Raw genomic sequence first — 57671 nt, 5'->3', positions numbered from 1 at the left:
CGCTGGTGCTGGCCACCATGCACGGATCCTGGGCCTACGGGTTCCTCACCTCCCCGGCGCGCCTGGCCAAGGCCGTCGGCAAAGCCGCCAAGAAGTAGCCGCACATGCGCATCCTGATGCTGGTCATCTCCAACGTCGCCACCGACACCCGGGTGATGCGCGAGGCGGCGGCGCTGGCCGACGCCGGGCACGCCGTCCACGTCATCGGCAAGGACGTCTCCACCGGCTACGAGCCGCCCTCGGGCGTCACCGTGGCCAGCGTCGGCGCCGGGTCGGCCTTCCGCAAGGAGGGCGCGGAGTCGCTCGGCGCGCGCCGCAAGCTTCCGCCGCACCTGCGGGCCGCCCGCTGGCTGCTGCTGCCGCAGCACCGCAACTCGGCCTTCGCCGCGTGGCGCTCCAAGGCCGGGCAGCTGGCCGCCGAGGCCGAGTTCGACGTCGTGCACGCCCACGACTTCAACACTCTGGCGCTCGGTGCGGAGCTGGCGCGGCAGCACCGGGTGCCGCTGGTCTACGACACCCACGAGCTGTGGCAGGGCCGGCCGCGGGTGGGCCGGCCCACGCCGGTGCAGAAACGCCGCGAGGCGCGGCAGGAGCAGGCCTGGGGGGCGCGCGCCGCGACGGTGATCACGGTCGGCGAGGGCGTCGCCGACGCGCTGCGCGAGGCCTACGGCTGGCGCCACGTGGAGGTCGTGCGCAACACCTTCCCGCTGCCCGAGGGCGGCCCGGTCGAGCCGCCGGCGGCGGCCTCCGGGGCGGTCTACGCCGGCCGCATCGCGCCGTTCCGCGAGCTGGAGGCCATCGCCGGGGCCTCGGAGCTGGTCCGGCCGCTGCGGATCGTGATCGCGGGCCCGGCCGACGACACCTATCTGGGGTCGTTCGACGGCAAGGCGGCCGAGGTCGTCGGCCCGCGTCCGGTGGACGAGGTCGACGCGCTGCTGCGGGAGCTGGGGATCTCGCTGGTGACGCACTCGGACAAGTGGCTGAACCACCGGCTGGCGATGCCGAACAAGCTGTTCCACGCGGTCCGCGCCGGCGTGCCGGTGGTCGGGACCGATGTGCAGGAGCTGCGGCGGGTCGTCGAGCAGTACAAGCTGGGCGCGCTGTACCGGCCGGGCGACGCCGCGTCGCTGGCCGAGGCGCTGCGCGAGGTGGCGCAGAACTACGCGACCTACGCGGCGAATGTCAGGTCCGCGGCCCCGGCGCTGAGCTGGGAGGCCGACGCGGGGGTGCTGAGGGGGATCTATGAACGGCTCGTCCCACGAGCTGATTGACTACGGCCGCTTCGCCGAGCGGTTGGCCGCCCAGCGGGCGGAGCCGGACCCGGCGAAGCGGTGGGACCTGTACCGCGCGTTCCAGCAGGAGTGGGGATACGTCCCGACCGGGGGACGGCGCTGGTCCGGCGGGGAGCAGTCCGAGGCCGAGGCCGAGGAGCTCGACCCGGAGGAGCTGGCGGCGCTCGTCCCGCCGGAGCGCGTGCCGGCGGCGCTGACCGAGTGGTGGCGGCTGCCGTTCAACTCCTTCGCCGACTCCTGGCAGATGTACTGGACCAATCCGGTGTGGCCGCCGACCTGGCGTCCGGACCCCAGCGGCTACGGCGTGTCCGACGGCCTGGAGCCGGACAGCCCGTTGGCGGCGGATCCGGACGACCTGCGGCTGTGCTGTTTCATGGCCGAGTACGAGTACTGCAACGAGTGGGCGTATCTGAGCACTGAGGGGCACCTGCCGGACCCCCGGGTCTTCGTGTCCACCGACGACGGCTGGACGCTCCAGGCCGACTCGATGTCCGAGTTCTTCCTGGTGCTGGCCGTGACCGGGCTGCCGGACACGCTCGCGTGGCATGCCCGCTGCGACGAACGCAAGCTCGGCGACGGCGGTTTCGACGCGATGGCGGCGCGCATCGCCGGCACGCTGCCCGAGCTCGGCTTCCACCCGTGGCGCGAGCTGACGATGACCAAGGTCTTCCACGGCGGCCCGGACGTGCTGGCGAGCGTCGATCCCACCGGGGACGACTTCCGCCTGTGCGCCTACGGCCGCACCGAGGAAGCCCTGCGCCGGCTGCTCGGGGAGCTCGGCGGCGAGTGGGAAGTCCGCAGGCCCCGTCCGCCGAGGACACCGGAGGAGAGCAAAGGATGATCGACTACGGCCGGTTCGCCGAACGGCTGGCGGCGCAGCGCGCGAATCCGGACCCGGCCCGGCGCTGGGACCTGTACCGCGAGTTCCACGCCGAATGGGGCTTCAGGCCGGTGCGGGAGCCGGAGGCGCTGTCCGGCTACATCGCGGACCTGGTCGGCGAGGCCGGCACCGACGATCCGGAGGAGGACCCCGGCATCCCGGAGGCGCTGGCCGAGTGGTGGGTGCTGCCGGAGAACTCGTGGCTGTACGCCGAGCTGGACGAGTCCTCGGCGCACTGGCCGCCGCGGTGGTGGAGCCCCGACGGCGGCGACGTGCGGCTGCTGGCGCCGGACAGCCCGCTGGCCGTCCCCGGCTCCGACGATCTGCGCACCGTCGCCTTCATGGCCGAGGCGCAGTACACCCAGGAGTGGGGCTACCTCAGCGCGCAGTCCACGGTCGCCGATCCCCAGGTGCTGGTCACCGAGGGCGAGGAGTGGGAGCCGGTGGCGCCGACGCTCAGCGAGTTCGCGCTGCTGCTGGCGGCGGTGCGGGTGCCGGCGGGCTTCGGCTGGCAGGCGTACCCCGGGGGCGGCGAGGACGAGATCGTCGCGCGGGTCCAGCTGCACTGGCCGCCGCTGGGGCTGCCGACGTGGCGCGAGTGCGGCGCCCAGCTGACCCTGTACGGCGGCCCGGACGCCGTCATCGTCGTCGACGAGGGCTGGGGCGACTACCCGTTCCGGCTGTGCACCCGCACCCGGGAGGCGGCGGAGCTGATGATCGACAGGCTCGGCGGCTCGGACTGGTCGCTGTTCGAGCCGGAGCAGTAGGGTCGGGCCGTGGCTCATCTCCGTGTTCTGTACGCCCCGCGAGACATCGCCGGACAGCCGTCCGAGTGGGCGAAGGCCCTGCGCGCGCAGGGCGTGGACGCCCAGGTCTGGTCGTTCGGGGAGTCCGCGTTCGGGCTGCGCCCGGACCGCGAGTGGATGCAGGACCGGCTGCTGGCCGACCCGATGTACCGCTGGCAGGTGCTGGACGAGGCGGTGCGCGGCTTCGACGTGATCCACCTCCAGTACGGCCGCGGCCTGCTGGACGCCAAGGAGCCGGTGCTGCCCGAGCTGTGGGACCTGCCGCTGCTGCGCTCCCTGGGCAAGCGCGTCTACATGCACTGGCACGGCTCCGACGTCCGCCTGCCCTCGGTCCACGCCGAGCGCGAGCCGGACTCCTACCTGGCCGGCGCGACCGTCGACGAGGACGCGATCCGGGCCCGGGTCTCGGTGGCCCGCCGCTTCTGCGACGCGATGTTCGTCTCCACCGCCGGCCTGCCGGACTACGTCCCGGACGCCGAACTGGTGCCGCTGGCCCTGGACGTCGCGGCCTGGCGCACCACCCGCGGCGCGGAGCCGGCCGTCCCGGTGGTCGTCCACCTGCCTTCACGCCGCTCCACGAAGGGCTCGGACCAGGTCGACGCCGCTCTACGTCCGCTCCACGACGAGGGCGTCATCGTCTACCGTCCGCTGTCCGGCCTGACCCGTGACCAGGTGAAGGCCGAGTTCGCCAAGGCCGACCTGGTGGTCGACTCCCTGACCATCGGCGACCACGGCGTGGTCAGCTGCGAGGCGATGGCCAGCGGCGCGATCGCGGTGGCGCACGTTCACGAGCGCGTCCGCGCCCGCTCGGCGATGCCCGAGGCGGCCGTGCCCGAACTGCCGATCGTCGAGGCCACCGCCGCCACCCTCGCCGACGTGGTCCGCGGCCTGGCCGCCGACCCGGCCGAGCGCGCCCGCCTGCGGACCGCGGGCCTGACCTGGGTGACGCAGCGCCATGACAGCGGCGTGGTGGCGACCCAGCTGCTGGCGGCGTACACCCGCCCGCGCGGCCGCGTGGTCAGTGCCTACCCGGAGTGGCCGGAGTCGACAGGCCAGAAGCGGGTGCGGGAACTGGAGTCCGAGATCGAGCGGCTGCGGGCCCAGCTGGGGCCGAACGGCGAGCCGGTGCCCGGACTGACGCGCCGCGACCGGCTGGAGGCGAAGCCGGGGCTGCATCTGGCGGTGCGGCGGGCGGACCGGGCTTATCGGAGCCTGCGGAAGAAGCTGAGGTAGGGGAAGCGGGGGCGGGCGGGGTCAGGTGCCGAAGGCTTTGACAGCGGCGGCGTCCAGATCGACGGGTACTTTGACGCCGGCGACGTCGAGTACCACCTGGCCCAGGTGAGCGACTTCGTCACCGCGGACAGGCACTTCGACGAGCAGGAGACGATGCCCGCTCCGCTCGATTCGCCACGACGGGATACCGGCGCCGCGATACAGGCTCGGCTTCACACGGCGGTCGTTGACCTGCGATCCGGGCGACATGATCTCGACGGCCAGGATGACGTTCTGTGCTTCGGTGACTTTGTCCGGGGCGTACGTGGCACGCCTGATGACGAAGATGTCCGGCCGTGGCACATTCTCCTCGTCCACGATCACGTCAAGATCCGTGAACACGACGAAGTCCTCCCCGAGGACATCCTCCAAGCGCCGCGCGAGGTGATTCGCGACGATTCCATGCCAGGGCCTTGATGACGGACTCACGGTGAGCGCTCCTCCGATGAGTTCCACTTTGAGCTTCTCGTCCACGCCGAGGGCGAAGAAGTCCTTCGTGGTCAGTGGCTCGGAGGCGTCCATGATGGAGTTCAAGTCGAAACCTCCTTCGATTTCCTCGCCATCATCCGACACGCTCATCGGGCATCAGTCCCTTTCTTTTCCTCTATCTCACCCATTCGGCCCTGGCGATCCGCTCGAATGGGTAACTTCCACTTTCCCTGATCGTTCCGACACAACCCGCGCGCCGTCCCCGAGCCGACCCGCGTCACCGTGGTGCAATGGAACGATGACTCACAGCGACCATAGCCCTCGCGTCGTGATGCTCGTCGGCAACTTCGTCGATGGGGACTCCCGGGTGCAGAAGGAAGCGCGGTACGCCGCGGCGGCCGGGTGGGACACGTACCTGGTGGGGCGGTCGCCCAGTGGGCGGCGCGAGGAGTACACGCTCGGGGCGGCGACCGTGGTGCGGGCCGCCGAGACGATGACCGCCACGCGGTACCGGGCCTCGCATCCGCATCGGCGGGGGGTGCGGGGGATGATCGCCTACCGCTCGTTGGAGCTCACGCGCACGCGGCATCAGCGGCAGCGGCTGCGGCAGCGGGATCTGATGACCGATCGGCTGCTCCTGGCGCGGCGGCTGGCGGGCGGACCGCGGCCCGCGGAGGCGGTGGCGGCGCGCGCGGCGATGGTCGTGCGGGTGCTGGGTGTGCGGCTGCGCGGGCATTGGGTCGCGGCGCGGAAGCGGGCCTTCGACCGGAACTACGCGGCCGCCGCGCAGGGGCCGAGCAACGCGTGGGAGCGGGCCATGGTGCGGCGCGGCGGCGACACGGCGGCGTGGACCGTGCAGCCGCGGCTGGCCGACTTCGAGGACTCCTTCGGGCGGGTCGCCGACGCGCTGGAGCCGGACGTGATCCACGCCAACGACGCCGAGATGCTCGGCGTCGCGGTGCGCGCGGCGGTCCGGGCCCGCCGGGCGGGGCGGCGGGTCGCGGTGGTCTACGACTCGCACGAGTACACCGCCGGCGACCTGCGGCCGGAGGACGTCACCTGGGCGCCGGTGATAACGGCTCAGGAGGCGAAGTACATCCCGATGGCCGACGGCGTGCTGACCGCCGTCGACAACTTCGCCGACAAGCTGGTCGAGCACCACGGCCTCGCGGTGCGGCCCACGGTGGTGCGCAACATGCCCGAGGCGTCGACCTTCACCGTGCCCGGCGGCCGGGGACCGGGAGTGCGCGGGCGGCTGGGCCTCGGGCCGGAGGCGACCGTGCTGGTGTATCCGGGCTCGGTGACGCCGATCCGCGGCCTGGACACGGCGGTCCGCGCGCTGCCGCAGCTGCCCGACGCGCACCTGGTGCTGCTGGTGGGCTCCCGGTCCGGCCACGTCGCCGAACTCGCCGCGCTCGCCGAGCAGCTGCGGGTCGCCCCGCAGTTCCACGTCCTGGACTACGTGCCGGTCGAGGACCTCACCGACTTCATCGCCTCCGCCGACATCGGGGTCGACACCCTGCGCCGCGTCCCGACGCAGGAGCTGACGATCACCACCAAGTACTGGTCCTACATCGGCGCCCGGCTCCCGGTCGTGGTCAGCGACGTCAAGGCCGCCGGGGAGCTGACCCGGCTGCTCGGCAACGGCGAGGTGTTCGAGGTCGACGACGCCGACGGCTTCGCGCGGGCGGTCCGGGCGGTCGCCGCCGACCGGGCGCGCTACGCGGCGGTGTACACCGACGAGATGCTCGCCCGGCACAGCTGGGAGGGGCAGGTCCCGGAGCTGCTCGCGCTCTACGAGCGGGTGAGCGGTCTGCGGCCGGTCCCGCGCGGCGGCGCCGGGACGGTCAAAAATCCGGTCAAAAATCCGGTCGGAGATCCGGTCGGGGATCCGGCCGGGGACCCGGTCACGGGCCCGGCCGCCTCAGCCGCCCCACCGCCCCGCGCGGCATCACCCGAATCGGCTAACGTTGCGGCACCGGATGCCGCCGTCCCCGGGACGTCGTGATCGAACCGGACGCCCCGGACGACGCGGCGCGAGTGACCGACCAGAAAGCCGCCGCGCATGCCTGAGCAGGACCAGCCAGCCCCGTCGGCCGAGCCGGCAGAGTCGGTTTCGCCGGCCACGTCGGCAGGGGCCGCTTTGCCGGCCGAGTCGGCCGAGTCGGCCTCGCCGGAGGAGCCCGAAGCAGCCCCCGCCGCCCGGAACCGCGCCGTGGTCGTCTCCGCCGCGCCGGCCGGCGCCGACCGCGCCGCGCGTGCCGAGGCCGACCGGCTGCTCGCCCAGGGCTACAGCGTCCTGCTGCTCACCCCGGCGTTCGGCAAGCGCAAGCCCGAGGCCTCGCACGGCGGCGTGCACGTCGTCGAGACTCGGGTCGGCACCGCCTTCGACACCGCCCCCGGCGCGCTCGGCAAGCTCGGCCGCAAGGCGGTCCTGAGCACCCGCAACGTCCGCGGCAAGGCGCTCCGCGACCCGGCCGCCACCTGGTCCGCGGCCGACGTCGCCGCCGAGTTCGGCCCCTACCTCGACGCCTTCGCCCCGGACGTGGTCGTGGCCGCCGACAAGACCGCGGGCAAAGCGGCGGCCAAGCTCGGCCGCACCGCTGTCGCCCCCGGCGCGGCGCGGCCCGCCGCCAAGGCCGTGGAGCCGGCACCGTCGCTGCTCATCGGCTCCAACAACAACGCGGGCATGGGCTACGCCTGGGCCCGCGCGGTCGACACCCACGCCGGCATCAGGGCCCGCAACATCCAGAAAAAGAGCTACGCCTTCGGCTACGGCTCGGACATCAAGGCCGAGGACAAGGACTGGGTGGACCCGCTGTGGGGCCTGGGCCGGGTCGCCGACACCCTGGACACCGTCACCCACGTGCTGTCCGAGAGCGGTCTGGCGGTCTTCGGGCGGCTCAACGGCGGGCAGCTCGCCGACGACCTGCCGGAGCTGCGCCGCGCCGGGATCCGCGCCGGGCTGCTGTTCCACGGCTCCGACATCCGCTCGCCGGACCGGCACGTCGAGCTCTACAAGTTCTCGCCGTTCCGGGCCCCGGCGACCGACGAGGACCGGCAGCTCACCGAGGTCCTGCGCGGCAAGACCGCCGAGATGGCCAAGTGGGTCGCCGACTTCGACGGCCCGGTGTTCGTCTCCACCCCGGACCTGGTCGACGACGTCCCGCAGGCCACCTGGCTGCCGGTGGTGGTCGACCTGGCCCAGTGGACCGAGGGCGCCCGCCCGCCGCTGGAGCGCGAGGTGCCGGTGGTGGTGCACGCGCCGTCGCGGCCGTTCATGAAGGGCTCGGACCTGATCGAGCCCACCCTGCGCGACCTGGAGGCCAGGGGCCTGATCGAGTACCGGCGGCTGGAGCACATCCCGCAGGCCGAGCTGGTCGGCGTGGTGCAGGACGCGGACATCGTGCTGGACCACTTCGTGATCGGCAACTACGGCGTGATGACCTGCCAGGCCATGGCGGCCGGCCGGGTCAGCATCGCCAACATCGACCGGCGGGTCCGGGACCGGGTGCCGGCGCGGATCCCCACCCTGCAGGCCGACCCCGACACGCTGGCCGAGGTGATCGAGGGCGTGCTCGCCGACCGGGACGCGGCGCGCGCGGTGGCCGCCACCGGCCGGGCGTTCGTCCAGGAGTTCCACGACGGGCGCAAGTCGGCCCAGGCCCTGGAGCCGTGGCTGCGCGGCTGACGGAGCCGGGATGTTTGTCATATGAGCCGTTGCTAAACTCCGAGCAGCCCCCAGCCTGCCCTCCGGAGGAGAACAGTGACCACGTCCGACCAGCGCCGTCCGCGAGTAGTCATGCTGGTCGGCAATTTCATCGACGGCGACTCCCGGGTGCAGAAGGAAGCACGCTCGGCGGCCGAGGCCGGATGGGACACCTACCTGGTGGGACGCTCCCGCAGCGGCAAGCGCGAGGAGTCCGAGCTCGGCGAGGTCACCGTGCTGCGCCCGGCCGAGAGCATGGCCGCCACCAAGTACCGGACCTACCACCCGCGCCGCACCGGCGTCGGCGGCCTGATCGCGTACTCCACGATCGAGCTCGGCAAGGTCAAGCACCAGCGCCAGCGCATACGCCAGTCCAACCTGGCGGTGGAGCGCGAGCTGCTGGCCCGCAAGGCCGCCGACGGCATGAACCCGGCCTCGAAGCTGGTCGACGAGGCCGTGCTGGCCGCCCGCGCGCTCGGCGTGAAGGCGGCCGGCTACTGGATCGCCGCCCGCAAGCAGGCCCTGGACCACAACTACGCCGCCGTGCAGGATTCCCCGAGCACCTCCTCCGAGCAGCGGAAGGTGCGCCGCGGCGGCGAGGGCGCGGTGTGGGACGCCCAGCCCCGGCTGGTCGACTTCGAGGACTCCTTCGGCCGCGCCGCCGACGAGCTGGAGCCGGACCTGATCCACGCCAACGACGCCGAGATGCTCGGCGTCGCGGTGCGCGCGGCGGCCCGCGCCAAGGCCAAGGGCCGCACGGTGAAGGTCATCTACGACGCCCACGAGTTCTTCGCCGGCGACACCCGCGACAACCCCACCTGGGCCCCGGCGATGGCCGCTCAGGAGGCGAAGTACCTGCCGCTGGCCGACGCGGTGATGAGCCCGATCGAGGGCTACGCCGCCTCGATGGTGGAGTTCCACGGCATCGAGAAGTTCCCCGGGCGCAAGCCGCCGGTCCTGGTGAAGAACATGCCGGCGCTCGCCGACCTGGCCTCGGCCGGCGACGACGTGCCCGGCGTGCGCGGCGCCCTGGGCCTGGCCGCCGACGTCCCGCTGCTGGTGCACCCGGGCAGCGTCACCAACGTGCGCGGGCTCCAGACGGTCGTCGAGGCGCTGCCGGAGCTGCCCGGCGTGCACGCCGCGCTGCTGGTCGGCCGCCGCGACGGCTACGTGGCCGAGCTGGTCGCGATGGCCGCCGAGCTCGGCGTGTCAGACCGCTTCCACCTGCTGGACTACGTGCCCAGCGAGGAGCTCACCGCGTATCTGAGCTCGGCGACGATCGGCCTGGACACGCTGCTCCACACGCCGATGCACGAGCTCACCATCACCACCAAGTACTGGTCCTACATCAGTGCCCGGCTGCCGATGGTGGTCAGCGACGTCAAGGCCACCTCGGAGCTGACCCGGGAGCTCGGCAACGGCGAGATCTACGTGGCCGGCGACGCGGCGTCGTTCGTCGCGGCGGCGAGCAAGGTGCTGGCCGACCCGAGCGCCTACACCGGCGTCTACACCGACGAGACGCTGCACCGGTACTCGTGGGAGGGCCAGGCCGAGACCATGCTGGAGCTCTACCGGGAAGTGACCGGGCAGGACCCGTCAGCCCTCTGACGAGCGGTCCGCCGCGCCCCGGCCGTCACGTCCCGACCGTCACGCCCCGACTGTCACGTCCCGACCGTCACGCCCCGACTGTCACGCCAGCGCGGTCGGCCGCAGCCGCGTCGCCGCGGTCCCGCCGGAGAGCAGCACCTCGGCGATCCGCTCGCCGGCGCGGCCGTCCCACAGCTCGGGGCGGCGCGGGGCCGGCGGATCGGCAAGCACCCGCTGGGCGATCTCGACGATCCGCGCCGGGTCCAGGCCGGCCAGCACGTTGGTGCCCTCGGTCACGGTGATCGGGCGCTCGGTGTTGTCGCGCAGCGTCACGCACGGGACGCCCAGGGCCGTGGTCTCCTCCTGGACCCCGCCGCTGTCGGTGAGCACGATGCGGGCGCCGGCCTGGAGCGCGACGAAGTCCAGGTAGCCGGCCGGGGGGACGACCCGGATCCGGTCGGTGGCGATCAGCTCGCGCAGCGCCTCCGCCGAGCGCGGGTGCGCCGGCAGGATCAGCGGGAGCTCCTCGGAGATCTTCGTCAGGGCGCTGATCAGCGGGGCCAGGGCCGCCGGGGAGTCGACGTTCGCCGGGCGGTGCAGCGTCACCAGGCCGTAGCCGCCGGGGGTCAGCCCCAGCCGCTCCAGGGCGCCGGAGGCCAGCGCCCGCTCCCGGTTGGCGAACAGCGTGTCGATCATGACGTTGCCGACCAGGTGGATCTGGTCCGCGCGGTAGCCCTCGGCGCGCAGGTGCTCCACGGCGTCGGCGGACGGCGCCAGCAGGTAGTCGGCGAGCCGGTCCACGACCACCCGGTTCACCTCCTCCGGCATCGACCAGTCACGGCTGCGCAGACCCGCCTCGACATGCGCCAGCAGCGTCCCGGCCTTGGCCGCGACCAGGCCGCAGGCCACGGTCGAGGTCACGTCCCCGACCACCACCACGGCGTCCGGGGCCTCCTCGGCCACCACCGGCTCGAAGGCCAGCATGATCCGCGCGGTCTGCTCGGCCTGGGTGCCCGAGCCCGCGCCCAGGAAGCGGTCCGGCTGCCGGATGCCGAGGTCGCGGAAGAACACGTCGTTCATGGCCTCGTCGTAGTGCTGCCCGGTGTGCACCAGCACCACCTCGGCCCCGCGCGCCTCCAGCGCGTCCATGACCGGTTTGACCTTCATGTAGTTGGGGCGGGCCCCCGCCACACAGATGATCTTCAAGGGAATTCGCCGTCTCGCTCGGGTCGCTGCCTGACCCGGCAACTCTAGAACACCGGGGCGAGGCGGCCTCCGGACGGAGGCGGACCCGGAACCGGCGAGGCCCGGCCTCCCACCCCACAGGGGAAGCCGGGCTCCGCCGTCCTACAGCACTTCGACGTTGGCGCCGCTCAGCCGGTTCCGGCAATCGAGGACGTATTCCGCGTGCGCCAGCACCGCGTCGTAGTCGAACTCGGCGTGGTCGGCCAGCAGCACCACCGCGTCGGCGGCGGCGATCTCCTCGGCGGTGGCCTCCACCCGGACCAGCCGGGCGTCGGCGTGGATGTCGTCCACCACGTGCGGGTCCGCGCCGCGCACCTGCGCGCCGAGGTTCAGCAGCAGCTCGGCGACCCGGGTGGACGGCGATTCCCGGGCGTCGGAGGTGTTCGGCTTGTAGGCCAGGCCCAGCAGCAGGATCCGGGAGCCGTTCACGGTCCGGCGGCGGGCGTTGAAGGCCTCCATCAGGCGCCGCACGACGTAGTCCGGCATGTGGTTGTTCACGTCGTTGGCCAGCTCCACGAAGCGGAACGGCACGCCGACGGTGCGCTCCACCTTCCAGGACAGGAACGAGGGGTCGATCGGCAGGCAGTGCCCGCCGACGCCGGGGCCCGGGGTGAACTTCATGAAGCCGAACGGCTTGGACGCCGCCGCGCCGATCGCCTCCCAGACGTCCACCCCCAGCGCCTTGGCGAACATGGCTATCTCGTTCACCAGCGCGATGTTGACGTGCCGGAAGGTGTTCTCGATCAGCTTGGCGAGCTCGGCCTCCTTCGGGCCGGAGACCGGGACCGTGGTCTCCACCAGCGCGTCGTAGAACCCCTGGACCACCGCCAGCGAGGCGGCGTCGATGCCGGAGACCACCTTCGGCGTCTTGTGGAACGGCCAGGCCTGGTTGCCCGGGTCGATCCGCTCGGGGCTGAAGCCGGCGTGGAAGTCGCGGCCCGCGCTCAGGCCCGAGACCTCCTCCAGGATCGGCACCATCAGCTCCTCGGTGGTGCCCGGGTAGGTCGTGGACTCCAGGACCACGGTCGCGCCGGGGCGCAGGTGCGCGCCCAGGGTGCGGGCGCAGGACTCGATGTAGCTCAGGTCCGGGACGCCGTCGCGCAGCGGGGTCGGCACGGTGATCACCGCGAGGTCGAAGCCGGCCAGCGCGGCGGCCTCCGAGGTGGCGGAGTAGGCGCCGGACGCCAGCGCGGCGCGGACCCGCTCGGAGGCGACGTCCTCCACGTACGACTCGCCGGCCGCCAGCTGCTTCACGCGGTGCGGGTCCACGTCGTAGCCCACGACGCGGTGGCCGACTTCGGCCGCCCGGATCGCGAGCGGCAGCCCCACGTACCCCTGGCCGGCGACGACAACGTGCATGATGACTCCGAAAGGTCGAATCCGCTGCGCGCCGCTGAAGGCGCCGCGCCGCGCCAACTCTATGTGAGTGGGGCTGACGTCTCACGTCCGCTCATGTCCTGTATCCGCGCGGTTACGCGGGCGGCCATTGAGCTGTCGGGCCGCCGGGTCGCCGGGCCACTCGGTAGCCGGGCCACTGGGTCGCCGGGGCATTGCGCCGCCGGGCACCTCGGCCGCTGACGACCCGGGACGGGAGCCACCCGGCCTTGCGCCCGGGTACGGCGGTCACAGCCAGCCGCGCCGGGCCGCCTCCACGCCGGCCTCGAACCGGCTCTCGGCACCGAGCCGGTCCATCAGATCGGCCATGATCCGGCGCACGGTGCGCGCCGAGACCCCCAGCCGCTTGCCCGCGGCGTCGTCGGTGAGGCCGTCGGCCAGCAGCCGCAGCAGGTGCCGGTCGGTCGCCGACAGCTCGGCCGCGGCCTCCTCCGGCGCCGGATCGCCCAGCGGGACGGCGTCGGTCCAGATCAGTTCGAACAGCGCGGTCAGCTGGTCCACCAGGCCCGGTTCGCGCACGCACAGCGCGCCGGCGCTGGGCTGCTCCGGGTCGATCGGCACCATCGCGGTGCGACCGTCCACGATCAGCAGCCGGCGGGTGACCGCGGGGGAGACCCGGATCTCGGTGCCGCGCTCGGCCAGCCAGCGGCCGTAGGCCACGGTGTTCGGGTCCTTGCGGACCGAGGCGTGGTACAGCACCCGGGAGCGGACCCGGCGCACCACGTCGTCGTCGATGTTGCGGGAGGCCTCCAGCGAGGCGGTCGGCACCGCGTTGCCCGGCACCATCGACAGCGCCTCCACGGTCGCCCCGGCCAGCAGCTGCTCCAGCTCGGCCTGCACCGCGTCCAGCCCGATCAGCCGCTCGGCCGGCTCCCGGTCGGCCGCCGCCACCCGGCCGGCCGCCACCGCGTCCCGCCCGGCCGCCAGCTCCGCCTCCTGCCGGCGCACCAGCAGCTGCATCCCCGCGACCAGGGACACCGGGTACAGGGTCCCGGAGCGCTCCCGGGACGGCCGCAGCAGGGCCAGCTCCACCAGCCGGTCCAGGGTCTCCCGGATCGTGCGCTCGTCCTGGCCGAGGCGTTCGGCCAGCTCTCGGACGCCCACCGCGGGGTCGGCGAGCATCGCGCTGTACACCGCTTGTGCGAGCGGATCCAGTCCCAGCAAACCCAGCACGGCAGCCCCCTCACAACGGTTCAGCCTCCACGCCGGACCCCATGCTCGCAGCCGAACACCTTGGCGATCAAGGGGCATACGGCACGATTCCGCCGCGCCCCGTCTGGCCGGTCCCGGCCAGGCCTAAGGCGGACGCCCGGAGTCCGTTCCCTGGAGGCGGCGGCGCCGGTGAGACTCGACAGCGGTGAACACCCGGGTGCACACGGGGCCGTTCCCGGTCACCCGGGCTCAACCCAAAAAGAGGATGACAAGCAATGTCTCGTCTCAAGCGTTTCCTCGCCGCCTCCGCCCTGGCTTCCACCGTCGCCGCTACCCCGGTGGCCGTCCCGACCCTTGTCCAGGCCGACTCGGCGACCGCCGGGCCGGGCATCACCCACCCCGGCACCGTCCGCCCCGCGGGGCAGCCGTCCTGTGTCGGGTGCTGGGCCATCATGACCGAAGTGTGAGGGAGAACGACATGGAACTGATCATGGTGGCGGTTCAGCGCTCGGGCCTGGTCGGCGACCGGGGACTGTGCGCGGCGACGCTGCGGTACGCGCTGCAGGCGGTGTCGGGCGGGTCGAAGCGGGCCCTGGAGCACGCCCACGTCGTCGTCGACGAGGCCGGCGTCTACCCCGCGCGCCTGGTGGCCGGGCTGTACCTGGCCTCGGAGCCGGACCTGCCGGGCTCGGCGCGCGAGACCGCGACCGGACTGGTGCGGCGCGCGCTGGCCACGTCCCCGCTGCTGCGGGAGTGGGCGGTGGAGTGGGTCGACGGTCCTTATGGATACGAGCTCCTGGCCGCCGCGGCCGCCTACGAATCCCACGAGCCTTACGGGTCCTATGACGGCTCCATCCGCATCTGACCCTTTCCCGACCCCGCCAGGTCCCGTGTGCCCCGCCGACTTCCCCCCGCGGCGGGGCACACGGTTTTTTCGCGCCGGGTTTTTCCCGCCGCGGGGCTTCACTGTTTCTTCACCACTCGTCGCGGCGGACCAGGGCGGACCAGGGCGGACCAGGGCGGACCAGCGGTGCGTTTCCGCGGGCCGTCCTCGCTCGTTGAACCCCCACATGCGACTGCCTCATTGGCCTCATCGACGGATCGACCCGGCCGCGGCCGCGGTGGCCGTGCTGGCGCTGGCGCTGCGGGTGCCGCTGCTGGTCGCGGCGCTGCCCGGGGTGGGGAACTCGGACGAGCCGCTGAACGTGGCGGTCGGGATGCGGATGGCGTCGGCCGGGACGCTCGATCCGCACAGCTACCGGTACCCCGGGCTGGTGTACGAGGTGGTCGCCGGCGTCGCCTCGGCGTTCCGGGCGGTCGGCGTCCACGTGTCCGCGCACGGGGCGATGCGGATCGAGAACCTCGGGATCGCGCACACCGACTCCCGGCTGCTGATGGTGGCGATCCGGCTGGTCGGGGCCGCCGCGTCGGTGGCGACGTGCCTCCTGGTGTGGGCGGCGGTGCGCGAGACGCTCAAGCGCGTCGGGGTGCCCGAGAGCTGGGGACGCGGCGCAGCGGCGCTCGCCGCGGCCACGGTCGCGGTGTCTCCGCTGGCGACGGCGAACAGTGCTTATGCGACGCCGGACGTATATGCGGGCTTCGCAGTAGCGCTGACGCTCTATGGAACTACACGTGTACTTGGCGAGGCGCGCTATGGAACGTTGCTGTGCGGCCTCGGCGTAGGACTTGCCTTAGGCGCCAAGTACTTAGCGGTCGCGGCGCTTCCCGTGGTTGTCGCATATGCGATGAGTCCGGGCCGGCGCAAAGATCTTCTCAAAGTCGCGGGCCTCGCCGCCGTCGTTTTCCTTGCCACGACCCCGGCGATCCTTGTGCACCCCGGCGCGGTCCTGGCCGGGATGGAAGCCGAGGCCATCCACTATGAGACCGGCCACGTCGGGGCCGAGGGCGGCGCGCCCCTGTACTACCTGAACGCCCTCTTCCGCGATCAACCGCTGTTGGTGGACGCCACCGGCGTCGCCGTTGTGGCCGTCTTCCGCACCCGGGGTCTGATTCGCAGAACGTTGATCGCGGGCCTCGCCTATGCGATTCCGCAGTTTCTCCTCCTGGCGGTGATGGCGGTGCGATTCGACCGCAATCTGGTGCCGCTCACCCCGGCTCTCGCAATCCTGGCCGGCATCGCCGTCCCGACCATGATTCCGCACCGCCACCGCCGCGCCGCCATCGCGATCACCGTGGCCGTCGCCCTCTTCCCGGCCGTCGCCGCCGCCCGCCTCTACCCCCGCCTCGACGAGCACGCCCGCGTCCAGGCCGCCGCCTGGGTCTCCCGCCACATCCCCGCCGACCAGCCGGTGGCCGTCGAGAGCTACGGCCCCTGGCTCGACCCGGCCCGCTTCCGCCTCGTCCCCCTGACCTTCGCCGCCGACCGCCCCACCGTCGAGGCCCGCGCCCTGATCCTCACCGAACACGCCGCCGGCCGCTTCCTCGCCGCCCCCGCCGACCACCCTCGACAGACCGCCGCCTACCGCGAGCTCCTGACCCGCTACCGCCTCGCCGCCCGCTTCACCGCCGGCTCGTGGATCGAGGTCTATGTGCCGCGGTGACGCGGTTGGATCACTCGTTCGGACGGTGCCGCAGGTGCGGGGGTTGTTTACGCTAGGCGTGACGACGTGAACGCAGGGAGGTGTGTCGGGTGAAGGCGGTCGAGGATCGCGATGTTCAGTGGATATTGCAGGCATTCCTGGAGCTGGAGGCGAATCTGCCGGAAGGCCTGCGGGCCGAACTCATCGATGGAGAGATCGTTTTGGTCCCTCCTGCCGATGGCACCCACGAAAACGTCGTCACTCGGATCAGCCGCCAGATCATGGCGAATTGCCCAGATATCGACATCTGGACCGGGAAGGGGATCGAGACGCCCCGTGGGCGCTTCATCCCCGATCTGGTCGCGGGTCCCGTGGGCTTCGTCATCGGGATGCCGTCCTGGGCCCCCGCCGACGGGTTCCACCTTGTCGTCGAGGTCACCTGCTCCCGGCCCGACGACGACCGGCACGCCAAACGCCTCGGCTACGCCGAGGCCGGGATCCCGCTCTACCTGCTGGTCGATCGCGAACGGGGCGACTGCGTGCTCCGCGCGGAGCCCGAGAACGGCGACTACCGCGCCGGCCACCGCGTCCCGATCGGCGAAGCCGTCCCGCTGCCCCAGCCCTTTGGATTCGCCCTCGTCACCGACAGCTTTCTCCGCTAGGCCCTTCCCGCATTAGCATTCCCGTGTGACAAATGAACGCCGCCCCCGAGTCGCGATGCTCGTCGCCAACGACGTCCGGCTGGACTCGCGGGTGCAGAAAGCCGCCTACAGCGCCGCGGAGGCCGGCTACGACGTCCTCCTGCTCGGGTACGAGCCGAGCCGCAAGGGGCGGCCGTCGCGGCCGGCGTTCATCGGTGCGGCGCAGGTGGTGCGCACCGGGCTGCACAACAAGTGGCAGATCGCGCAGTGGCCGTTGAAGGACGGCGGGGCGCCGTCGCTGCGGCTCATGCCGTTCCGGGCGCTGTCGTTCGCGTCGTCGATGGACTACAAGCTGCGGCGGCGGATCGTGCAGCGGATCAAGGAGCCCGGCACCGGGAACGGGAGCCCGAAGCACCGGGCCAAGGAGCTGCTGTGGAAGGCCTACTTCCGGGACGGTGACTGGCGGCGCACGGCGCGGCACCTGCTGTGGCTGGAAGCCAGCTGGGCGGCGCTGATCGAGGAGTTCGAGCCGGACATCGTCCACGCCCACGACATGCACACCCCGGGCATCGCGGTGCGGGTCGCCGAGCGGCTGGCCAAGCAGGGCAAGCGGCGGCCCAAGGTGCTGTACGACGCCCACGAGTTCGTGGCCGGGGTCTCCATGCCCGAGCAGCGGCGGCTGGCCTACGTCGGGCTGGAGGGCGAGTACGTCCGCGAGGCGGACGCCGTCATCACCGTGTCCCCGCTGCTCGCGCAGTGGCTCCAGGAGCGCTACCACCTGGCCGAGACGCCGGGGGTGGTGGCCAACGCCCCGATGCTGCACGTGCCGGGGGAGGAGCCCCGGGACGCGGCGGCCGGCCAGGCCGAGGCGCCGAGCCTGCGCCGGGCCTGCGGCCTGGCCGAGGGCGTGCCGCTGCTGGTCTACTCCGGCGCGGTCTCCCCGATGCGCGGCATCGCCACCATGGTCGAGGGCCTGCCGGAGCTGCCGGAGGTGCACGTGGCCGTGGTCCGCGGCGCCGACACCGAGTTCACCCGGGCCCTGGAGAAGCAGGCCGAGGACCTCGGCGTCCGGGACCGGCTGCACCTGGTCGGCTACGTCGCGCCGCACCTGGTCCCGCAGTACCTGGCCTCCGCCGACATCGGCGTGATCCCGATCCTGCACACCCCGAACCACGAGGTGGCGCTGATCACCAAGTACTACGAGTACATGCACGCCAAGCTGCCGATCGTGGTCTCCGACGTGCAGGCGATGGCCGACTTCACCCGGGATCTCGGCAACGGCGAGGTCTTCACCGCCGGCGACGCGCACGAGTACGCTCAGGCGGTCGCCAAGGTGCTCGCGGACCGGCCCGCCTACGCCGCCCGCTACACTGACGCCCTGCTCGCGGCCAACTCCTGGGAGGGCCAGGCGGAGGCGCTGAGCGCGGTGTACGCACGGCTGCTCGGCCGCGCGCCGGAACCGCGTACGGGGGTCCGGGCGTTCGGTGAGACGGACGGGCCGAGCGCTTAGGGTGTCAGGACGGGGGCTCTCGCCCGGGCGCCGAGCGCCGCGGCGATAGTGTGACCGATGTGATCAGCGACACCAGTTCGAAAGCACGACCCTGACCCCCCAACAGGTGCGATCTAGTAAGTGGAGTGTGAGCGTGGCGACCGCCACCAGTGAGACGGGCTCCGAGCAGGAGGCCCGGACGAGGACCCCCGAACCGCCGCGCCCGGCCGCCGAGCAGGTTCATGTCTTCGAGCCCTACCGTTACGCGCTCCCGAAGCTGGGGCCGTACTTCCGGGACGTGTGGGCCCGGCGCCAGTTCGCCACCCACATGGCCTCGTCGACCCTGAAGGGCCAGCACTTCGACAGCTTCTTCGGCCAGTTCTGGCTGGTGCTGAACCCGATGCTGCTGGCGCTGGTGTACTTCCTGCTGACCAGTGTGCTGGCCGGGCAGGGCGGCGGCATGAAGCACTTCGTCGGGCTGCTGACCGGCCTGTTCGCGTTCTTCTACACGCGGAACATCATCCAGTTCGCCAGCCAGTCGATCACCGGCGGCGGCAAGATGATCATCAACATGTCGTTCCCGAAGATGCTGCTGCCGCTGTCGACGACGTTCACGGCGATGCTGATGTACTTCCCGACGCTGCTGGTCTACGCGGTCTTCTACCTGACGGTGCACCGGTCGTTCAGCTGGAACATCCTGTGGGTGATCCCGATCTTCCTGATCCAGACCGTCTTCAGCTACGGCCTGGGCATGCTGTTCGCGGCCGTGACCCTGTACTTCCGGGACATGTCCACGCTGCTGCCGTACGTGCTGCGGATCTGGATGTACATCTCGCCGGTGCTGTTCTCCCTGAGCTACGTGAAGGACAAGGTGGCGAGCCACCAGCTGCCGCACTGGATCCTGTACTTCTACCAGTGGGACCCGTTCTCGCCGATCATCAACTCGTGGAACACCGTGCTGGTCGGCGACGGGCCGCGGCCCTTCACCTCCGGGGCGTCCTACGCCCCGCAGATCACCGAAATACTGGCCGGCACCGGCTGCGCGATCGTCGCTTTCCTGGTCGGCGCCTGGTACTTCATGTCGAGGGAGCGTGAGTTCGCTGTCCGCCTCTGAAACCGTCGAGACCACCGAGACCTCCGGTGCCGAGCAGCCCGCCGCGCCGGCCGCCGCGTCCGCCAAGGTGATCGACAAGAAGCAGGAGACCCGGCTGGCGATCAAGGTCGAGGACCTGCACCTGTACTACCGCACCAAGGCCGAGGCCAACCCGACCCTGAAGGCCGCGCTGATCCGCAAGGCCAAGCGCCAGAAGGTCGAGCAGAAGGTCATCAAGGCGGTCAACGGCGTCTCCTTCGAGGTGCCGCACGGCACGGTGCTGGGCGTCATCGGCCACAACGGCGCCGGCAAGTCCACCCTGCTGCGCGCGCTGTCCGGGATCCTGCCGCCCACCCAGGGCCGCGTGGAGGTCCGGGGCCGGGTGTCGACCCTGCTGGCCCTGGGCGTCGGCTTCAACCAGAACCTCACCGGCCGGGAGAACATCGTCCTGGGCGGCCTGGCCCAGGGCTGGTCCAAGGACCAGATCCGGGACAAGGAGAACGCGATCATCGACTTCGCGGACCTGGACTCGCTGTCCGACGGCGCGATGGACCGGCCGATGAAGACGTACTCCTCGGGCATGTACGCCCGCGTGGCCTTCGCGGTCGGCGTGCACATGGACCCGGACATCCTGCTGGTGGACGAGGCCCTGTCGGCCGGCGACGCCCGGTTCAAGGAGAAGGCCACCGAGAAGATGCTGGAGCTGTGCGAGAACGCCCGCACCATCGTGCTGGTCTCGCACGGTCTGGAGACCGTCCGCCACATGTCCAACCACTGCATCTGGATGGACCACGGCAACCTGGTGCAGAGCGGCGACCCGGACGAGGTCATCGACGCCTACATCGAGCGCCAGCGCCAGGACCGCGAGGCCGCCGACGCCAAGAAGCGGGCGCTGGAGGCCGCCGAGGCCAAGGAGGACCAGGCCGTGGCGGCGCGGGCCGAGCGGACCAAGGAGGCCCTGCACAAGGCCATCGGAGAGGACGTCTGACCGCCCGATGGCTGCCCAGCTCCCGGACCGCGGGATCGACGTCTCGATCATCACCGGTGGCCACGACGTCGCCGACGCCCGGCTGCACCGGCTGGCCGCCGCGCTGCGCCGGGCCGGCCTCGGCGTCGAGGTCGTCGGGCTCGGCGCCGCCGAGGCCGGACCGGTCGACTGCGCCGTGCGCGCGCTCGGCGCCCGCTCGGCCAAGAAGCGGCTCAAGGCCGACCTGACCCTGCCGTTCACGGCCCGCGGCAAGGTGCTGCTGACCGTCGACCCGGACATGGTGCCCGGCGCCACCCTGGCCCGCTGGTTCAAGGGCCGCAAAGTGGTGGCCGACGTCCACGAGGACTACCTGAAGCTGCTCAAGGACCGGGCCTGGGCCCGCGCCTCCTGGAAGAAGGCGGCGGCCACCACCCTGGTCCGGCTCTGCACCTTCTGGACCAAGCGGGCCAACATCACGGTGGTCGCCGACGACCACGTGCCGCCGCTGCGGAGCCGCAGCCGGATGGTCGTGAAGAACCTCCCGGACTTCTCCTTCCTGCCCGGCCCCAGCGAGCCCGACCACGAGGCGCCGCGCGCGATCTACATCGGCGACGTGCGGCGCTCCCGGGGCCTGCAGGCCATGCTGGCGGCGGTGGAGGGCACCTACACCTGGGAGCTCGACGTGGTCGGGCCGGTGCTGAACGCCGACGACCAGGCCTGGCTGGACACCTGGCGCGTTACCTCCTCGGAGCAGGTGCGCAACCGGATCCGGTTCCACGGGCGTCTGGATCCGCAGAAGGCCTGGGCGCTGGCCGACGGGGCGTGGGCCGGGCTCGTGCTCCTGGACGACACCCCGGCCTTCCGCGAGGCGGTGCCGAGCAAGCTGTACGAGTACCTGGCGGTCGGCCTGGCCGTGGTGGCGACCCCGCTGCCGCGGATGGCCGAACTGGTGAAGGAGTCCGGTGCGGGCGAGGTGGTGGCCGATCCGGCCGCCGCGTCGGTTACGCTGCGGCGGTGGTCGGAGCAGTACGACGAACTCCTGCAGGCGCGGCGCGGGGCCCGAGAGTGGGCCGCGGAGCACCTCACCGGGGCCTCGCCGTACGACACGCTCGCCGAGCGGGTCCGCGGGCTGGCCGGGTACCGGTCCGAACGGGCCTGACCCGGACCCCGAGCCGGCCATCGAGCCATCGAGCGCCGAACACCGAACCGAGCCGACGGTCCGGCGCCTGCGAACCAGGCGCGGCCGCATGAGCGATCCCGGAGAACCGAGAGTGACTGAACAGAAGCAGGGTAGCCGGGAAGGCGTGCGGATCCTGCCCAGCGCCGACGTGGACGACCGCGCCGAGATCGGCACCGGTACCAGCGTGTGGCACCTGGCCCAGGTGCGCGAGGGCGCGCGGATCGGGCGCAACGTCGTGATCGGCCGCGGGGCCTACATCGGCCCCGACGTCCCGGTCGGCGACAACTGCAAGATCCAGAACCACGCCCTGGTCTACGAGCCGGCGGTGCTGGAGCCCGGGGTCTTCGTCGGACCGGCCGTGGTGCTGACCAACGACCACTACCCGCGCGCGGTCAACGCCGACGGCACCCCCAAGTCCGCGCACGACTGGACGCCGGTCGGTGTCACGCTGCGCGAGGGCGCCGCGGTCGGCGCGCGCTCGGTGTGCGTGGCGCCGGTGACCGTCGGCCGCTGGGCCCTGGTCGCCGCCGGATCCGTGGTGACCAAGGACGTCCCGGACTTCGCCCTGGTGGCCGGGGTCCCGGCCCGGCGGATCCGCTGGGTGGGCAAGGCCGGCGCGCCGCTGGAGGACCGCGGCGAGGGCCTGTTCGTCTGCCCCAAGGACGGATCCGAGTACGTAGAGATCGACGGTGTTCTGAAGGAGAAGGCATGACGCTCCCGTTCGTTCCCCCGGCCCGGCCGGTGACCGGCGAGGATGAGATCGAGGCCGTGGTGCGCGTCATGCGGACCGGGCAGGTCGCCGCCGGGCCCGAGGTCGAGGCGTTCGAGGACGAGTTCTCGCGGCTGGTCGACGGCCTGCACTGCGTCGCGGTGAACTCCGGGACCTCGGCCCTGCACCTGTCGGTGCTGGCGCTGGGCGTCAAGCCCGGCGACGAGGTGATCATGCCCTCGTTCTCGTTCGCCGCGACCGCCAACTCGGTGGCCATCGTCGGGGCCGTGCCGGTCTTCGTCGACATCGAGCGCGACTCGTTCTGCGTCGACCCGGCCGCGATCGAGGCCGCGATCACCGAGCGCACCGTCGCGATCATGCCGGTGCACCTGTACGGGCACCCGGCCGCCATGGACGCGATCACCGCGATCGCCCGCAAGCACGGCCTGAAGGTGATCGAGGACTCGGCGCAGGCCGTCGGCGCCGCCCTGAACGGCAAGGCGATCAGCACCTTCGGCGACGCCGCGTGCATCAGCCTGTACCCGACCAAGAACATCCACTCCATCGAGGGCGGCATCGTCGTCACCCCCGACGCCGAGGTCGCCCGCCAGGTCCGCCTGCTGCGCAACCAGGGCATGGAGGAGCGCTACAAGAACGAGGTCATCGGCCTGAACAACCGGCTGTCCAGCGTGCACGCCGCGGTCGGCCGGGTGCAGCTGGGCAAGCTGGCCGGCTGGACCAAGCAGCGCCAGGAGAACGCGCGCTACCTCGACGCGCACCTGCGCGGCGTCGTCGTGCCGCCGGTCGCCCCGGGCGTCGAGCACGTCTACCACCAGTACACCGTCCGGGTCGGCGCGGAGGTCGAGGGCGGCCGCGACGGCCTGGCCGCGCGCCTGGCCGAGCGCGGCGTCGGCTCCGGCATGTACTACCCGATCCCGATCCACCGCCTGCCCTCCTTCCAGCGCCCCGATGTGCGCTCCCGGGTCTCCGGCGAGCTGGTCGAGACCGAGAAGGCGGCCGCCGAGGCGTTGTCGCTGCCGGTCATGCCCACCCTGACCCAGGAGGACCTGGAGCGGGTCGTCGCCGGGGTGAACGCGCTGTGAGCGGCGGCAACGGGGGCAACGGGGGCAAGCTGCGCGCCGGGCTGATCGGCCTGGGCATGATGGGCCGGCACCACGCCCGGGTCCTGGGCTCGCTGGACGGCGTCGAGCTGGTCGCGGTCGCCGACCCGGGCGGCGACGCGCACGGGGTGGCCAACGGCCGCCCGGTGCTGCGGGACGTCCAGGAGCTGATCGCGGTCGGCATCGACTTCGCGGTCGTCGCGGTGCCCACGGTGTTCCACACCGAGATCGGCCTGGCGCTGGCCGAGGCCGGCGTGCACGCCCTCATCGAGAAGCCTTTAGCTCCCGATGTGGACTCCGCCACGCGGCTCGCCGAGACCTTCGAGCGGGCCGGCCTGGTCGGCGCCGTCGGGCACATCGAGCGGTTCAACCCCTCGCTCCAGGAGCTGCGCAAGCGGCTGGAGCAGGGCGAGCTGGGCGAGGTGTTCCAGGTCGTCACGAGGCGGCAGGGCCCGTTCCCGAACCGGATCGCCGATGTCGGCGTGGTGAAGGACCTGGCGACCCACGACATCGACTCCACGGCGTGGGTGACCCGGCAGCCGTACACCTCGATCTCGGCGCACACCGCCTACCGGTCGGGACGCGAGCACGAGGACCTGATCGCGATGACCGGCCGCCTCGGCGACGGCACCGTGGTCAACCACCTGGTGAACTGGCTGTCCCCGATGAAGGAGCGGGTCACGATCGTCACCGGCGAGAAGGGCTGCTTCGTCGCCGACACCCTCACCGCCGACCTCACCTTCTACGCCAACGCCTCGGCGCCGACGATCCACACCTGGGAGGCGATGCAGGCCTTCCGCGGAGTGTCCGAGGGCGACATGGTGCGCTTCGCCATCGCCAAGCCGGAGCCGCTGCGCACCGAGCTGGAGGCGTTCCGGGACGCGGTCCTGGACGTCGACGGCGGCCGGGACCGGGTGGTCAGCATGCGGCAGGGCCTGCAGGTCGTGCGGGTGGCCGAGGCCGCCCTGACCTCGGCGGCCAAGGGCGCGACCGTCGAACTGTAACGGTATGTGAGCACGCTGTTACGGTGTTTGGGGCCCTCGCTCCGGGATAACCTGGGGCGGAGGCCCTTACGCATTCCTTACCCCGGTTTGACGCCCTTCACGAAACTCTAAGGGTCCTCACGGACACTGATCTCTCCACTCGGGACGAGTCCGTACAGTGCCTGATGAAAGGGGCTGGATCCTTGGAGAACGAGCAGCCTCCTCCTCACGTCAGCGTCGTGTTGCCGTGTTATAACGAGGAAGCCCATGTCTTGTTGGAGATCCGGCGCATTTGCGCCGCTCTCGACGCCGCTGGTTACCCGTACGAGGTACTGGCCATCGACGACGCGTCGACCGACGGGACGTTGGAGGTGCTGCGCAAGGCCGAGATCGACTTCCCCAACGTGAAGGTCGTGGCCTTCACGCGCAACGGCGGAGCCGGCACTGTCCGCCGGATCGGGTCGAAGATGGCCGCCGGGGACATCGTGGTGTGGACCGACGCCGACATGTCCTACCCGAACGAGCGGATCCCCGAGCTGGTGGAGATGCTCGACTTCGACGCCTCGATAGACCAGGTGGTCGGCGCGCGCAAGGCCGAGATGGGTTCGCACCGGCTGCTGCGGATCCCGGCGAAGTGGGTGATCCGCAAGATCGCCGAGAAGCTCACCAACCAGAAGATCCCGGACCTGAACTCCGGTCTGCGCGCGATGCGCCGCGAGGTCGCGCTGCCCTATCTGCGGCTGCTGCCCCCCGGCTTCTCCTGCGTCACCACGATCACGCTGGCGTTCATGTCGAACCAGAAGAACGTGGTCTACACGCCGATCGACTACGCCAAGCGGGCCGGCAAGTCCAAGTTCAAGTTCGTCAAGGACGCCTACCGGTACATCCTGCAGGTGCTGCGGATGGTGATGTACTTCAATCCGCTCAAGGTCCTGATGCCGCCGGCCCTGTGGCTGGTCGGGATCGGCGTGGTGAAGGCGGTCTTCGACCTGGCCACCCACCCCTTCCGGTTCGCTCAGAACACCGCGCTGCTGCTGCTCAGCGGCTTGATCATCGCATCGATGGCATTGCTGGCCGACCTCATCGTGCGCTCCCGGCCCGAGTGAGCGCCCGCGGGTGGGGCGCGCGGCTGGTCACGGCGTGCGCCGTGCTGGCCGTCCTCTACCTGGCGGTCGGGGGCATCGCCGGGCAGCTGGCCGGACGCACCGTGCTGGCGGACACCGACTACATGGTGCGCTACGGCGCCTACGCCAACGCCGGGTTCGCCGAGTCCCAGAGCAAGAACCTGATGCAGTCCGACGTCTACAGCTCGGAGATCCCGGCGGAGTACCTGTTCGCCAAGGGGGTGAAGTCCGGGCAGCTGTCGGCCTGGGACCCCTACATCGTCGGCGGCACCCCGCTGGGCGGGATCACGAACAACGCGCTGGCCTCGCCGGTCACCGCCCCGTTCTACCTGCTGCCGGCCTGGCTGGCCCCGGCCTACGAGCGGCTGGCCGAGGTGGTCGTCGGCCTGGTCGGGCTCTACCTGTTCCTACGGCGGCTGAAGCTGTCGCCGCCGGCCGCGCTGCTCGGCGGGATGGCCTACGTCTCCGGCGCCTACATGGTGGCCTGGCAGGGCTGGCCGCAGACCCGGGTCGGGGCGTTCGTACCGCTGGTGTTCTGGGCCGTCGAGCGGTTCCTGCAGCGGCGCCGGATCCGGGACGTGGCGGTGCTCGCCCTGACCGTCGGAGCGCTGCTGCTCGGCGGCTTCCCCTCGGTCGAGGGCTACGCGCTGCTGACCGCCGGCGTCTACGCGCTGGTGCGGACCCGCCGGCTCGGTGAGCTGGCCGGGCTGGCCACCGGCGTGGCGGCCGGCATCGGGCTGGCGATGTTCCAGCTGCTGCCGTTCGCGCGGTTCTACTCCTCGTGGCTGATCGAGGGGCGCGGGCAGACCGGCGTCGACCACCTGAACCCGGCGTCGTTCCTGACGTCGTTCGCGCCGTGGGCGTTCGGCGGGGTGGCCTCGGACGGCTCGCAGCTGTGGATCCTGGACCAGAACGCCGTGGAGTCGCTGTCCTATGTCGGGGCGGCGGTGCTGGTGCTCGTTCTGGTCGCGGTGCTGGCCCTGCGCCGCGGGCGGGCGATCCTGCCGCGCGGGGTGTGGGTGTTCTTCCTCGCCGCCACGGCGGTGTGGATGCTGCTGGTGTACCGCGGCGGATGGCTGCTGGGCGGGCTTCAGGACGTGCCGGTGCTGAGATCGCTGTTCGCGGCGAACTTCATCGGGCGGGCGCGGGCCGTCACCGGGCTGCTGCTGGCGTGTCTGGCGGCGGTCGGATTCGAAGTAGTGCTGCGGCGGCGGTCGGAGACCGTCGCGCAGGACTGGAACGCCACGCAGTACCGCAATACCGTGCCGATCCGATGGCTGCGCCGTCCGGCGGTGCGGCGGTGGGCCGACCCGGTGTGGGCGGCCTGCGTGCTGCTGTTCGTGGTCGTCATGGCCTGGCGGCTGCTCGCGCAGGGCCGCCGGATCGCCGTGTCCAACGGCAACTCGCGGGTCAACGGCACCGGCTCGGCCGTCGGGACCTTCGACGCCGAGATCGGCAAGGGGCTGCTGCTCATCGCGCTGGCCGCGGTGCTGGTCGGCGTGCTCTGGCTGGCGGTCCGCTACGGAGCGGCGATCAAGCGGGCCGGCGCCGTGCGCTCGCTGGCGGCGTGCGGTGTGCTGGTGATGGTCGCGGTGGAGGGGACTTCCTTCATCGGGACCTACACGCCCGGCTCCGACCGGGCGACCTTCTACCCGATCACCGACACCCAGCAGTTCCTGGCCGCGAACCTCGGCAGCTCCCGCTACGCGAGCACCTCCGAGGCGTCGGTGCTGGGCACCGACTCGGTCTACGGCCTGCGCGCGCTCAACGGGCACTCGTTCCTGAACTCGGCGTTCGCCACCCTGGTGCAGGGCGTCCCCGGCAACCCGGTCCCGGCCCCGACCCGGCTCCAGTTCAGCGCGGACACCGCGCAGGCGACGAGCCCGATCCTGGACCGGCTGGGCGTCGCGTACTTCACCGCCGCGCCCAACGAGGCGGTGTTCGGCACCCGCGTGGACGCCGTCAGCGACGGGACGTCCCTGCTGCTCCAGCCCAATGTGCCCACGCAGGTGGCGCTGCCGATCGGCGACGACGTCCGGGCCCTGGGGCTGATCCCGTCCGGTTCCGCCGACGACGTGTTCGCCTACGCGCCCAAGTCGGCGAACGACTGGATCGAGGTCTCGGTCAGCGACGGATCGGGGGTCGCCACCTCCACCAAGCGGCTGACCACCGGGATCAGGACCGGCGTCGAGTTCGACGTGCCGGTGGCCCTGGACTCCGCCGCCGCGCACGGTCCCCGAGTGGCCACCATCACGCTGCACACGGCCAAGACGAAGCCGCTGGCGGTCCGGGCCGACGCCGGCGCGGTGGCGCTGGCGACGGTCGTGGACCCGGGCGACGGGCTGCGGCTGGTGTACGCCGGATCGTCGGTGATCTACCAGCGCCTCAACGCGCTGCCGCGGATCCGCTGGGCGTCCTCGGCGGTGGTGGTGCCGAACACCGCGCAGCGGGTGCAGCTGCTGGCCTCCGGAACACTGGACGACTCGACGGTCGTGCTGAACAGCGGGACCCCGCTGACCGGCCCGGCCGATCCGTCGGCCTCCGGCACGGCCTCGCTGACGACGCTGGCCGACGGCACCGACTCGATAGGGGTGACGCTGAACACCACGGCCCCGGGCTACCTGGTGGTGGCGGACTCCGACCAGGTCGGCTGGTCGGCGTCGGTGGACGGGACCAAGGCCCGGCTGGTGCCCGCCGACCAGGGGCTGGTGGCCGTGCTGGTGCCGGCCGGGACGCACACCGTCACGCTGCGGTACTCCTCGCCGGACGGAGGGCTCGGGGCCTACGCGAGCGCCGCCACGGCGTTCGGGCTCGCGGGCGGGGTCGGCGTGGAGACCTGGTACGCGCGGCGGGGACGGACCGTGACCTGGGAGTTCATCGTGTTGCGCGGGCGTTCCAAGAGCGCTGTGGCGGCGGGGCCGCCGGGGCCCGGACCGGGCGCCGAGGTGGAGGCCGACCTGGCGCGGCGAGCGCTGGAGCGCGATGTCGGCGGGGGCGATGGCGGTGGCGACGGTGGGGGCAGCGGGGGAGTTCTGGAGGACGCCGGTGTGTGAGGCGGCTCGGGACGCGGTGGCCGTCGGCTGTGACTGTGGCCGGGGCTGTGGTCGCAGCCACAGCCACAGTTACGGCTACGGCCATGGCCGCGGCGGTCGAGCCGGGCCGGGCCGCTCGGGCGGGTCCCGGCCGTGAGGGGCGGCGGGACCGAGCGAACCGGCCGGTGCGGCCGGTCACTTCCGTCCGGTCGCCCCGGCCAGTTTGGCGAGCAGCGGCTGGACGACTCGTTCGGGCGTGAAGCGCTCGTGCGCGGCCCGGGTGGCGGCCTCTCGCAGGCGGCGGAGCTGCTCGCGGTCGTCGGCCAGTTCCCTGAGCACCGCCGCGAGCGCTTCCGGGTCGCCCGGCGGGACGTAGCGGACGGCCTCCCCGAGCGCGTGGCGCTGGGGCGGGGTGTCCGAAGTGACCACCGCGCAACCGGCCGCCGCGCCCTGATAGACCTTGTTGGGAACCACGCGCAGGGCCTTCTGGCTGGTGCCGAAGATGCCGAGGCAGACGTCGTGCTCCGCCACGAGAGCGGGCAGCTCGGCGGCCGGGACCCAGTCGAGCCAGGTGACGTCGGCCGCGTCCCCGGCGTTGCCGACCGTGGCGGCCTTGTCCTGGCCGTCGCCGATCATCGTGACCGCCACCGGGGCGTCGGCGAGGCGGGCGATGGCGGTGCCGATCGTCGTGGCGCCTTGCAGCGGTGTGAACAGGCCGTAGAAGACGACCCGCAGAGGCTCCGGCCCCGGTTCCTCGGCCTGGCCGTGCTTGAACCACGCCTCCGGCGCCCCCACGGGGACGACCACGGCCCGGGCGCGGAACCGGGCGGGCAGCGCTTCCCGGTGCTCCTCGGTGTCGACCACGACGATCCGCGCGGCGCCGAGCGCGGCGGCGTCGACGGCCCGCAGCACCGGCTTCCACAACCCCCGGCCCAGCTGGCGGTCCCGGGCGGTGTCGGCGGCGCCGACGAGATGGTCCAGCACCACCCGGCGCCGGCCGAACAGCAGCCGCGCCAGGTGCACGTCGAAGTGCCCCAGGTAACCGACCACCACCACGTCCGGTCGCGGCCCGCGCAGCGCGCCCCGAACCAGCCGCACCCAGCACCGTGCCAGCCGCACTCCGAGCGCGGGCGCTCGCCAGGGCTGGGCCAGTATGCGGACGCGCGCGGCTGTGTCGAAACCGAGCGGCGCGTTACACTCGCGGACCTCAAGACCCGCAGCGCGCAAACCCTCGGCGATGACTTCCACGCGAGGGTGGGTAGCCACATCGTAAGTGCCGAAGATCAGGACTCGCATGTTCAGCCACAGTAGCGGCTCACGCCTTCCCCGACGTGCAGGGGCGGATTCTGGGGCTGGTGCCGGGAATCCGGCCGGGCCGGACGGGGCTGGTGCGTCGGACGGGGCTGCCGGTCCGGACGGGGCGATTACGCCGATCGAAGCGGCGGAGGCCGCCGAACCGGTGGTTTCCGAGTCGCGGAGGCCTTCGGTGCCGGATGATGATCCGGTGCTGGATTTCACCGACGGGGCCACCATCGAGCTCGCTGTTCCGCCGCCGGGCCGACCGGTGTCCGGCCTGGACGCGGGCGGCGCGGACGGCGTGGATCTGACCGGCACGGGCGGCGCGGGCGTGACTGGCTCGGACACGACCGGCGCGGCCACGACCGGCGCGACCACCGGGCCGGCCTCGGACGCCGACGCCGACGCCGTCCTCGCGCCCACCACCACGGGCCGCGGCCAACTGGCCAGGCTCGGCTTCCTCGCGCTCACGCTCGCGGCCGGCATCTATGCCGTGGTGCGCCAGTGGGCGCGGGTCCGGGCCGGGTTCGAGGAGCTGGGCCCGCTGCCGCTGGCCGCCGCCCTGGTGCCGGCGCTCGGGACGATCACGGCGATGATGCTCGCGTGGCGCGGTCTGTTGGGAGCGCTCGGATCGCCGCTGGCGGTGCGCCCCGCGGCGCGTGTCTTCTTCGTGAGCCAGCTCGGCAAATACCTTCCGGGCTCGGTGTGGCCGGTCGTCGCGCAGATGCAGCTGGGGCGCGCGCACCGGATTCCGCGGGCGCGCAGTGCCGCGGCCGCCGCGTTGGCGATGCTGGTCTCGCTGGCGACCGCGTTGCTGGTGGCGGCGGCGACGCTGCCGATCGCCGGGGGCGCCGGCGGCGGGTACCTGTGGGCGTTCGCCGTGGTGCCGGTGCTGCTGGCCGGGTTGCATCCGAGAGTGGCGAACCCGTTGCTGCGCACGCTGTTCCGGCTCACGCGCCGGCCGCCGATCGAGCCGCTGACCGGTGCCACGCTGGTGCGGACGGCGGCGCGGGGCTTCGCGGGCTGGGTGGCCGCCGGGCTGCACATCTGGGTCCTGGCCGTGGCGCTGGGGGCGCCGGCGTGGCACACGTTGCTGTTGGCGATCGGTGGCTACGCCTTCGCCTGGAGCGTCGGGTTCATCATCGTCTTCGCGCCGGCCGGAGCCGGGGTCCGCGAGCTGATTCTCGTCGCCGCGCTTCAGCCGGTGCTGGATCCGGGGAAGGCGACGGTGGTGGCGCTGGCTTCCCGGCTGGTGACGATCGTCGCCGATCTGGTCGCGGCGGGAATCTGCGCGCGGGAGGAGCGAGGCGGAGGCGTGCTGACCGCCGCCGCCCCGGGCCCGACCCGGATCTAGGACTCTTGGCTCCGGGACTGCTTGCTTCAGGACTCCGTAGCTTCAGGACTCCGTAGCTCTAGGACTCCTTCGGCGGCAACGGCGGCATCCGGAAAGCCTTGCGCACCACCGGATTCCGCTTCACCGCCAACTCCGTCGCCGCCATCCGCCAGCGCACGTAGCCCTTCTTGGAGTACCGCCACTCCCGCTTGTGCCGGGCCCAGTCCACCTTGCGCGGCTCCGGAACGGCCCCCAGCCGCTCCGACGCCAGAGCCTGGTACTTCTCCTGCAACGACTTCCGCAGCGCCGCGTCCTCGGCGTCCTTGTTGACGCTGCTGATGTTCGCGTCGTGGCGTCGGTACAAGAACGTCGGCTGGCGCGAGTACACGAACTTGCGACCGTCGATCAGCAGAGTCGCCCACACCGGGTACAGCATCTGGGCCAGCAGCGCCGGATCCAGTTCCACGGACTGGATCAGCTCGGTGCGGACGAAGGCTCCGTCGTTGACGTCGATGCGGCCGATCAGCAGGTCCCCGAGATGGGCGGCGCGGCGGCGCTTCGCGTGCTGGCGGTTCAGCTGCCCGTCGGTGATGTAGTACGAGGCCGCGCTGACGTCGGCGCCTTGGCGCATGTTGCGCAGATGGAGCGCGATGTGCGCCGGGAGCATGATGTCGTCGTCGCCGAAGATGGTCAGATAGCGGGAGCGCGCCAGGGAGACGCCAAGAGCGATGGCCGCGCCGGGGTCTTTGCGGCCGTCGTGGACCTCGACCCGTTCGTAGTCCACGGTCACCGCGGTTCCGGCGGCTTTCGCCTCGGCGCCGAGGCGGTTCACCAGTTCGCGCGTGGAATCCGTCGGGGAGGCGTCGTCCACGACCAGAACGCGGACCGTGGCGCCGAGGCGGTCGGAGGCCGCCCGCGCGGACGTGACGATCGAGTCCACCGTCTGCTTCAACAGGTCCGGGCGCTCCCGGGTCGGGACGATGACGGTGAGTTCAAGGTCGGTCACGGTACTCCTCAGCAAGTAGACGGCATAAGGGTATTTGAAACTGGGCCGGGTACGCTTGCGTCCTGCTACGTGTAGGAAGCCGATAGCCGAACCTGGAGTCCCGAGCACTGTGAAGATCAGCGTCATTGGAATGGGCAAGATCGGCCTGCCGCTGGCCGTGCAGTTCGCCTCGAAGGGCCACCAGGTCTACGGCGTCGACGTGATGCCGCGGGTGATCGATCAGATCAACGCCGGGGTCGAGCCGTTCCCGGGCGAGGCCGAGCTGGACGTGCGGCTGCCCGAGGTGGTCAAGGCCGGCCTGCTCACCGCGACCCTGGACGGGGTCGCCGCCGTGGCGGACAGCGACGCGGTCGTGGTCGTGGTGCCGGTCGTGGTCGACGAGGAGGCGGTCCCGGACTTCCGGGCCATGGACGCCGCCACCCAGACCATCGCCGCCGGCCTGAAGGAGGCCGCGGCCGAGGGCCGGACCGGCATCCTGCTGAGCTACGAGACCACGCTGCCGGTGCACACCACCCGTGAGCGCTTCCTGCCCGCGCTGGAGGCCGCCTCCGGCCTGAACGCCGGCCGCGACTTCCTGCTGTGCCACAGCCCCGAGCGGGTCTACACCGGCCGGATCTTCGCCGACCTCCGCAAGTACCCGAAGCTGGTCGGCGGGATCGACGCGGACTCGGCGGCGGCCGCGGTCCGCTTCTACGAGGAGACGCTGGACTTCGACGAGCGTCCGGATCTGAAGCGCGGCAACGGCGTGTGGGACCTGGGCTCGGCGGAGGCCGCCGAACTGGCCAAGCTGGCCGAGACCACGTACCGGGACGTCAACATCGGCCTGGCCAACCAGTTCGCGCGGTTCGCCGACCGGACCGGCATCGACATCTTCCAGGTCATCGAGGCCTCCAACAGCCAGCCGTTCAGCCACATCCACCAGCCCGGCCCGGCGGTCGGCGGCCACTGCATCCCGGTCTACCCGCGCTTCTACCTGTTCAACGACCCCGACGCCACCATCGTGCGCGCGGCCCGCGAGTCGAACCTGGCGCAGCCGGTCTACCTGGTCGGCCTGCTGGAGGGCCTGCTCGGCGGCGGCCTGGCCGGCCGCAAGGTGCTGGTGCTCGGCGCGGCCTACCGCGGCGGCGGCGTGAAGGAGACCGCGTTCTCCGGCGTCTACGGCCTGGTGTCGGCGCTCGCGGCCAACGGCGCCGAGCCGTACGTGTCGGACCCGCTGTACACCGCCGAGGAGCTCGGCGCGCTCGGCCTGCCGGCCTACGAGCCCGGCACCGAGGTCGAGGGCGTCATCGTGCACACCGAGCACAAGCAGTACTGGGAGCTGTCGGCCGACGAGTTCCCCGGTGTCAGGGTCCTGGTCGACGGCCGCAACGTCACCGACCCGGCCAAGTGGGACGGTGTCGTGCGCAAGGTGCTCGGCGTAGCCTGATCCGGATCGGCCCGCACGGGCCGGACCGGGAGGGGGCGGGCATGGCGATCCGGGCGATCATCCTGGACATCGGCGGGGTGCTGGAGCACAACCCGAGCCTGGGCTTCGACGTGAAGTGGGAGCCCGAGTTCGGGGCCGGCTGGCCGGACCGGGTCGGCGCCGTCATCGAGGCCGGCGTGATCGGCGCCATCACGCTGGAGCAGGTCCACCAACAGGCGGCCGCCGCCCTCGGGGTGTCGGTGGACCGGTTCGAGGCGTACATGGACGACGCCTGGATCGAGTACGTCGGCAGCTACAACGCCGAGGTGGCCGAGTACTGGAGCGCCCGCCGCGCCGAGGGCTATGTCACCGCCATCATCAGCAACAGCTTCGTCGGCGCGCGCGAACGCGAAGAAGCCGCGCACCGCTTCAGCGAGCTGACCGACATCCTCGTGTACTCGCACGAGGTCGGGCTGCAGAAGCCGGACCCCGCCATCTACGAGCTCTGCCTGGAGCGCCTCGGGATGCGCCCCGAGGAGACGGTGTTCGTGGACGACCACGAGCCCAACTGCGAGGCGGCCCGGGCCCTCGGCATGGCCGTCGTCCACTTCCGGGACACCGAGCAGGCCCTTCGCGAACTCGACGAAATACTTCGCGAGAACCGATGACTTCGCGGGCCTGAGATCGTCTATACAGGCATGAGTGAGCTCAAGCCCCTGCGCGTGAAGAACCTGTCCCTGCCCAAATACGACCTCGCGGTGCTGGACTGGGAGGACGTCGAGGCGGCCGTCGCCGCGGCGGTGGCCGGTCCGGGCCGGCCCTGGTTCCTGACCACCGTCAATCCCGACGGCTCGCCGCACACCACCGGCTTCGGCCACCTGTGGCTGGACGGCGCCGTCCACTTCACGACCGATCCCGGTGTCCGCAAGACCCGCAACCTGGTGGCCGATCCGAGGTGCAGCGTCGCCGCCCCGGTCACCGGCTTCGACGTCACCTTCGACGGCGAGGCGCGCCGCGTCACGGACCCGGCCGTGGTGACCGAGGTGGCCGCCCGCTACGCCGCCCTGGGCTGGCCCGCCGTCGCCGAGGGCGACGTGGTCACCGCGCCGTTCAGCGCGCCGAGCGCCGGACCGGGCCCGTGGCAGGTGTACCGGATCGACCTGCTCGCCGCGGTCGCGCTGAAGAACGACGGCACCGAGGGCGGCGCGACGAAGTGGTGGTTCCGTTAACCGGACCGGTTCGGGGACATGCCGCGCTGACCGGGTCGCTGACCGGGCGCTAACCGGCGGTGGTCTGCTGGCCCTGCTTCGCCGACAGCGCCAGCACGTCCACCGGCACCGTCCGGTCCTGCCGCATGGCGTCGAACAGCTCCTGCGCCTTGGGCGCCAGCTGCACCCGGTTCGGGTCCGGCTGGTACCACTCCCACGGCACGGTCAGGTAGGTGATGTTCTGCCGCGGCACCTGCTTCAGGTCCGAGGCGAAGTCGGCCAGCGCGTTCAGCGAGCCCAGGCCGGGGTCGGTGGTGAGCGCCTTGGTGGCGGCGTCCAGGACCTTGTAGAGCTTCTTGGGGTCGTCCAGGGTGCCGTTGGTGTTCAGGGTGTCCAGGGCGGCGTTCAGGAACTGCTGCTGGCGGCTCATCCGGCCGATGTCCGAGCCGTCGCCGAGATTGTGCCGGGCCCGGACGAAGGCCAGGGCCTGCTCGCCGTTCACGACCGTGGTGCCGGCGGGCAGGTTCAGGTGCGAGTCCGGGTCGTCGACCGCCTTGTCCAGGGTGACCGGGACGCCGCCCATGGCGTCGACGATGTTCTTGAACCCGGTGAAGTCCACCACCAGCACGTGGTCGATGGTCAGGCCGCTGACCGCCTCCACGGTCCGCACGGTGCAGGCCGCGCCGCCGGTGGAGTAGGCGGAGTTGAACATGGCCAGCTGCGTGGTGGAGACTCCGCCGCCGGTCTTGGTGCAGGAGGGCACCTGGACCATCGTGTCGCGCGGTATCGAGGCCACCGTGGCGCTTTTCCGGTCGGCGGCGACGTGCAGCAGCATCGTGGTGTCCGAGCGGGCGCCGGAGTTCTTGTCGCCGTACTGGCCGTTGTCGCCGTCGCGCGAGTCCGAGCCGATCAGCAGCACGTTCATCGCGTCGTGCTGGGTCCCGGTCGCCAAGGTGCCGCCGCCGGCGGCGACGCCGGTCCCGGACTCGGTGTGGATGTCGACCGTCTTGATGTTGCTGTTCAGGTTGTTGTACGCGGTCCACAGGCCCACGGCGCCGGCGACGGCGAGGACCGACAGGGAGGTCGCGGAGATGGCGACGACGCGGCGGCGGGTCATGAAGCCGCGGTCGGCGGGGCTCGCGTGACGGCGGGAGCGGCGGGAGCCTGGGGCGCCGCTTTCGCGGGCGGCCGGGCCGGAGGTCTGGTCGTCCATGATGAGACGACACTATGTCATCTTCGTATTAATCTCGTCTTAAATGTCCGCGTTGTGTGACAGGTGTGCGAACAGCCGGTCACAGTGCTCCGAGGGAGCGCTGCGACCGGCTGTCCGATGACCGGCGGTGGGCGGTCGGACCCGCTGCGTAGTGCGGCGGGCCGATCAGTAGCCGTTGGTGATGCCCGAGCAGATGTCCTGGTCGGCGGTCCGGGAGTTGGCCGCGATGTCCGAGGGCAGCGGCGCGCCCGGGGTGGAGCCGCCGCTCGGGCTGCCGGAGGCGGTGCCGGACCCGCTGCTGGAGACGCTGCCGGGCTTCGGGTGCGAGGTGGCGTAGTCGTCGCCCAGGGTCAGGACCAGCTGGGTGCCGCGGCCGCCGCCCTCGACCTTCGCCCCGGGGAACAGGGTGGCCAGCTGGCGGGCCGCCGCCTCCTGCTTGGCGGTGGCGTAGACGATCGTGGTGACCGTGCTGTGCGCCGGCACGGTGTGGCTGACCACCGCGTTGTAGCCCTGGGCCTGCAGCGAGGTGGTGGCGTCGGTGGCCAGGCCCTGGGCCGTGGTGCTGTTCAGCACCCGCACCGAGATGGTGGCCGGGGAGATCGACGGCGCCGGCGGGGCCTGGGTGGTCGGCGCGGCGCTGCTCGGCGCGGCCGGCGCGGTGGTCGGGGTGGCCGTGCCGGCGTTGCCGGCGGCGTCGGAGCCGTCGAGCAGGGTGTCGCTCTTGAGGTGGTCCCAGATCACCTGGGCGGCGGCCTTGTCCATGTCGACCCGGCCGTCCTGGGTCCGGTAGTGGCCGGGCAGCGTCATGAACTGGATGTGCGCCGGGTTGATGCCCTTCATCGACGAGGCGAAGTTCATCAGGTCGTTCAGGGTGCCCAGGTCCTTGTCGAAGGTGGCGTACTTCAGGGCGTCGTTGAAGATGGAGCTGAGCGTGGTCGGGTCGTTCAGGACGCCGTCGCTCTCCATCTTCTTGATCATCGAGCCCAGGAACGCCTGCTGGCGCCGGGTGCGGCCGATGTCCGAGCCGTCGCCGAGGCCCTCGCGCTCGCGGACGTAGTCCAGGGCCGTCTGGCCGCGCACGACCTGGATGCCCTTCTTCAGCGAGATGTGGTCGCCGTTGACGTTGTTCACGTCCTTGGGCACGCACACCTGCACGCCGCCGATGTCGTCGGTGAGCTTGGCGAACGCCGAGAAGCCGACCACGATCGTGTGGTCGACGCGGATCCCGGACATCGCCTCTATGGTGTTGATCTCGCAGGCCACGTTGCCCTGCGGGGTGTTGCCCACGGCGAAGGCCGCGTTGAACTGGCTGGTCTGGACCCCGGTGTGGCCCTTGGCCTTGTTGTTCGGGTCCAGCTGGCACGACGGGATCTGCACCATCATGTCGCGCGGGATCGAGATCCCGACCGCGTGCTGGTGGTCGGCGTAGACGTGCAGCAGGATCGAGGTGTCCGAGCGGGCGCCGTCGCCGGTCTTGCCGCCGCCGAAGGCATTGTTGCCGTTGTCCCGGCTGTCCGAGCCCACCAGCAGGATGTTCTCCGGGCGCTGGCCCTGGGCGTTGACCTGGGCCTCGGCCGGCCGGTTGTCGGCCAGACCGGTGTCGCTGAAGGTGTTGATGCTGCCGTTGAAGTGCTGGTAGGTGAACGCGCCGGTGCCGATCACGGTGAGCACCAGCGAGGCCGCGGACACGCCGATCACGCCCCGCGGCGCCAGCCACCCGCTCCGTCCGGCCGGTATCGACGCGCCGCGCCCGGTGCGTCCGCCGCGGCCGGCCGGTCCGCCGGTCCGGCCCGGACCGCCGGGGCCCCCGGGACCGCCCGATCCGCCCGAACCGCTTGGGCCGCTTGGGCCGCTCTGGCCGGGCACCGACGAGCCGCTCCGCGCGCCGCGCCGCGGCTCCCGCGCCGGGGCGTCGTCGAACTCGTACGCGTCGCTGTACCCGGACGCCGGCTGGCCGCCCTGCCGCCCCGCGTACCACGCGTCGTCGGATTGCCGGGCCGCCCGCTCCCACGGGGCCGGCTCGGCGTTGCGCTCGCCTGCCACAGAATCTCCTCACACCGGGGCCCGCGGGTTGCTGGGCCCGAGTCGCGACCGCGGTCCCTCCCGTGCGACGACCTTAGTCGACCGAGAGGACGCCGAGAGTGCCCTCGGCGGTTCCGCCTGCGCCGCCACCTCCTTGCCCCAGAGAGGTGACGCGTGCGTTCACCTTCTCCGCGGCCATCCGTCCCGGCAGGCGCGCCGGGTCGACGTTCCGGCACAGTACCAAGGAAGCGCCGGCCGCGAGCTCGGAGGTCAGCGCCGCCCGGATCTCCGGCCGCGAGGCGAAGCCGCAGCCAGCCAGGACCCGGCTGCCGGGGCCGAGGTTCCAGCGGGCCGCCGCCTCGACCGCGTCCCGCGCCAGTTCCGCCTGGGTCCAGGTCTTGCCGTCGGCGATCAGCGCCGGGACGTCCGGGCCGACCGGGGTGTAGGCGGCGAAGGAGTCCGGCTGCGCCGGCGCCACCGCCGCGTAGTCGGTGAAGCCCGCCGGCACCTGCTGGAACGGCGCGCCCAGCGGCCGCAGCGCCAGCGCGATCCGCTCGCCGCGGCAGGCCAGCGCGTCGTCGAGCCGGTCCGGCCCGGCGACCACGGCCGCCGCCCGCTCCACCGCCGCCGGATCCTCCCCGACGCTGGCCGCCACGCCGGCGATCCAGCAGGCCAGCAGCCAGATCGGGGTCTGCCAGTGGGTCGGCAGCAGGACCGCGATCTCCTCGCCCGGGGCCAGCGCCAGCTCGTCCTGGATCAGGTTCGCCGTCTTGGCCACCCAGTTGTCCGTCGTGGCGTACGACAGCTCCACGCGTTCGCCGGTGTGGTCGTCGTAATACGTCAGGAACGGTCGGGAAGGGCCCTGTGCGAGCGCGGCGCGCCACAGGTCCGGGAAACTACTGTTCGCTGCGGTCACGCCGAGAGGATACGGGGGAAACAGCTTGCTGTTGTGCAACCGGCCCGTCGGCGACCGTTTATGCTGGCCCGCACGGCCGTGCGCCGGTGGACGCGGCCGGGCGGCAGGCACCGACGCGGGCAGCGGACGGCCCGCGGAATGAGATTGAGGGGAACGAAGAGTGACCGAGGCGATCCTTCTGGTGGGGGGCAAGGGCACCCGCCTGCGCCCGCTGACGGTCCGCACCCCCAAGCCCATGCTGCCGGTCGCCGGGGTCCCGTTCCTCACCCACCAGCTGGTCCGGGCCAAGGACGCCGGGGTGCACCGCGTGGTGTTCGCCACCGCCTACCGGGCCGAGGTCTTCGAGGAGTACTTCGGCGACGGCGCCGAGCTGGGCCTGGAGCTGGAGTACGTCACCGAGGAGGTGCCGCTGGACACCGCCGGCGCCATCCGCAACGTGGCCGACAAACTCACCAGCGCCCCGGACGAGCCGGTCCTGGTCTTCAACGGCGACATCCTCTCCGGCGTGGACATCCGCGCGCTGGTGGACGCGCACCGGGCCCGCGGCGCCGACGTCACCCTGCACCTGTCCCGGGTCACCGACCCGCGGCCGTTCGGCCTGGTGCCGACCGACGCGCAGGGCTGGGTGACGGCGTTCCTGGAGAAGCCGCAGCGGCCCGAGGACATCGTCACCGACCAGATCAACGCCGGCTGCTACGTCTTCCAGCGCTCCCGGATCGACGAGATCCCCACCGGCCGCCGGGTCTCGGTGGAGCGCGAGACCTTCCCCGGCCTGCTGGCCTCCGGGGCCAAGGTGCTCGGTGTCGTCGAGCAGTCCTACTGGCTGGACCTCGGGACCCCGACCGCGTTCGCCAAGGGCTCGGCGGACCTGGTGATGGGCCGCGTGACCTCCTCCGCGGTGCCCGGCCCGGAGGCGCGCGAGTACCCGGAGGCGCTGGTCCTGGCCGGGGCCGAGATCGCGCCGGACGCCGTGGTCGACGCCGGCACCACGGTCGGCTCCGGCGCCGTGGTCCGGGCCGGCGCCCGGGTCAGCGCCTCGGTCGTGGACTCCGGCGCGGTGATCGGCGCCGGAGCGCGGGTGTCCGGCTCGATCGTGGGCGCCGGCGCCCAGGTCGGCGCCGGCACGGTCCTGGACGGCGTCGTGGTCGGCGACGGCGCGGTGATCGGCGCCGAGAACGAGCTGCTCGCCGGCGCGCGGGTGTGGTGCGGCGCGGTCGTCCCGGACAAGGCGATCCGGTTCTCCAGCGACGAATAGCGGTGGACTGGCAGACTCGATCGGTCGGCGACGGGCCTAGCGACGGGGCGCGATGACAGAGCACGAGGACATCCGGGCGTACTGGGCTGCCCGCAAGGGCCGGAGCGGCGGCACCGCGTTCGACGCCCACCGCCGCTCGTCCCGCCGCCCCGCCGTCCCGAACGCCCGCTCCGGGTCGCCGTCGTCCGCCGACCGGGAGCAGCCGCCGGCGGAGTCGTCGGACCAGTCGGACCAGTCGGCCCCGTCGGACCCGTCAGGGGCGTCGTCGCCGCGGCGGTTCGAAGCCGATGTCCGCGTCACCGTCCTCGTCGACCCCGGCTACGACCTCTCCGCCTCCGTGGGCGCCCTGCGCCGTGGCGCCGGTGACCCCACCTTCCGCCGGACGCCCGACGGCGCCCTGTGGCTCGGCTGCCGCACGCCGGCCGGCGACCCCGGGACGCTGCGCCTGCGCCGCGCCACCCCGGAGACGGTCGACGCCGAGGCCTGGGGCCCGGGCGCGCCCTGGCTGGTCAAGACGCTTCCGGACCTGCTCGGCCTCGGCGACACCGACCAGGTCCGCGCCGAGTTCGCCGAACTCGTCCGCGGACAGGGCAACCGGCAGCTCATCGACTCCCTGCGCCGCAACGCCGGGCTGCGCGTCATCCGCAGCGGCCGGGTCTGGGACTCGATGGTGCCCGCGGTGCTGGAGCAGCGCGTCACCGTGCAGGAGGCGCACCGCGCCTACCAGATCCTGGTCCGCCGCTACGGCGTCCCGGCCCCCGGCGCCCCGGCCGACGTGCGTCTCCACGTCTCGCCGGCGCCGCGCGAATGGGCCATGATCCCGTCCTGGGAGTGGATCCGCGCCGGAGTCGACGGCAAGCGCTCCCGCGCGGTCCTCGGGGCGGCGCGCGTCGCGGCCCGGCTGGAGGAGACCGTCGGGATGGAACGGGACGAGGCGGCGCGCCGGATCCGCACGGTCCCGGGCATCGGCGTCTGGACCGCCGCCGAGGTGATGCACCGCGCGCACGGCGACGCCGACGCGGTCTCGGTGGGCGACCTGCATCTGCCGCGCATCGTGTGCGGCGCCCTCGGCGACCCGGCCGGGCACTGGGACGACGACCGCATGCTGGAGCTCCTGGAGCCCTATCGCGGCCACCGCTATCGGGTCAGCGCTCTGTTGTATCGCTGAGCCGCAGGCCGGTGTGGTGCTCGACCACCCGGGTCAGCATCTCGACCAGCTGGTCCCGCTCGGCCGGGGACAGCGGCGCCAGCAGCGCCTCCTGCGCCCCGGCCACCTCCGCGTCCAGCTCCGCCAGGAACGCCTGGCCCTCCTCGGTGATCCGCACCAGGTTGCGCCGCCGGTCCACCGGGTCCGGCGTGCGCTCCAGGCAGCCCCGGTGCTCCAGGTCGGTGACCGCCGCCGTGACGTCGCTGCGGTCCAGGCCGATCCGCCGCCCCAGGTCGGCCTGGCTGGTCGGCCCGCTCTCGGCCAGCGCCGCGAGCAGCGAGAAGTAGGAGCGGCTGGTGACGCCGGCGGCGTGCATCCGCTCGCCGATCAGCCGGTGCCCCTGGTTCGCGGTCTGCCCCAACAGCCAGGTCGCGCGGTCGCGCAGGCGGGCGGGCGTGCTGAGCGGATCCATGGGCGCAGCCTACTTCCGGGCCGGGGGTTGACAGAAGTCGTTGGTGAGACCAACATTGGTCTCGCCAACGAAAACGTTGGTCGGGCCAACGGAATTCCGGGCCCGGGACGCACAGGGGAGAGCACCATGACCGGCTACGACATCCAGACCCTCGCCGACCGCGCGGAGATCGCCGACCTCTTCACCAAGCTGGGGCGCTGCCTGGACGAGCACCGCTTCGACGAGCTGCACGAGCTGTTCACCGAGGACGTCGTCGGCACCACGCCCGGCGGCACCCAGACCGGCCGCGACGCCCTGGTCGGCCAGGCCCGCCGCAACCACGAGGACTACGACCGGCTGACCCACCAGTTCACCAGCGTGCTGGTGGAGGTCGACGGCGACCGCGCGACCATCCGCGCCTACGTGACCGGCTCCTTCGGGCACGCCGCCGACCCCCGGCCGGAGCGGGTGCTCACCGGCCTGTACCGGAACAAGGTCGTGCGCACCGGGGCCGGCTGGCGGATCAGCGAGCTGACCGTCGAGCCGAAGTTCCGGGTGGAGGCGCCGGCCGAGGGGTCGGGCGAGCGGTCGGGCGAGGGGTCGGGCGAGACGTCGGGCGCGGCCGCGGCGGCAGTGCCGGCCGCCGCTAGCGCACGGTGATGAAGGGACCGGGATCCCGCGGAGGCTGCTGAGGGGGTGCCTCCGCGGGCTTCCCCACCACGATCACGCCCAGCGGCGTCCAGTCGGACGGCAGCTCCAGGGTGTTCTTGACGGTGGCGGAGTCCGCGGCGACCCAGGCGCCGCCCAGGCTCTCCGCCGACAGCGTCACCAGGAAGTTCTCCACGGCGGCCCCCAGGGCCGCGACGGCGAACTCCGAATCGGCGGTCCGGCACGGCACCACCGCGTACGGCGCGCGCTCCAGCAGCGGGTCCGCCAGCGCGTGGGCGAGCGACTTGCGGGCCGTCTCCGACTCGATCAGCGCGAACCGCCACGGCTCCGAGCCGTCGGGCGAGGCCGCGGTCACCGCGGCGGCGACGGCGCGGCGCACCGCGTCCCCCGGGACCTCGTCGGCCGTGAACGAGTCCGTCTCCCGGCGCCGGAGCACCGCCTGGCGCATGGCCTCGGACGTCCCCAGCGAGAACATGTCGTTCTCCGCGGCCCGGATCAGCGGCCGGACGCCCGGCCCGGGCTCGGCCCGCACCAGCTCGGCGAGCCCGCGGATCAGCGCCACCGGCACCCCGTCGGCCTTGCCCTTCACCACCTCGCCCGCCGCCGCCAGCTCGTCGACCACGGCGGCCGCCGTCACCAGCAGCTCGTTGCCGAAGACGTCGGTCGACCCGCGGTGGTCCACCAGCGCGTCGACGTAGGCGCAGCCGATCGCGACGTCGGTCTGGCCCTCGCGCCACGGTCGCCCGAAGGTGTCGGTGACGATCACCCCGATCGCCGCCCGGTACCGGTCGCGCAGCGCGTCGGCCAGGTCCAGCGCCGAGCCGTCCGGGTCCTCGGGCAGCAGCAGCACCGTTCCGGCCGGGGTGTTCGAGGCGTCCACGCCGGCCGCCGCCATCACGAACCCGTGCCGGGTCTGCACGATCCGGGTCGGGCCGCGCCGCGCCACCAGCCGCACCATCTCGGCGTCGATCGCGGCCTCGCGGTCGTCGGCCCGGACCAGCCGGCCCTCGGCCTTGGACAGGATCTTGGAGGTGACGCACAGGATGTCGCCGTCCCGCAGTCCCAGCCCGGAGGCGGTGAGCGCGGCGTCGATCAGCGCCGCCACGTCGTCGCCCGGCCCCACCTCGGGGATCCCGGCGACGGCGTGCACCGTGTAGCCGGCGCCGGCCACGGCTCAGGCCTCCGGCCCGGCGGCGGGCCCGGCGAGCTCGGCGGCCAGGTCGAGCGCGGCCTGCGCCATCGCCCGCGTCGCCTCCGGCGAGGACATCAGCAGCGGGACCGCGCGGCAGGCGATCCCGGCGGCCTCCACCTGCGCGACCGCCGCGCTGTCGGCGTCCGCGTCGACCAGCCAGCCGTCCAGCAGATCGGCGCCGTAGTGCCGGGCGACCGCGGCCGCCGAGACTTCCACACCGACCGCCGCCAGCACCTTGTCGGCCATGCCGCGCACCGGCCCGCCGCCGACGATCGGCGACAGCCCCACGACCGGCGCCGCGGCGTCGGCCACCGCCTGCCGCAGGCCCGGGATCGCCAGGATGGTGCCGACCGACACCACCGGGTTGGACGGCGGCAGCACGATGACGTCCGCCTCGCCGATCGCCTCCAGCACGCCCGGCGCCGGCTTGGCGTCCTCCACGCCGACCGACACGATCGCGTGCGCGTCCGGGGCGTGCATCTTCACCCAGTACTCCTGGAAGTGCACCGCGCGGCGCCCGCCCGGCGCGTCCGCGTCGTCGACCACCACGTGCGTCTCGACCCGCTCGTCGGTGGCGGGCAGCAGCCGCACCGGCAGCTCCCAGCGGGTGCACAGCGCCTCGGTCACCGCCGAGAGCGGGTACCCGGCGCCCAGCATCCGGGTCCGCACCAGGTGCGTGGCGATGTCCTTGTCGCCGAGCGTGAACCAGTCCGGGCCCACGCCGTAGGCCTTGAGCTCGTCGGCCACGCCGAAGGTCTCCCCGGCCCGGCCCCAGCCCTGGCCCTCGTGGATCCCGCCGCCCAGCGTGTACATGACGGTGTCCAGGTCGGGGCAGATCCGCAGGCCGTGCATGGTCATGTCGTCCCCGACATTGCCGATGACGGTGATCTCGGCCGCCGGGGCGGCGGCGATGAGGCCGCGGAGGAACCGGGCGCCGCCGACTCCTCCGGCCAGGGCTGTGATGCGCATACGGGCCAGTATTTCAGGAGGCGAAGCGCTGCCCGGCGGCGTCCCACCGCAGCACCGCCGCCCCGGCCCCGGCCTCGGTGCTCCGCGCGCGGGCCGCCGCCGCCAGATCCGCCAGCGTGACCCGGGGTTCCGGTATCACGATGTCCGGATGCGGCGTCGCGCCGAGGAACAGCGCGACCAGGTCGGGCGCCAGCGTGTCGGGCAGCGGCGCGGGCCGGCGGGCGGTCGTGCCCGGCAGCGTGGACGAGGCCTGGATCGGCATAGGGGGTACTCCGCTATTGCTTCCGGCAGGCGAGGCCGGAGGGGTCGGGTCTGCGGGGGTCGGTCAGCTGGAACAGCGACAGCGACAACACAGACCACGACACGACTCCAGGACGGAGTCCGACGCGGCACGCGCAGCGGTGACCACGGCCGCGGCGGGGAGCAGGCCCCGGCGGCTCTCGGCGGTCACGGTGTGCGCGTTCATGATGGCTCCACCCCACCCGGAGGCCGGGGTCGCTGTCAAGCGCGGTCCGCATGCCGGGTCGCGTATTAGCTCCAACAGGTGAATCGCGTGGTCGCTACCAGATCCCGGCTTGACGGCCCGGTAATGACGCGCGTGTAATTTCAAACGTGTCGTGATGATCTCCGCACGGGGAGTGATCTTCCTCTTCGGCGGACCAGGTAGGGCCAGGAGGCGTGCGGTGGCCGAGGCCGCGGAGTACACACAGAGCGCGGACGAGGCATGCCACGCGGAGGTGTACCGCATCTACCCGCTCCACAACGGGGTCGATGAGGACCGGGGGTGGCAGTCGAGGGCGCTGTGCGCGCAGACCGACCCCGAGTCCTTCTTCCCGGAGAAGGGCGGGTCGACGCGGGAAGCGAAGAAGATCTGCCTCAACTGCGAGGTGAAGGCCGAGTGCCTCACCTACGCGCTGGCCAACGACGAGCGGTTCGGGATCTGGGGCGGCCTGTCCGAGCGCGAGCGCCGGCGGCTCAAGCGCGCCGCGGTCTAGCGCGGGCGGCTCGACGCGCCGTGGTCCGGCGCGGGCGTCGGCGTCGGGCAGCCGCTCCGGCGGTGGCGCTGGCGGTGGTGGCGGTAGTGGTGGCGCTGGCGCCGACGTCGGGCCGGGCGCGCCGTCGGCAGACCGGGCACCGCCGCCCGTTTTTCTCCCCGGCGCCTCCCCACGTTTCCCGGCGTTTCCCCTTTGCGCCAAACGCAATTCGGGCATAACGGCATAGCCTGCCGACGTCTCCACGGCCTCGCGTATGGTGGACCCTCAGTCCGCCCCGGATGCGGGGATCAGCCGAGACCGGGAGTCGTGCCAGCGCAGCATGTCCCAGTACCCAGACTCCGGATACCGGACCAGCGGCTTGACCGCCCCCGGGTCGTCCGCACCAGGGGCCTACGGCGCCCAGCCCGGCGGGACCGGGCAGTTCGCCGTGGCCGACGCCGACGCCCGCCGCCGGGCCGCCGCCGAGGCGGCCGTCAACGCCTTCCCCCAGCACGTGGTCACCGCGGTGGTGGTCGCGCACGACGGCGCGCGCTGGCTGGAGGAGTCCCTCAAGGGCCTGCTCGGCCAGCTCCGGGCGCCGCAGCGGATCCTCGCCGTGGACACCGGCTCCAAGGACGACTCGCTGGCCATCCTGGACGAGAACCTCGGTCCGGAGGCGGTGCTGCAGGCCAAGCGCAACACCGGGTTCGGCACCGCGGTCAACCACGCCCTGAAGGCCGCCCCGGTCGCCGACTTCGACCTCGCCGGCCGCGGCGACGCCCCGCTGGTGGAGTGGCTCTGGCTGCTGCACGACGACGCCGAGCCCGCGCCCGACGCCCTGCTGCGGCTGCTGGAGATCGGCGAGTCGCACCCGAACGCCGGCGTCGTCGGCCCCAAGATCCGCGGCTGGTACGACCGGGAGCAGCTGCTGGAGGTCGGCGTCACCGTCACCAGCGACGGCCGCCGCTGGACCGGCCTGGAGCCCGGCGAGCACGACCAGGGCCAGCACGCCGAGCCGACCCGGGTGCTCTCGGTGTCCAGCGCCGGCATGCTGATCCGGCGCGAGGTCTGGGACCGCCTGCGCGGTCTGGACCGCGCCATCCCGATGTTCCGCGACGACCTGGACTTCTGCTGGCGGGTGAACAACGCCGGCTGGGACGTGGTGCTCGCGCCCAAGGCCGTGCTCTGGCACGCCGAGGCCGCCGCCCGCGGGGAGCGGCGGATCAGCGCCGGCGTCTCGCGGCCGCACTTCGAGGACCGGCAGCACGCGCTCTACGCGGTGACCGTCAACCACCCGGGCCGGTTCCCGGTCCTGACCTTCCTGCGGCTGTTCTTCTGGTCGCTGCTGCGGGCCATCGGCCTGGTGCTGAACAAGGCCCCGCTGAAGGCCGCCGACGAGGTGCTGGCCGCCCTGGCCTACGCCGGCCGCCTGGACCGCGTCATCCGGGCCCGGCGCGCGCGGGCCCGCACCCGCGCCCGGCAGCCCGTGGACCTCTCCGACCTGTTCCCGTCCCGGATGCAGGTGTTCCGCCACAGCTTCGAGGCCGCGTTCGAGGGCTTCCGCACCCGGAACCAGCGCGAGGAGGAGAACGCCCGGGGCTCGGTGGAGTCCGGGCCGGTCTCGGAGGAGGCCGAGTCCTTCGACTCCGGGACGCCGTGGCTGGTCCGGGCGGTCCGGATGCCCGGCAACTTCGTGTGGATCGCGCTCACGGTGCTGATGATGGTCTCGGCCCGAGAGGTCCTCACCGGCGGCCGGCTGATGGGCGGGGCGCTGCTGCCCGCGCCCGACGGCGCCTCCGACCTGTGGCACGACTTCTTCTCGGCCTGGCACGGCGTCGGGACCGGGTCCACCGCGCCCGCGCCGCCCTACCTGGCCTTCGTCGCCCTGGTCGCGACCGTGCTGTTCGGCCACGCCAGCCTGGCGGTGACCGTGCTGCTGCTCGGCTCGGTGCCGCTGTCCGGCCTGACCGCCTACGCGGTGCTCAAGCGCACGGTCGACGCCGGCCCGCTGCGGGTCTGGGGCTCGATCGGCTACGCCGTGCTGCCCGCGGCGACCGGCGCGATCTCCGGCGGCCGGCTGGGCTCGGCGGTCGGGATCGTGCTGCTGCCGCTGGTCGCCTCCGGCGTGCTGCTCGCCATCGGCGGACCGGGCCGCAAGGGCTCGGTGCGCGCCGCCTGGCCGGCCGCCTTCGCCATCGCGGTCGGCATGGCCTTCGCCCCGATCCTGTGGCTGCTCGCGGCCCTGCTGGCGATCGGCGCGACCGCCACCGTGTTCTGGCGCTCGACGGCGGACTTCGCCACGGTGCTGTTCCGCCTCGCGGTGCTGCTGGTGACGCCGATCGCGGTGCTGATGCCGTGGTCGCTGAAGCTGGTGCAGCACCCGACGGCGTTCCTGCTGGAGCCGGGGCTGGCCCCGGTGCCGGCCCGCCAGCCCGACCCGACGCATCTGCTGCTGGCCAACCCCGGCGGCCCCGGGACCTACACCTGGTGGTTCACCGGCGGGCTGCTGCTGGCCGGGCTCGCGGGCCTGCTGCGCACCGGCCCGCGCCGCCGGCTCACCTTCGCCGGCTGGACCCTGGCGCTGGCCGGGTTCGCGGCCGGGCTGCTGGCGCTCCAGGTGCACCCGACCGGCCTGGCCGGCGGCCTGCCGCAGCAGCCGTGGAGCGGAGTGCCGACGGCGGCGGTCGGCTTCGGCCTGATCGTGGCCGCCGTGATCGGCGCCGAGGGCGCGCGCGCGTACTTCCGGGTCTCGCACCTGAGCTGGCGCCAGCCGGCCGCCCTGGTGGTGGCGCTGGCGGCGGTGGCGACCCCGCTGGCCGGGGCCGGATGGTGGGTGACGCACGGGGTGAGCGGCCCGGTGCAGCGCGCCTCGGCGGACTTCCGGCCGGCCGTCGTGTCGGTCCAGTCCGAGCTCCCCGACCAGCCGCGCGCGCTGATCCTGGGGTCGGGCGCGCAGACCGCGATCGGCTACGGCGTGGTGCGCGACGCGGGCGCCTCGCTCGGCGACGCCGACTACCTGGTCCCCAAGGCCGACGCGGCCCGGATCGACAACCTGGTCGGCGGGCTGCTCTCGGACTCCGGCGGCGGCGAGCTCCAGGGCCTGGCGAACATGGGCATCCGGTACGTGGTCGGGATGAAGACCCTGACCCAGGACTACGTGCGGATCCTGGACTCGACGCCGGGCCTGGACCGGCAGTCGCAGATCGAGGGCGTCAACCTCTGGAAGATCGCCACGCCGGCGGCGCGGCTGTCGCTGCGCGGCCCGGGTTCGGAGAACCCGAAGGCGCTCCAGGTGACGGCCGCCAGCGACCGGTCGATGACCGGCACCCTGGTGACCGGCGGCGACGGCCGGACCGTGGTGCTGGCCGAGGACGCGGACTCGAACTGGTCGGCGAAGCTCGGCGGGACCGTGCTCAAGCCGACCACCGTCGACGGCTGGGCCCAGGGCTTCGAGGTGCCGGCCGGCGGCTCGGGCACGCTGACCGTCACGTACTCGAACGTCTCGCGGACCGCGTGGCTCGCGGCCGAGGGCCTGTTCTTCCTCTTCGCGCTGATCATGGCGCTGCCGACCGGCGGACGGGCCGAGGAGGGCGGGTCCGACGCGGACGAGTACGTGCCGCCGGCCGCCCCGGTGCCCGCGCAGGCGACGGAGCCGGCCTACGAGACCGAGTACGAGACCGAGTACGAGGCCGAGTACGAGGAGGAGCAGGAGGAGTACCAGACCCCTGCCCCCGCCCACGGGTACGCGACGGAGTACTCGGCCTACGAGGACGAGTACGGGCGCCAGGGGACCGGGGAGTTCGAGCGGCCCGCGGAGTACACGTCCTACCAGGACGGCTACGAGCAGCCGGATCAGTATGCGCAGCCTGACGGGTACGCGCAGCCGGATCCCTATGCGCAGCCCGATCCTTACGCGCAGCCCGACCCCTACGGGCAGACCGACAGCTACGGCCAGACGGATTCCTACGGGCAGCACCCCAACCCGTACGCGCCGTCCGATCCCTACGCCCAGCAGACCGCCGAGCCCGAGGAGTACGGCGGCTACCTGCGCCCGGGGACCGGCGAGTACGAACGCCCCGACTTCGAATCCGATGACTACCGGCAGGGAGGCTACCGATGACCCGGCCGAACCGTCCTTCGCGAGCCTCCGCCGGGGAGCGTTCGTCGCGGACCGCGCGGACTTCCCGCGCCCCCCGCACCGCCTCCCCGGGTCCGGCCGCCAACGCCGCGCCCCGCCCGGCCCCGGGCACGTCCCGGGCCCGCGCGCTGGCCAGGCGCCGCAGCTCGCCGGTGTCGACCTTCGGCGCGCTCGGCGTCGTCGCCGCCGTCCTGCTGGCCGGCCTGGGGTACGGATTCTCCACGCGGGACCAGAACGTGGCGGCCATCACCCACACCAGCTCGCGGAACCTGCCGGTGGGCAGCGCGACCGCGGTCTGCCAGGGGCAGATCGGCGCCGGGTCGGACACCTCGACCACGCTGACCGCCTTCAGCCCCGGCGGCACCGCCGCGACCGGAACCGGAGCGGCCGCGGCCGGCGGCACCCCGGCGGCCGACGGCGCCACCGTCCAGTACGTCGACGGCAAGGCCTTCGACCCGCTGAAGATCGGCGCGGTCGGCACCCGGTCCACGGCGCAGCAGGTGGCGCAGTTCACCTCGGTGACCGACGACGCCGGGCTGCCGCGCACCGTGCCGCTGGTGATCCAGGCGAGCGGGTCCTACGCGCCCGGGTTCAGCGCCGCCGAGCTGCTGCGCAGCGACACCGGCGGGAAGCGCGGGCTGGCCGGGTCGCCCTGCACCACCCCGGGGACCGACTTCTGGTTCGCCGGCGTCTCGATCGGGACCACCGACCGCGACTCCTACCTGGAGATCGCGAACACCGACTCCGCGCCGGCCTCGGTGAACCTGACGTTCTTCGGAGCGGACGGGCAGATCGACACCGGCACCGTCGGCCACGACATCACGGTGCTGCCGAAGACGTCGATGCAGTACCTGCTGAGCACGGTGATGGGGCTCAACGCCCCGAAGACCGGGGTGGCCAGCGTGCACGTCACGACCACGCAGGGCCGGATCGCGGCGCAGGTGCTGGACACCGACCGCAACCTGACCGGCGGCAAGGACGGCCGGGGCTTCGACTTCATCCCGGCCCAGGGCCCGAACCTGGCCCAGCAGCCGACCCAGACCATCCCCGGGATCCCGGCGCCGGGCCAGACGCTGAGCAAGTTCGAGCTGGTGCTGACCGCCACCAGCACCCAGCCGGTGTCGATCGACCACATGTACTGGTACGGCAAGAGCGGCCGGTTCGAGATCTCCGGCCAGACCGCCGACCCGGCCCAGGGCTACACCAAGCGGGACGCGCCGCTGAGCCTGACGCCGGGGCACACCGTGGTGCTGGACATGAAGGACGCGGCCCGCGACCCGGACGAGGCCGCGACGCTCCAGCTGGTCGGCAGCGGCGGACCGTTCGTGGCCGGGGTCCGGCTGGTGGAGAACGACTCCAAGAGCAACACCCAGGACACCGCCTACCTGTCCCCGACGACCGCGGTCGGCGGCCTGGCCGTCGTCCCGGACAGCAACATCGGCGGCGCGGCCAAGACCGCGCTGCTGCTGACCGCCGCCGGGGACAAGGGCGCCACGGTGCAGGTGACCACCGTCGGCCAGGACAACAAGCCGGTGTCCGACACCGTCCAGATCGGGGCGAACAGCACGGTGGCCTATGTGCCCAAGGCGACTGGCTGGTTCACGACCGTCGTGCAGCCGCAGGCCGGCGGCGACCCGGTGTACGGGGCGCGGGTGCTGACCGACCTGCCGGCCAAGGGCGGGATGCAGGCGACGGTCCAGGAACTGGCCGAGGCCCGGGTGCTGGTGGCGGTGCCGCCGGTGGCCGGGGACCTGTCGGGCGCCGTCGTGCGGTGAGCCCGTCCGGGAGCGAAGCCGCCCGACGGCTGCGCGCTCCCGGCATGGGACACCCGGCACCGGGCACCCGGCCGACAGACGTCAAGGGCCGGCGGCGATCCTCATCGCCGCCGGCCCTTCGCGTTCGCTGCCCGTCACTCCTCGTCGCGCCCCTGGTCGACCTCGTCCGGCTCGATCCCCATCAGCTCGGCGACCTGCTCGACGACCACCTCGTACACCAGGTCCGCCAGCTCCGGCCGGCCGGCCGCGCGGGCCTCGACCGGGCGCCGGTAGATCACGATGCGCACCGGCTCGCCGGGGCGGTCGGCGAGCACCCGGCCCAGCGGGACGGCCTCCTCGCTCCAGTGCTCGGCGTCGGCCGGCGGAACCTCCTCGACGGCGAGTTCCACCTCGGACAGCCGGGGCCAGCGGCGCTCCAGCCGCTCGACCGCGTCGAGCACCAGCTCGTCGAACTGTTCGGCGCGGGTGAGGGCCAGGGGGACCTGGGGTGGCGCCAGCGGGCCGCGCAGGCCTCGCCCCCGACGGTCGCGCGTGTGCTTCCGGCGGCGGGGCTCCGGCCCGGCCCCCGACCTGATCGAGGCTGTGATGGGCACGGGTCGAGCGTAACCGGGGAAGGGGCGCTCGGCGACAGTCATTCCGGGCGTGTCTTGGCCGCGGCGAGCTGACCAGGCGTTATCGCGGTGATGTTGCTCTCGGTAATGGTCCCACAGGACTGGACCACCTCATCGGTCCCGGTGGTCCCTCGGGTCACGCGTCGGGGTCGGGGAGGGCGCGCAGATGGGTGCGGGGACGGGACAGCACGGCGGAGTCGGAGCCGTCGTGCGGCCGGCGGGCCGCCTCCCGGACCGCGTTGGCCAGCGCTTCGAGGTCGTCGGAGGAGGGCCGGACCGGTCCCGGATCGGGTTCGGCCAGCCGCAGCACGGCCCAGCCGCGCGGAGCGGTGAGGCGCTGCGAGTGCTCGGCGCACAGGTCGTAGCTGTGCGGCTCGATATAGGCGGCGAGGGGACCGAGGACGGCGGTGGAGTCCGCGTACACGTACGTGAGCGTCGCGACGGCCGGACGGCTACACGCGGTTCGCGAACATCTGCGGGCTGGGCTCACTTGGTGGAGATTAGCGCTTGGCGGGCCGGTTGGAACACTGGCACGCCCTATGTTCTCTTCCGGGTCGTCCGGCCGGGCTCCGGCTGGTGGTCCGGCTGGTGGTCCGGCCGGAGCCCGGCCGCGGCCCGGCCGGTCCCGCGTGCCGTTCGGCACGCCGGGCCCGAGATAGGCTCGACGCGGTGCACGCACGTCGTCCAGATCGGGAGAGCGGAGTCCGATACCGAGTCGTCGGCCGCGATCCCGGCCTGACCGCCGGGTCGTCGAGCCGCCGTCGCGCCGCCCCTTGAGCGGCGAGCGACCCCGCCCCGACAGCGGCTCCACCACCGACACCGATAAGGAGAGCTTCCGTGATCGAACCCTCCCTCCTGGAGATCCTGGCCTGTCCGAAGTGCCACGCCCCGCTGCGCGAGGAGGCCGAGGCCTCGAAGCTGGCGTGCACCGACCCCGAGTGCGGCCTGGTCTACCCGGTCCGGGACGGCATCCCGGTGCTGCTGATCGACGAGGCCGGCAAGGCCGCGTAAGGCGGCGGGACCCCGCGAACCGCTACATTCGACAACGCAACGTCAGCCGACGAAACAGGAGAAACGCCGTGAGCGTCCTCACTCCGAGCGACTACAAGGTCGCTGACCTGTCCTTGGCCGAGTTCGGCCGCAAGGAGATCACTCTCGCCGAGCACGAGATGCCCGGCCTGATGGCGATCCGCGCCGAGTACGCGCAAGCGCAGCCGCTGCGCGGGGCGCGGGTGTCCGGGTCCTTGCACATGACCGTGCAGACCGCCGTGCTCATCGAGACCCTCGCGGCCCTCGGCGCCGAGGTGCGCTGGGCCTCCTGCAACATCTTCTCCACCCAGGACCACGCCGCGGCCGCGATCGTGGTCGGGGCCGGCACGCCCGAGGCGCCGGCCGGCATCCCGGTCTTCGCCTGGAAGGGCGAGACGCTGGAGGAGTACTGGTGGTGCACGGAGCAGATGCTCCGCTGGCCGGACGACGGCGACGGCGTCACCGGTCCGAACATGATCCTGGACGACGGCGGCGACGCCACCATGCTGGTCCACAAGGGCACCGAGTTCGAGAAGGCCGGCGCGGTCCCGGACGCCGCGGCCTCGGACAGCGAGGAGTGGCAGGTCTTCCTGTCCCTGCTGCGCCGCTCCCTGGCCGAGGACGGCAACCGCTGGACCGCGGTCGGCGAGCGGATCAAGGGCGTCACCGAGGAGACCACCACCGGTGTGCACCGGCTGTACGAGATGGCCAAGGAGGGCTCGCTGCTCTTTCCGGCGATCAACGTCAACGACTCGGTCACCAAGAGCAAGTTCGACAACAAGTACGGCTGCCGGCACTCGCTGATCGACGGCATCAACCGGGCCACCGACGTGCTGATCGGCGGCAAGGTCGCGGTCGTCTGCGGCTACGGCGACGTGGGCAAGGGCTGCGCCGAGTCGCTGCGCGGCCAGGGCGCGCGGGTGATCGTCACCGAGGTGGACCCGATCTGCGCGCTCCAGGCGGCGATGGACGGGTTCCAGGTGGCCACCCTCCAGGACGTGGTGGGCAGCGCCGACATCTTCGTCACCGCCACCGGCAACAAGGACATCATCATGGCCGCCGACATGGCCGCGATGAAGCACCAGGCGATCGTCGGCAACATCGGGCACTTCGACAACGAGATCGACATGGCCGGTCTGGCCAAGGTCCCGGGCGTGGTGAAGACCGAGGTCAAGCCGCAGGTCCACACCTGGACCTTCGCCGACGGCAAGACCATCATCGTGCTCTCCGAGGGGCGCCTGCTGAACCTGGGCAACGCCACCGGCCACCCGAGCTTCGTGATGTCGAACTCGTTCACCAACCAGGTGATCGCCCAGATCGAGCTGTTCACGAAGACCGAGGAGTACCCGATCGACGTCTACGTGCTGCCCAAGCACCTGGACGAGAAGGTGGCGCGCCTGCACCTCGACGCGCTCGGCGTGCGGCTGACGCAGCTGACGCCGGACCAGGCCTCCTACATCGGCGTGGCGGTCGAGGGCCCCTACAAGCCGGAGCACTACCGGTACTGATCGGTACTGACGGTACCGGCCGGTACTGATACGCCCGCTGTCCAGCCCCGAACCGGTCTCGACCGGTTCGGGGCTGTTCGCTCACTGCGGCGGCTTGAAGCCCTCGGCGGACGGTCCGGTGCCGCCCTCGGCGGGGGAGCCGTCGGCCGTGGGGGAGGGGACCGGATCGGAAGCCCGGTCCGGGACCCGGTCTGCGACGGTGTCCGGGACCTGATCCTGGACACCGGTTCGCACCGGGTTCGGATCCGGGACCTGATCCTGGACGCTGGTTCCGGCCGGGTCCGGATCCGGGATCCGATCCTGGACACCGGTTCGCACCGGGTTCGGAACCGGGTCCGGCCCGCGCGTCGCCGTCGCCGTTGTGGTCGGCGGTGCGGGCAGCCGCCCCAACTGCGGGTCCGCAGGACCCTGCCAGCCTCCGCCCACCGCCCGCGCCGCCGGGTTTCCGGCTCCGGCGCCCGCCCCCGCGTAGGCGGGGTACCGCGCCTGCGCGCGCTCCCAGGCGGCCCGGCGCTCGGCCTCCGCGGACCGCATCTGCCGGACCCGCCGCTCGGCGGTCACCGCCGCCAGGTAGGCCCACGGCGGGGTGCCGGCCGGCGGGACCGCGACGTGGCGCACGACCTCGCTCGCCAGCTCGTACCCCATCCGCGCGGCCACGTCGGGCCGCATCTCGTGCATGCGGGTCAGGTACTGGCGGGCGGCCAGCGCCACGTCGTCCGGCAGCGCCGACAGGTCCAGCCGCTGCGCCCAGCCCAGCAGCGGGTACGGCATCGCCAGCGCCGCCATCCCGGCCGCGCTCACTCCGGCGTCCGGCGCCCGGTCCCGCACGACGACCGTCCCGGCCAGCACGTCGCCGGTCCGCCGGCCCTGCTTGGAACAGAACGAGGTCACCACCGCGAGCACGCCGGCCGTGGCGTAGATGTCGAAGATCCCGGTGAGCGCGCGCACCAGGGCGTGGCGGAACTTCACCGGACCGCCGTCGGCGCGCACCACGCGCAGCCCGAGCGCCATCTTGCCGAGCGTGCGCCCGCGGTTGACCGTCTCCATGAACGCGGGGTACCCGACCAGCACCACCACCGTCATCACGATCGCGAAGCCGGCCGCCACCGCCTCGTCGCCGGTCGCCGCGACCAGGCCGAGCACCATGGCGAGCACGGCCGCCAGCCCGAACTGGACCAGCAGGTCCAGCAGCCGGGCCAGGGCCCGGCTGGGCAGCTTCGCGAGCCTCAGGTCCAGGGCCACGCCCTCGCCGATGACCAGGTCGCTCAAGATCGCCTTCTCCACTCCACCGGTGACGTTGTTGCGGCAACCGTAGACCGCTCATACGGTGGGCGCACAGTCTCCCGCCGGAGATTCCACAGACAGTCAGGGGTCGTCCGACGTGGACATCGACGCATTCGCCGCGGCACACCACCGGGAGTGGGGCCGCCTGGCCGATCTGTCGAACCGCGGCCGGGTCCTGGACGGCGCCGAGGCCGACGAGCTGGTGGCGCTCTACCAGCGGGTCGCGACGCAGCTCTCGCTGGTGCAGTCGGCCGCGCCGGACGCCGTGGTGGTCGGCCACCTCTCCGCGCTGTTGGCCACCGCGCGCGGCGCCATCGCCGGTCCGCGGGTGCCGGCGTGGAAGGAGATCCTGTACTTCTTCACCGACGGCTTCCCCGCCGCCCTGTACCGGGCGCGGCGCTGGTGGATCGCCACAGCGGTGCTCTCGCTCGTCGCGGCCTTCTTCATGGGCTGGTACATAGCCGCGAACCCGCGGGTGCAGACGGAGCTGGCGCCGGCGGATCTGGTGAACGGCGTCTTCCAGCCCGGCGGGCAGTTCGAGACGTACTACACGGAGTTCAGCCCGGGCTCGTTCGGCTTCAAGGTGTGGGTGAACAACGCCTGGGTCTCGGCGCTGGCCCTGTTCGGCGGCGTCACCCTGGTCTTCCCCTTCGTCGCCATGTACATGAACACGGTGAATCTCGCGGTCGACGGCGGATTCATGGCCGCCCACGGCCGCTTCGGCACCTTCTTGTCCCTGGTCGCCCCGCACGGACTGCTGGAACTCACCGCGGTCTTCGTCGCCGGCGGCTGCGGAATGCGGATCGCCTGGGCGCTGCTGGCGCCGGGGCCGCGCACCCGCGGCGAGGCCCTGGGGGAGCAGGGCCGGGTGCTCGGCACGATGGCCCTGGGACTGGCCTGCGTCCTGCTGGTGTCCGGCTCCATCGAGGGCTTCGTGACCGGGCACACGCCGGCCGCCGTCCGGCTGTCGATCGGATTCACGGCGGAAGCACTGTTCCTGGTATACGTCTTCTACTTCGGGCGGCGTGCCGCACTGCGGGGCGAAACAGGCGATGTGAGCAGGGCGGACAGAGGCGACACCCTTCCTACGAGGGCTTAGTCGCCCGACCGGTCCGATCAGCGAACCGATGGTTTCAGTCCTCTGAGTGATGGGTAGACACCGCCGATTAGGGCGGAGCCTCAGACGTGTGCCATACTGAACAGGTTCCCCTCCAATGAACCAGCTTCAACCTCCGGGTTGACACTCGTGTTCGGGGAGCGTAAGTTAGAGGGGTTGCTGTCAAGCAGGGAAGCGGGCGAGAGCCCAAAAAACCATGCTAGAGTAACCGAGCCGCCAGGGCAAGGCTTCGAAAAAGAATCCCGAACTGGCAATCGCAAAAGAAAGTCTGGCTCTGAATTTCAAGAGCTAAACTGAAATTGCGAAGAACGCAGCGGATCTGCTAAGATCTAAAGCGAAGCAAGACAAGAAAGAAAAACAGTAAGACGAAAACAAAATGCAAGACCTGACAACGCCGGGTCGCGAGCGGTCGGAACGAGCAGTTCCGGTACGGGTGGTTCGGGCGTCTGTTTCTTGAGAACTCAACAGTGTGTGACAGATTGTGATGCCATGGACCTCAGCGCCAGC

50 protein-coding genes (1 of these 50 running past the window's edge) are annotated in these 57671 nt (G+C 72.4%); 34 read left to right on the top strand and 16 right to left on the bottom strand.

The features are described from left to right. The 5 genes in view from ABD481_RS37370 to ABD481_RS37350 are tightly spaced (at most 9 nt apart) and all read left to right on the top strand, a layout consistent with a single transcriptional unit that may run on beyond the window. Window positions 1-98, top strand: partial view of a glycosyltransferase family 2 protein gene (locus ABD481_RS37370; protein ID WP_344670596.1) — the 3' portion only. It extends 961 nt beyond the left edge of the window; only the last 98 of its 1059 coding nucleotides appear in the window; the start codon falls outside the window, past its left edge; it ends in the stop codon at window positions 96-98. A 6-nt stretch (window positions 99-104) separates the two neighbouring features. Next, entirely contained in the window at window positions 105-1271 is a 1167-nt protein-coding gene (locus ABD481_RS37365; RefSeq protein ID WP_344670595.1) for a glycosyltransferase family 4 protein, read from the top strand. Beyond that, the gene (locus ABD481_RS37360) at window positions 1243-2133 is read left to right on the top strand and encodes a hypothetical protein (RefSeq protein WP_344670594.1); all 891 of its coding nucleotides are present in this window, start codon (window positions 1243-1245) and stop codon (window positions 2131-2133) included. Before ABD481_RS37365 ends, ABD481_RS37360 begins: the two co-directional genes overlap by 29 nt. Then, window positions 2130-2939 carry a hypothetical protein gene (locus ABD481_RS37355; RefSeq protein ID WP_344670593.1) on the top strand — a complete coding sequence of 270 codons (810 nt, stop codon included), beginning with the start codon at window positions 2130-2132 and terminating at the stop codon, window positions 2937-2939. Before ABD481_RS37360 ends, ABD481_RS37355 begins: the two co-directional genes overlap by 4 nt. A gap of 9 nt (window positions 2940-2948) precedes the next feature. Next, complete coding sequence (locus tag ABD481_RS37350; RefSeq protein ID WP_344670592.1) at window positions 2949-4211, top strand: glycosyltransferase family protein; 1263 nt, start codon at window positions 2949-2951, stop codon at window positions 4209-4211. Between the two features lie 21 nt (window positions 4212-4232). Here ABD481_RS37350 and ABD481_RS37345 read toward each other — a convergent pair whose 3' ends face one another. Continuing rightward, window positions 4233-4829, bottom strand: a complete 597-nt coding sequence (locus tag ABD481_RS37345; RefSeq protein WP_344670591.1) for a Uma2 family endonuclease — start codon at window positions 4827-4829, stop codon at window positions 4233-4235. A 148-nt stretch (window positions 4830-4977) separates the two neighbouring features. Here ABD481_RS37345 and ABD481_RS37340 point away from each other — a divergent pair, with 148 nt between their 5' ends. From ABD481_RS37340 to ABD481_RS37330, 3 genes are all read left to right on the top strand, one after another. Further along, window positions 4978-6687: a glycosyltransferase gene (locus ABD481_RS37340; protein ID WP_344670590.1), complete on the top strand. Its 1710-nt coding sequence runs from the start codon at window positions 4978-4980 to the stop codon at window positions 6685-6687. 57 nt (window positions 6688-6744) lie between these two features. Continuing rightward, window positions 6745-8370, top strand: coding sequence for a hypothetical protein (locus ABD481_RS37335; RefSeq protein ID WP_344670589.1), 1626 nt, complete (start codon window positions 6745-6747; stop codon window positions 8368-8370). A 75-nt stretch (window positions 8371-8445) separates the two neighbouring features. Then, entirely contained in the window at window positions 8446-9996 is a 1551-nt protein-coding gene (locus ABD481_RS37330) for a glycosyltransferase family 4 protein (protein ID WP_344670588.1), read from the top strand. 81 nt (window positions 9997-10077) lie between these two features. On the opposite strand, the gene wecB is transcribed toward ABD481_RS37330, so the two are convergent. The 3 genes from wecB to ABD481_RS37315 form a co-directional block, all read right to left on the bottom strand. After that, the gene (gene wecB, locus ABD481_RS37325; protein ID WP_344670587.1) at window positions 10078-11181 is read right to left on the bottom strand and encodes a non-hydrolyzing UDP-N-acetylglucosamine 2-epimerase; all 1104 of its coding nucleotides are present in this window, start codon (window positions 11179-11181) and stop codon (window positions 10078-10080) included. Between the two features lie 141 nt (window positions 11182-11322). Then, entirely contained in the window at window positions 11323-12579 is a 1257-nt protein-coding gene (locus ABD481_RS37320; RefSeq protein ID WP_344670586.1) for a nucleotide sugar dehydrogenase, read from the bottom strand. 264 nt (window positions 12580-12843) lie between these two features. Then, window positions 12844-13788 carry a helix-turn-helix domain-containing protein gene (locus ABD481_RS37315; RefSeq protein ID WP_344670585.1) on the bottom strand — a complete coding sequence of 315 codons (945 nt, stop codon included), beginning with the start codon at window positions 13786-13788 and terminating at the stop codon, window positions 12844-12846. Between the two features lie 254 nt (window positions 13789-14042). Here ABD481_RS37315 and ABD481_RS37310 point away from each other — a divergent pair, with 254 nt between their 5' ends. The 13 genes from ABD481_RS37310 to ABD481_RS37250 all read left to right on the top strand — a co-directional run bounded on the left by ABD481_RS37310 (window position 14043) and on the right by ABD481_RS37250 (window position 28667). Next, window positions 14043-14234, top strand: coding sequence for a hypothetical protein (locus ABD481_RS37310; RefSeq protein WP_344670584.1), 192 nt, complete (start codon window positions 14043-14045; stop codon window positions 14232-14234). A gap of 11 nt (window positions 14235-14245) precedes the next feature. Then, window positions 14246-14632 carry a hypothetical protein gene (locus ABD481_RS37305; RefSeq protein WP_344670583.1) on the top strand — a complete coding sequence of 129 codons (387 nt, stop codon included), beginning with the start codon at window positions 14246-14248 and terminating at the stop codon, window positions 14630-14632. 205 nt (window positions 14633-14837) lie between these two features. Then, the gene (locus ABD481_RS37300) at window positions 14838-16328 is read left to right on the top strand and encodes a glycosyltransferase family 39 protein (RefSeq protein ID WP_344670582.1); all 1491 of its coding nucleotides are present in this window, start codon (window positions 14838-14840) and stop codon (window positions 16326-16328) included. Window positions 16329-16417: 89 nt separating this feature from the next. Next, on the top strand, window positions 16418-16969 hold the full coding sequence (locus ABD481_RS37295; protein ID WP_344670581.1) for a Uma2 family endonuclease: 552 nt from the start codon (window positions 16418-16420) through the stop codon (window positions 16967-16969). A 25-nt stretch (window positions 16970-16994) separates the two neighbouring features. Further along, complete coding sequence (locus ABD481_RS37290; RefSeq protein WP_344670580.1) at window positions 16995-18458, top strand: glycosyltransferase family 4 protein; 1464 nt, start codon at window positions 16995-16997, stop codon at window positions 18456-18458. 133 nt (window positions 18459-18591) lie between these two features. Then, window positions 18592-19551, top strand: coding sequence for an ABC transporter permease (locus ABD481_RS37285; RefSeq protein WP_344670579.1), 960 nt, complete (start codon window positions 18592-18594; stop codon window positions 19549-19551). Beyond that, entirely contained in the window at window positions 19529-20518 is a 990-nt protein-coding gene (locus ABD481_RS37280) for an ABC transporter ATP-binding protein (protein ID WP_344670578.1), read from the top strand. Before ABD481_RS37285 ends, ABD481_RS37280 begins: the two co-directional genes overlap by 23 nt. Before the next feature lie 7 nt (window positions 20519-20525). Continuing rightward, window positions 20526-21656, top strand: a complete 1131-nt coding sequence (locus tag ABD481_RS37275) for a glycosyltransferase (protein WP_344670577.1) — start codon at window positions 20526-20528, stop codon at window positions 21654-21656. A 112-nt stretch (window positions 21657-21768) separates the two neighbouring features. Continuing rightward, a complete protein-coding gene (locus tag ABD481_RS37270; RefSeq protein ID WP_425559385.1) occupies window positions 21769-22389 on the top strand; it encodes an acyltransferase in 621 nt (206 codons plus the stop codon). Beyond that, window positions 22386-23489: a DegT/DnrJ/EryC1/StrS family aminotransferase gene (locus ABD481_RS37265; RefSeq protein WP_344670575.1), complete on the top strand. Its 1104-nt coding sequence runs from the start codon at window positions 22386-22388 to the stop codon at window positions 23487-23489. Before ABD481_RS37270 ends, ABD481_RS37265 begins: the two co-directional genes overlap by 4 nt. Further along, the gene (locus ABD481_RS37260; protein WP_344670574.1) at window positions 23486-24511 is read left to right on the top strand and encodes a Gfo/Idh/MocA family oxidoreductase; all 1026 of its coding nucleotides are present in this window, start codon (window positions 23486-23488) and stop codon (window positions 24509-24511) included. Before ABD481_RS37265 ends, ABD481_RS37260 begins: the two co-directional genes overlap by 4 nt. Before the next feature lie 164 nt (window positions 24512-24675). Continuing rightward, entirely contained in the window at window positions 24676-25596 is a 921-nt protein-coding gene (locus ABD481_RS37255) for a glycosyltransferase family 2 protein (RefSeq protein ID WP_344670573.1), read from the top strand. Next, on the top strand, window positions 25593-28667 hold the full coding sequence (locus ABD481_RS37250) for a hypothetical protein (RefSeq protein WP_344670572.1): 3075 nt from the start codon (window positions 25593-25595) through the stop codon (window positions 28665-28667). Before ABD481_RS37255 ends, ABD481_RS37250 begins: the two co-directional genes overlap by 4 nt. Before the next feature lie 174 nt (window positions 28668-28841). Here the strand turns inward: ABD481_RS37250 and ABD481_RS37245 are convergent, their stop codons facing one another. Further along, window positions 28842-29744, bottom strand: coding sequence for a glycosyltransferase family 4 protein (locus ABD481_RS37245; RefSeq protein ID WP_344670571.1), 903 nt, complete (start codon window positions 29742-29744; stop codon window positions 28842-28844). 406 nt (window positions 29745-30150) lie between these two features. On the opposite strand from ABD481_RS37245, the gene ABD481_RS37240 reads away from it, so the two are divergent. After that, window positions 30151-31296, top strand: a complete 1146-nt coding sequence (locus ABD481_RS37240) for a lysylphosphatidylglycerol synthase domain-containing protein (protein ID WP_344670570.1) — start codon at window positions 30151-30153, stop codon at window positions 31294-31296. 58 nt (window positions 31297-31354) lie between these two features. On the opposite strand, the gene ABD481_RS37235 is transcribed toward ABD481_RS37240, so the two are convergent. Next, entirely contained in the window at window positions 31355-32281 is a 927-nt protein-coding gene (locus ABD481_RS37235; protein WP_344670569.1) for a glycosyltransferase family 2 protein, read from the bottom strand. Window positions 32282-32390: 109 nt separating this feature from the next. On the opposite strand from ABD481_RS37235, the gene ABD481_RS37230 reads away from it, so the two are divergent. The 3 genes from ABD481_RS37230 to ABD481_RS37220 are packed head-to-tail and all read left to right on the top strand — an operon-like array spanning window position 32391 to window position 34915. Continuing rightward, the gene (locus ABD481_RS37230; RefSeq protein WP_344670568.1) at window positions 32391-33707 is read left to right on the top strand and encodes a nucleotide sugar dehydrogenase; all 1317 of its coding nucleotides are present in this window, start codon (window positions 32391-32393) and stop codon (window positions 33705-33707) included. 41 nt (window positions 33708-33748) lie between these two features. Next, a complete protein-coding gene (locus tag ABD481_RS37225; protein WP_344670567.1) occupies window positions 33749-34354 on the top strand; it encodes an HAD family hydrolase in 606 nt (201 codons plus the stop codon). 30 nt (window positions 34355-34384) lie between these two features. After that, window positions 34385-34915, top strand: a complete 531-nt coding sequence (locus ABD481_RS37220) for a pyridoxamine 5'-phosphate oxidase family protein (protein WP_344670566.1) — start codon at window positions 34385-34387, stop codon at window positions 34913-34915. Window positions 34916-34964: 49 nt separating this feature from the next. Here the strand turns inward: ABD481_RS37220 and ABD481_RS37215 are convergent, their stop codons facing one another. The 3 genes from ABD481_RS37215 to ABD481_RS37205 form a co-directional block, all read right to left on the bottom strand. Then, entirely contained in the window at window positions 34965-36107 is a 1143-nt protein-coding gene (locus tag ABD481_RS37215) for an LCP family protein (RefSeq protein WP_344670565.1), read from the bottom strand. Window positions 36108-36272: 165 nt separating this feature from the next. After that, window positions 36273-38150 (bottom strand): LCP family protein, encoded by a 1878-nt coding sequence (locus tag ABD481_RS37210; RefSeq protein ID WP_344670564.1) that lies wholly within the window; start codon window positions 38148-38150, stop codon window positions 36273-36275. Window positions 38151-38223: 73 nt separating this feature from the next. Further along, entirely contained in the window at window positions 38224-39045 is an 822-nt protein-coding gene (locus ABD481_RS37205; protein WP_344670563.1) for a TIGR03089 family protein, read from the bottom strand. 160 nt (window positions 39046-39205) lie between these two features. On the opposite strand from ABD481_RS37205, the gene manB reads away from it, so the two are divergent. Continuing rightward, window positions 39206-40300, top strand: coding sequence for a mannose-1-phosphate guanylyltransferase (gene manB, locus ABD481_RS37200; protein ID WP_344670562.1), 1095 nt, complete (start codon window positions 39206-39208; stop codon window positions 40298-40300). 52 nt (window positions 40301-40352) lie between these two features. Beyond that, on the top strand, window positions 40353-41468 hold the full coding sequence (locus tag ABD481_RS37195) for a DNA-3-methyladenine glycosylase family protein (RefSeq protein WP_344670561.1): 1116 nt from the start codon (window positions 40353-40355) through the stop codon (window positions 41466-41468). Here ABD481_RS37195 and ABD481_RS37190 read toward each other — a convergent pair. Then, the gene (locus ABD481_RS37190; protein WP_344670560.1) at window positions 41446-41919 is read right to left on the bottom strand and encodes a MarR family winged helix-turn-helix transcriptional regulator; all 474 of its coding nucleotides are present in this window, start codon (window positions 41917-41919) and stop codon (window positions 41446-41448) included. The genes ABD481_RS37195 and ABD481_RS37190 overlap by 23 nt on opposite strands. A 126-nt stretch (window positions 41920-42045) precedes the next feature. Here ABD481_RS37190 and ABD481_RS37185 point away from each other — a divergent pair, with 126 nt between their 5' ends. After that, the gene (locus ABD481_RS37185) at window positions 42046-42558 is read left to right on the top strand and encodes a nuclear transport factor 2 family protein (RefSeq protein ID WP_344670559.1); all 513 of its coding nucleotides are present in this window, start codon (window positions 42046-42048) and stop codon (window positions 42556-42558) included. On the opposite strand, the gene ABD481_RS37180 is transcribed toward ABD481_RS37185, so the two are convergent. The 3 genes from ABD481_RS37180 to ABD481_RS37170 are packed head-to-tail and all read right to left on the bottom strand — an operon-like array spanning window position 42545 to window position 44990. Further along, a complete protein-coding gene (locus ABD481_RS37180; protein ID WP_344670558.1) occupies window positions 42545-43738 on the bottom strand; it encodes a coenzyme F420-0:L-glutamate ligase in 1194 nt (397 codons plus the stop codon). The genes ABD481_RS37185 and ABD481_RS37180 overlap by 14 nt on opposite strands. A gap of 3 nt (window positions 43739-43741) precedes the next feature. Then, window positions 43742-44728, bottom strand: a complete 987-nt coding sequence (gene cofD, locus ABD481_RS37175) for a 2-phospho-L-lactate transferase (RefSeq protein ID WP_344670557.1) — start codon at window positions 44726-44728, stop codon at window positions 43742-43744. Window positions 44729-44741: 13 nt separating this feature from the next. Beyond that, entirely contained in the window at window positions 44742-44990 is a 249-nt protein-coding gene (locus tag ABD481_RS37170) for a hypothetical protein (RefSeq protein ID WP_344670556.1), read from the bottom strand. 475 nt (window positions 44991-45465) lie between these two features. On the opposite strand from ABD481_RS37170, the gene ABD481_RS37165 reads away from it, so the two are divergent. The 3 genes from ABD481_RS37165 to ABD481_RS37155 all read left to right on the top strand — a co-directional run bounded on the left by ABD481_RS37165 (window position 45466) and on the right by ABD481_RS37155 (window position 51615). Next, on the top strand, window positions 45466-45723 hold the full coding sequence (locus ABD481_RS37165) for a WhiB family transcriptional regulator (protein WP_194896374.1): 258 nt from the start codon (window positions 45466-45468) through the stop codon (window positions 45721-45723). A 319-nt stretch (window positions 45724-46042) separates the two neighbouring features. Further along, a complete protein-coding gene (locus tag ABD481_RS37160; RefSeq protein ID WP_344670555.1) occupies window positions 46043-49822 on the top strand; it encodes a glycosyltransferase family 2 protein in 3780 nt (1259 codons plus the stop codon). Next, on the top strand, window positions 49819-51615 hold the full coding sequence (locus tag ABD481_RS37155) for a DUF5719 family protein (protein ID WP_344670554.1): 1797 nt from the start codon (window positions 49819-49821) through the stop codon (window positions 51613-51615). Before ABD481_RS37160 ends, ABD481_RS37155 begins: the two co-directional genes overlap by 4 nt. Window positions 51616-51749: 134 nt before the next feature. On the opposite strand, the gene ABD481_RS37150 is transcribed toward ABD481_RS37155, so the two are convergent. Beyond that, entirely contained in the window at window positions 51750-52250 is a 501-nt protein-coding gene (locus ABD481_RS37150) for a metallopeptidase family protein (RefSeq protein ID WP_425559384.1), read from the bottom strand. Between the two features lie 112 nt (window positions 52251-52362). Next, entirely contained in the window at window positions 52363-52716 is a 354-nt protein-coding gene (locus ABD481_RS37145; protein WP_344670552.1) for a DUF3499 domain-containing protein, read from the bottom strand. 347 nt (window positions 52717-53063) lie between these two features. Between ABD481_RS37145 and ABD481_RS37140 the strand changes: the two genes are divergently transcribed. Both ABD481_RS37140 and ahcY read left to right on the top strand, forming a co-directional pair. Next, window positions 53064-53237, top strand: coding sequence for a Trm112 family protein (locus tag ABD481_RS37140; RefSeq protein ID WP_344670551.1), 174 nt, complete (start codon window positions 53064-53066; stop codon window positions 53235-53237). Window positions 53238-53305: 68 nt separating this feature from the next. Beyond that, window positions 53306-54763, top strand: a complete 1458-nt coding sequence (ahcY, locus tag ABD481_RS37135) for an adenosylhomocysteinase (protein WP_344670550.1) — start codon at window positions 53306-53308, stop codon at window positions 54761-54763. A gap of 81 nt (window positions 54764-54844) precedes the next feature. On the opposite strand, the gene ABD481_RS37130 is transcribed toward ahcY, so the two are convergent. Then, window positions 54845-56032: an RDD family protein gene (locus ABD481_RS37130; RefSeq protein WP_344670549.1), complete on the bottom strand. Its 1188-nt coding sequence runs from the start codon at window positions 56030-56032 to the stop codon at window positions 54845-54847. Window positions 56033-56144: 112 nt separating this feature from the next. On the opposite strand from ABD481_RS37130, the gene ABD481_RS37125 reads away from it, so the two are divergent. Further along, entirely contained in the window at window positions 56145-57146 is a 1002-nt protein-coding gene (locus ABD481_RS37125; protein WP_344670548.1) for a stage II sporulation protein M, read from the top strand. Window positions 57147-57671 lie beyond the last annotated feature (525 nt).

The organism is Catenulispora yoronensis (assembly GCF_039531695.1).
Lineage (GTDB): Bacteria > Actinomycetota > Actinomycetes > Streptomycetales > Catenulisporaceae > Catenulispora > Catenulispora yoronensis.
This window is presented reverse-complemented; position numbering and strand designations above follow the sequence as displayed.

Bases quoted from the DNA above. Each gene is read 5' to 3' on its own strand.
- ABD481_RS37365 (WP_344670595.1), top strand. From the start codon at position 105: ATGCGCATCCTGATGCTGGTCATCTCCAACGTCGCCACCGACACCCGG.
- ABD481_RS37360 (WP_344670594.1), top strand. From the start codon at position 1,243: ATGAACGGCTCGTCCCACGAGCTGATTGACTACGGCCGCTTCGCCGAG.
- ABD481_RS37355 (WP_344670593.1), top strand. From the start codon at position 2,130: ATGATCGACTACGGCCGGTTCGCCGAACGGCTGGCGGCGCAGCGCGCG.
- ABD481_RS37345 (WP_344670591.1), bottom strand. From the start codon at position 4,829: ATGAGCGTGTCGGATGATGGCGAGGAAATCGAAGGAGGTTTCGACTTG.
- ABD481_RS37340 (WP_344670590.1), top strand. From the start codon at position 4,978: ATGACTCACAGCGACCATAGCCCTCGCGTCGTGATGCTCGTCGGCAAC.
- ABD481_RS37335 (WP_344670589.1), top strand. From the start codon at position 6,745: ATGCCTGAGCAGGACCAGCCAGCCCCGTCGGCCGAGCCGGCAGAGTCG.
- ABD481_RS37320 (WP_344670586.1), bottom strand. From the start codon at position 12,579: ATGCACGTTGTCGTCGCCGGCCAGGGGTACGTGGGGCTGCCGCTCGCG.
- ABD481_RS37310 (WP_344670584.1), top strand. From the start codon at position 14,043: ATGTCTCGTCTCAAGCGTTTCCTCGCCGCCTCCGCCCTGGCTTCCACC.
- ABD481_RS37305 (WP_344670583.1), top strand. From the start codon at position 14,246: ATGGAACTGATCATGGTGGCGGTTCAGCGCTCGGGCCTGGTCGGCGAC.
- ABD481_RS37300 (WP_344670582.1), top strand. From the start codon at position 14,838: ATGCGACTGCCTCATTGGCCTCATCGACGGATCGACCCGGCCGCGGCC.
- ABD481_RS37275 (WP_344670577.1), top strand. From the start codon at position 20,526: ATGGCTGCCCAGCTCCCGGACCGCGGGATCGACGTCTCGATCATCACC.
- ABD481_RS37265 (WP_344670575.1), top strand. From the start codon at position 22,386: ATGACGCTCCCGTTCGTTCCCCCGGCCCGGCCGGTGACCGGCGAGGAT.
- ABD481_RS37255 (WP_344670573.1), top strand. From the start codon at position 24,676: ATGAAAGGGGCTGGATCCTTGGAGAACGAGCAGCCTCCTCCTCACGTC.
- ABD481_RS37225 (WP_344670567.1), top strand. From the start codon at position 33,749: ATGGCGATCCGGGCGATCATCCTGGACATCGGCGGGGTGCTGGAGCAC.
- ABD481_RS37220 (WP_344670566.1), top strand. From the start codon at position 34,385: ATGAGTGAGCTCAAGCCCCTGCGCGTGAAGAACCTGTCCCTGCCCAAA.
- ABD481_RS37215 (WP_344670565.1), bottom strand. From the start codon at position 36,107: ATGGACGACCAGACCTCCGGCCCGGCCGCCCGCGAAAGCGGCGCCCCA.
- ABD481_RS37195 (WP_344670561.1), top strand. From the start codon at position 40,353: ATGACAGAGCACGAGGACATCCGGGCGTACTGGGCTGCCCGCAAGGGC.
- ABD481_RS37190 (WP_344670560.1), bottom strand. From the start codon at position 41,919: ATGGATCCGCTCAGCACGCCCGCCCGCCTGCGCGACCGCGCGACCTGG.
- ABD481_RS37185 (WP_344670559.1), top strand. From the start codon at position 42,046: ATGACCGGCTACGACATCCAGACCCTCGCCGACCGCGCGGAGATCGCC.
- cofD (WP_344670557.1), bottom strand. From the start codon at position 44,728: ATGCGCATCACAGCCCTGGCCGGAGGAGTCGGCGGCGCCCGGTTCCTC.
- ABD481_RS37170 (WP_344670556.1), bottom strand. From the start codon at position 44,990: ATGCCGATCCAGGCCTCGTCCACGCTGCCGGGCACGACCGCCCGCCGG.
- ABD481_RS37160 (WP_344670555.1), top strand. From the start codon at position 46,043: ATGTCCCAGTACCCAGACTCCGGATACCGGACCAGCGGCTTGACCGCC.
- ABD481_RS37155 (WP_344670554.1), top strand. From the start codon at position 49,819: ATGACCCGGCCGAACCGTCCTTCGCGAGCCTCCGCCGGGGAGCGTTCG.
- ABD481_RS37150 (WP_425559384.1), bottom strand. From the start codon at position 52,250: ATGACTGTCGCCGAGCGCCCCTTCCCCGGTTACGCTCGACCCGTGCCC.